At 70.9% G+C, this 57,671-nt stretch carries 48 protein-coding genes (1 of these 48 running past the window's edge); 13 read left to right on the top strand and 35 right to left on the bottom strand.

What is annotated here, in order from left to right:
* From BLU79_RS38425 to BLU79_RS38340, 19 genes are all read right to left on the bottom strand, one after another.
* On the bottom strand, positions 1-805 hold the 5' portion of the coding sequence (locus BLU79_RS38425) for a TRAFAC clade GTPase domain-containing protein (RefSeq protein ID WP_093910652.1). Its footprint begins 785 nt before the window's first position; only the first 805 of its 1,590 coding nucleotides appear in the window; the start codon lies at positions 803-805; its stop codon lies off the left edge, out of view.
* Positions 802-3,747: a GTPase-associated protein 1-related protein gene (locus BLU79_RS38420; protein WP_093910651.1), complete on the bottom strand. Its 2,946-nt coding sequence runs from the start codon at positions 3,745-3,747 to the stop codon at positions 802-804. Before BLU79_RS38420 ends, BLU79_RS38425 begins: the two co-directional genes overlap by 4 nt.
* A complete protein-coding gene (locus BLU79_RS38415) occupies positions 3,744-5,012 on the bottom strand; it encodes a TRAFAC clade GTPase domain-containing protein (RefSeq protein WP_093910650.1) in 1,269 nt (422 codons plus the stop codon). The genes BLU79_RS38420 and BLU79_RS38415 overlap by 4 nt, the downstream gene beginning before the upstream one ends.
* Positions 5,013-5,015: 3 nt before the next feature.
* A complete protein-coding gene (locus tag BLU79_RS38410) occupies positions 5,016-7,247 on the bottom strand; it encodes a hypothetical protein (protein WP_177001337.1) in 2,232 nt (743 codons plus the stop codon).
* A gap of 141 nt (positions 7,248-7,388) precedes the next feature.
* Positions 7,389-8,129 (bottom strand): sirohydrochlorin chelatase, encoded by a 741-nt coding sequence (locus tag BLU79_RS38405; protein ID WP_093910649.1) that lies wholly within the window; start codon positions 8,127-8,129, stop codon positions 7,389-7,391.
* Between the two features lie 6 nt (positions 8,130-8,135).
* Positions 8,136-9,029 carry an ABC transporter permease gene (locus BLU79_RS38400; RefSeq protein ID WP_093910648.1) on the bottom strand — a complete coding sequence of 298 codons (894 nt, stop codon included), beginning with the start codon at positions 9,027-9,029 and terminating at the stop codon, positions 8,136-8,138.
* On the bottom strand, positions 9,016-9,804 hold the full coding sequence (locus BLU79_RS38395) for an ABC transporter ATP-binding protein (protein WP_093910647.1): 789 nt from the start codon (positions 9,802-9,804) through the stop codon (positions 9,016-9,018). Before BLU79_RS38395 ends, BLU79_RS38400 begins: the two co-directional genes overlap by 14 nt.
* A 54-nt stretch (positions 9,805-9,858) precedes the next feature.
* Positions 9,859-10,944, bottom strand: a complete 1,086-nt coding sequence (locus tag BLU79_RS38390) for an aliphatic sulfonate ABC transporter substrate-binding protein (protein ID WP_093910646.1) — start codon at positions 10,942-10,944, stop codon at positions 9,859-9,861.
* Entirely contained in the window at positions 10,932-12,266 is a 1,335-nt protein-coding gene (locus tag BLU79_RS38385) for a sulfate adenylyltransferase subunit 1 (protein WP_093910645.1), read from the bottom strand. Before BLU79_RS38385 ends, BLU79_RS38390 begins: the two co-directional genes overlap by 13 nt.
* A 2-nt stretch (positions 12,267-12,268) precedes the next feature.
* Complete coding sequence (gene cysD / locus BLU79_RS38380) at positions 12,269-13,207, bottom strand: sulfate adenylyltransferase subunit CysD (RefSeq protein WP_093910644.1); 939 nt, start codon at positions 13,205-13,207, stop codon at positions 12,269-12,271.
* Positions 13,204-13,740, bottom strand: coding sequence for an adenylyl-sulfate kinase (gene cysC, locus BLU79_RS38375; protein ID WP_093910643.1), 537 nt, complete (start codon positions 13,738-13,740; stop codon positions 13,204-13,206). The genes cysD and cysC overlap by 4 nt, the downstream gene beginning before the upstream one ends.
* A gap of 35 nt (positions 13,741-13,775) precedes the next feature.
* Positions 13,776-14,486 carry a phosphoadenylyl-sulfate reductase gene (locus tag BLU79_RS38370; RefSeq protein WP_093910642.1) on the bottom strand — a complete coding sequence of 237 codons (711 nt, stop codon included), beginning with the start codon at positions 14,484-14,486 and terminating at the stop codon, positions 13,776-13,778.
* The gene (locus BLU79_RS49455; RefSeq protein WP_093910641.1) at positions 14,483-14,662 is read right to left on the bottom strand and encodes a hypothetical protein; all 180 of its coding nucleotides are present in this window, start codon (positions 14,660-14,662) and stop codon (positions 14,483-14,485) included. Before BLU79_RS49455 ends, BLU79_RS38370 begins: the two co-directional genes overlap by 4 nt.
* On the bottom strand, positions 14,659-16,356 hold the full coding sequence (locus tag BLU79_RS38360; protein WP_093910640.1) for a nitrite/sulfite reductase: 1,698 nt from the start codon (positions 16,354-16,356) through the stop codon (positions 14,659-14,661). Before BLU79_RS38360 ends, BLU79_RS49455 begins: the two co-directional genes overlap by 4 nt.
* A 128-nt stretch (positions 16,357-16,484) precedes the next feature.
* A complete protein-coding gene (locus BLU79_RS50145; protein ID WP_310591794.1) occupies positions 16,485-16,568 on the bottom strand; it encodes a putative leader peptide in 84 nt (27 codons plus the stop codon).
* 126 nt (positions 16,569-16,694) lie between these two features.
* Positions 16,695-17,267: a GNAT family N-acetyltransferase gene (locus tag BLU79_RS38355; RefSeq protein WP_093910639.1), complete on the bottom strand. Its 573-nt coding sequence runs from the start codon at positions 17,265-17,267 to the stop codon at positions 16,695-16,697.
* Between the two features lie 84 nt (positions 17,268-17,351).
* Entirely contained in the window at positions 17,352-18,641 is a 1,290-nt protein-coding gene (locus tag BLU79_RS38350; protein WP_093910638.1) for a hypothetical protein, read from the bottom strand.
* Positions 18,642-18,795: 154 nt separating this feature from the next.
* A complete protein-coding gene (locus BLU79_RS38345; RefSeq protein ID WP_093910637.1) occupies positions 18,796-20,085 on the bottom strand; it encodes a GAF domain-containing protein in 1,290 nt (429 codons plus the stop codon).
* 347 nt (positions 20,086-20,432) lie between these two features.
* On the bottom strand, positions 20,433-22,067 hold the full coding sequence (locus BLU79_RS38340) for an acyl-CoA dehydrogenase family protein (RefSeq protein ID WP_093910636.1): 1,635 nt from the start codon (positions 22,065-22,067) through the stop codon (positions 20,433-20,435).
* Positions 22,068-22,205: 138 nt separating this feature from the next.
* Between BLU79_RS38340 and BLU79_RS38335 the strand changes: the two genes are divergently transcribed.
* Entirely contained in the window at positions 22,206-23,354 is a 1,149-nt protein-coding gene (locus BLU79_RS38335) for a YihY/virulence factor BrkB family protein (protein ID WP_093910635.1), read from the top strand.
* A 70-nt stretch (positions 23,355-23,424) separates the two neighbouring features.
* Here the strand turns inward: BLU79_RS38335 and BLU79_RS38330 are convergent, their stop codons facing one another.
* Positions 23,425-24,276: an NmrA family NAD(P)-binding protein gene (locus BLU79_RS38330; protein ID WP_093910634.1), complete on the bottom strand. Its 852-nt coding sequence runs from the start codon at positions 24,274-24,276 to the stop codon at positions 23,425-23,427.
* A gap of 80 nt (positions 24,277-24,356) precedes the next feature.
* On the opposite strand from BLU79_RS38330, the gene BLU79_RS38325 reads away from it, so the two are divergent.
* Both BLU79_RS38325 and BLU79_RS38320 read left to right on the top strand, forming a co-directional pair.
* Positions 24,357-25,337, top strand: a complete 981-nt coding sequence (locus BLU79_RS38325) for an AraC family transcriptional regulator (RefSeq protein ID WP_093910633.1) — start codon at positions 24,357-24,359, stop codon at positions 25,335-25,337.
* A gap of 108 nt (positions 25,338-25,445) precedes the next feature.
* A complete protein-coding gene (locus BLU79_RS38320; protein ID WP_093910739.1) occupies positions 25,446-26,138 on the top strand; it encodes a helix-turn-helix transcriptional regulator in 693 nt (230 codons plus the stop codon).
* On the opposite strand, the gene BLU79_RS38315 is transcribed toward BLU79_RS38320, so the two are convergent.
* From BLU79_RS38315 to BLU79_RS38305, 3 genes are all read right to left on the bottom strand, one after another.
* On the bottom strand, positions 26,115-26,522 hold the full coding sequence (locus tag BLU79_RS38315) for a VOC family protein (protein ID WP_093910632.1): 408 nt from the start codon (positions 26,520-26,522) through the stop codon (positions 26,115-26,117). The genes BLU79_RS38320 and BLU79_RS38315 overlap by 24 nt on opposite strands.
* A gap of 86 nt (positions 26,523-26,608) precedes the next feature.
* Complete coding sequence (locus BLU79_RS38310) at positions 26,609-27,241, bottom strand: VOC family protein (protein WP_093910631.1); 633 nt, start codon at positions 27,239-27,241, stop codon at positions 26,609-26,611.
* Positions 27,242-27,356: 115 nt separating this feature from the next.
* A complete protein-coding gene (locus BLU79_RS38305; protein WP_093910630.1) occupies positions 27,357-28,382 on the bottom strand; it encodes a DUF5954 family protein in 1,026 nt (341 codons plus the stop codon).
* Positions 28,383-28,531: 149 nt separating this feature from the next.
* Here BLU79_RS38305 and BLU79_RS38300 point away from each other — a divergent pair, with 149 nt between their 5' ends.
* Positions 28,532-29,179 carry a ThuA domain-containing protein gene (locus BLU79_RS38300; RefSeq protein WP_093910629.1) on the top strand — a complete coding sequence of 216 codons (648 nt, stop codon included), beginning with the start codon at positions 28,532-28,534 and terminating at the stop codon, positions 29,177-29,179.
* Between the two features lie 49 nt (positions 29,180-29,228).
* On the opposite strand, the gene BLU79_RS38295 is transcribed toward BLU79_RS38300, so the two are convergent.
* Together BLU79_RS38295 and BLU79_RS38290 are read right to left on the bottom strand one after the other, a co-directional pair.
* A complete protein-coding gene (locus BLU79_RS38295; RefSeq protein WP_093910628.1) occupies positions 29,229-30,383 on the bottom strand; it encodes a ferritin-like domain-containing protein in 1,155 nt (384 codons plus the stop codon).
* Positions 30,384-30,569: 186 nt separating this feature from the next.
* Positions 30,570-31,433, bottom strand: a complete 864-nt coding sequence (locus tag BLU79_RS38290) for a LysR family transcriptional regulator (RefSeq protein WP_256333624.1) — start codon at positions 31,431-31,433, stop codon at positions 30,570-30,572.
* On the opposite strand from BLU79_RS38290, the gene BLU79_RS38285 reads away from it, so the two are divergent.
* Both BLU79_RS38285 and BLU79_RS38280 read left to right on the top strand, forming a co-directional pair.
* The gene (locus BLU79_RS38285; protein WP_093910738.1) at positions 31,405-31,917 is read left to right on the top strand and encodes an SRPBCC family protein; all 513 of its coding nucleotides are present in this window, start codon (positions 31,405-31,407) and stop codon (positions 31,915-31,917) included. The genes BLU79_RS38290 and BLU79_RS38285 overlap by 29 nt on opposite strands.
* 32 nt (positions 31,918-31,949) lie before the next feature.
* Complete coding sequence (locus BLU79_RS38280; protein WP_093910626.1) at positions 31,950-32,759, top strand: class I SAM-dependent methyltransferase; 810 nt, start codon at positions 31,950-31,952, stop codon at positions 32,757-32,759.
* Between the two features lie 17 nt (positions 32,760-32,776).
* Here the strand turns inward: BLU79_RS38280 and BLU79_RS38275 are convergent, their stop codons facing one another.
* From BLU79_RS38275 to BLU79_RS38245, 7 genes are all read right to left on the bottom strand, one after another.
* Positions 32,777-33,832: a LacI family DNA-binding transcriptional regulator gene (locus BLU79_RS38275; RefSeq protein ID WP_093910625.1), complete on the bottom strand. Its 1,056-nt coding sequence runs from the start codon at positions 33,830-33,832 to the stop codon at positions 32,777-32,779.
* 164 nt (positions 33,833-33,996) lie between these two features.
* Positions 33,997-35,610, bottom strand: coding sequence for a glycoside hydrolase family 43 protein (locus BLU79_RS38270; protein ID WP_093910624.1), 1,614 nt, complete (start codon positions 35,608-35,610; stop codon positions 33,997-33,999).
* Positions 35,607-36,545: a carbohydrate ABC transporter permease gene (locus tag BLU79_RS38265; RefSeq protein WP_093910623.1), complete on the bottom strand. Its 939-nt coding sequence runs from the start codon at positions 36,543-36,545 to the stop codon at positions 35,607-35,609. The genes BLU79_RS38270 and BLU79_RS38265 overlap by 4 nt, the downstream gene beginning before the upstream one ends.
* Positions 36,545-37,429, bottom strand: coding sequence for a carbohydrate ABC transporter permease (locus tag BLU79_RS38260; protein WP_093910622.1), 885 nt, complete (start codon positions 37,427-37,429; stop codon positions 36,545-36,547). Before BLU79_RS38260 ends, BLU79_RS38265 begins: the two co-directional genes overlap by 1 nt.
* Positions 37,430-37,442: 13 nt before the next feature.
* Entirely contained in the window at positions 37,443-38,780 is a 1,338-nt protein-coding gene (locus BLU79_RS38255) for an ABC transporter substrate-binding protein (RefSeq protein WP_093910621.1), read from the bottom strand.
* Positions 38,781-39,192: 412 nt separating this feature from the next.
* Complete coding sequence (locus BLU79_RS38250) at positions 39,193-40,281, bottom strand: LacI family DNA-binding transcriptional regulator (RefSeq protein WP_093910620.1); 1,089 nt, start codon at positions 40,279-40,281, stop codon at positions 39,193-39,195.
* Positions 40,282-40,469: 188 nt separating this feature from the next.
* The gene (locus BLU79_RS38245; RefSeq protein WP_177001336.1) at positions 40,470-41,483 is read right to left on the bottom strand and encodes a hydroxyacid dehydrogenase; all 1,014 of its coding nucleotides are present in this window, start codon (positions 41,481-41,483) and stop codon (positions 40,470-40,472) included.
* 545 nt (positions 41,484-42,028) lie between these two features.
* Between BLU79_RS38245 and BLU79_RS38240 the strand changes: the two genes are divergently transcribed.
* The 7 genes from BLU79_RS38240 to BLU79_RS38210 all read left to right on the top strand — a co-directional run bounded on the left by BLU79_RS38240 (position 42,029) and on the right by BLU79_RS38210 (position 53,143).
* Positions 42,029-43,384 (top strand): extracellular solute-binding protein, encoded by a 1,356-nt coding sequence (locus tag BLU79_RS38240; protein ID WP_093910618.1) that lies wholly within the window; start codon positions 42,029-42,031, stop codon positions 43,382-43,384.
* Positions 43,381-44,382, top strand: a complete 1,002-nt coding sequence (locus BLU79_RS38235) for a carbohydrate ABC transporter permease (RefSeq protein ID WP_093910617.1) — start codon at positions 43,381-43,383, stop codon at positions 44,380-44,382. Before BLU79_RS38240 ends, BLU79_RS38235 begins: the two co-directional genes overlap by 4 nt.
* Entirely contained in the window at positions 44,379-45,242 is an 864-nt protein-coding gene (locus tag BLU79_RS38230) for a carbohydrate ABC transporter permease (RefSeq protein WP_093910616.1), read from the top strand. The genes BLU79_RS38235 and BLU79_RS38230 overlap by 4 nt, the downstream gene beginning before the upstream one ends.
* A 35-nt stretch (positions 45,243-45,277) precedes the next feature.
* Entirely contained in the window at positions 45,278-46,804 is a 1,527-nt protein-coding gene (locus BLU79_RS38225) for a glycosyl hydrolase family 28 protein (RefSeq protein ID WP_093910615.1), read from the top strand.
* Positions 46,801-50,151, top strand: a complete 3,351-nt coding sequence (locus BLU79_RS38220) for an alginate lyase family protein (RefSeq protein ID WP_093910614.1) — start codon at positions 46,801-46,803, stop codon at positions 50,149-50,151. Before BLU79_RS38225 ends, BLU79_RS38220 begins: the two co-directional genes overlap by 4 nt.
* 27 nt (positions 50,152-50,178) lie before the next feature.
* The gene (locus tag BLU79_RS38215) at positions 50,179-51,426 is read left to right on the top strand and encodes an alginate lyase family protein (protein WP_093910613.1); all 1,248 of its coding nucleotides are present in this window, start codon (positions 50,179-50,181) and stop codon (positions 51,424-51,426) included.
* Between the two features lie 127 nt (positions 51,427-51,553).
* A complete protein-coding gene (locus BLU79_RS38210) occupies positions 51,554-53,143 on the top strand; it encodes a carboxylesterase/lipase family protein (RefSeq protein WP_093910612.1) in 1,590 nt (529 codons plus the stop codon).
* Here the strand turns inward: BLU79_RS38210 and BLU79_RS38205 are convergent.
* From BLU79_RS38205 to BLU79_RS38195, 3 genes are all read right to left on the bottom strand, one after another.
* Positions 53,025-54,878, bottom strand: a complete 1,854-nt coding sequence (locus BLU79_RS38205; protein WP_143052553.1) for a glycoside hydrolase family 127 protein — start codon at positions 54,876-54,878, stop codon at positions 53,025-53,027. The genes BLU79_RS38210 and BLU79_RS38205 overlap by 119 nt on opposite strands.
* 113 nt (positions 54,879-54,991) lie before the next feature.
* Positions 54,992-56,047, bottom strand: coding sequence for a LacI family DNA-binding transcriptional regulator (locus BLU79_RS38200; RefSeq protein WP_093910611.1), 1,056 nt, complete (start codon positions 56,045-56,047; stop codon positions 54,992-54,994).
* 178 nt (positions 56,048-56,225) lie between these two features.
* Positions 56,226-57,671, bottom strand: a 1,446-nt coding sequence (locus BLU79_RS38195; protein WP_256333623.1) for a penicillin-binding transpeptidase domain-containing protein, incomplete at its 5' end; no start/stop codon positions are given.

Below are 57,671 nucleotides of genomic sequence, written 5' to 3'. Positions count from 1 at the left end.
GCGGGGCGTGTACGACCCGGGTGGTGCCGACCGTCTCCGGCAGTGGCCGGTCGCAGTGCGGGCACAGGGCGGTCAGCTTCCCGCGTCCCCCGAGGCGCGTCGTCGGCAGTCGGTGCCCGCACGTGCACGCGTGCCACAGGACGCCGTACCGTCCCGGCCGCAGCCCACGATGCTCGGCCCGGCAGTTCGGGCACCGGTACACGGCCAGCGGCACGGGCCGATAGCAGCCGGGATACGGGCACTTGACGCGTACCCCCCGCATCAGCAGCCACCCGCGCTCCACGCCCCGCAGCACCGGTACGGCCGTCGCGCAGCCCAGCCAGACCAGGCCGAGCAGCAGGGCGAACACGCCATGGACGACGCCGAGGGCGACGGTGGCGAGCGCGGCACCGAGCAGCGCGCCCAGGGCTACGCCGGGCGCGACGAACACGGCCAGCAGCAGGCTTTGGCCGGCATTGCTGACGCGCATGCCCGAGGGGCTGCGCCCGTGGAAGAGGTTCCGTACGAACCGGCCCAGCCAAGGGTCGGAGAGCGCGGTCCAGACGACCCGCATCCCGTATCCGGCGGCCGAGACCGCGTCCACCCACATCTGCCGCCACCAGTAGCCGAGTTGAGCGGGTTCACCTTTCGCGACGACCGGCACGCGCTGGTCGGTCCGCCCCACCTGCCAGGGCCCGAGCCCCCGCCACACGCCACCCACACCGATGCCGAGGAACTCCCACAGCAGGCGGAAGAAGCAGAGGCCGACGGCTATGAGCAGGCCCGGGCAGACCAGGAGGGCGATGGTCAGAGTGGCCGTGCTCATCGGCGACGCCCCTCGGTCGGCGGTTCCACGTCCCCGGGCCACACCGGCGGCTGGTCCGTGCCGCGCCGGCCGCGGCCGGACAGACGGCCCGCGAGGCGGCCCAGGGCGCCGGGGCGGTTCCAGGTGCGGAACGCGTCGAGCCTGCCGCGGCCCGCGCGGCCGAGGGCCTCCTCGACCGCGGTGACGTCCTCGGCCGGCAGGGCCCGCACGATCGGCCGCAGCACCTTCGTCAGCAGGGCCGTTCGTGTCTCGTCCCACCCCGGGCGGGTTCCGGCGAAGGAGTTCCAGGCGGAGAAGCAGAGGGCGACGTACGACGGCACCGTCCGCAGGCGGTTGCCCACCCGGTCCGAGCGCGCCGCCCGCTCGTACGCAGCGAGCAGCCGCGGCTCGGCCGCCCGGGCCAGGGGGTACAGCTCGCTCTCGGGCGCCGGACCCAGGACGAGCCGCCGCGCGAGGGCGTCGAACACCCGCTCCACGACCGTCTCCGGAACGGGTTCGGCCGCACCGTCCCGCAGGGCCAGCGCCCGGCCCACCCAGTCCTCGCCCTCACCTTCGGTGCCGAGCAGACCGGCGAACTCCAGCAGGAGCAGGGCCGCGCGCTGCCCGGGCCGCAGCTCCGTGGGGAAGCAGCGGAGCAGGTCGGCGGCGAGATCCGGTACGTCGTGGTCGTCCGCAGGCGCGGCGAGCGCGGCGTCGATCAGTATGTCCCGGGTGCCGGCCGCGCGGTGGATGTCCGACCCCAGTTGGTTGAGCAGCAGGCTCGCCTCTTCGCCCGTCGGCAGATCGCCGGACCACACCAGCCCGAGCGCGGTGCGCAGGACCGCCGTGTCGGCGTGCGGTGAGACGCCGGCGGTGCGCAGGACGCCGTGGAACCGCCCGAGCCGGTCACCGCCGGGTCCGCCTGCGGACTCGCCCGCCATGACACACATCCGCAGATGCGGGAACCCGGTCTGCAACTCGACGGGCAGCCCCGACCCGGCCAGCCTCCGCGCCACCCCGGGCGGATCGGCCGCGGCCAGCGCGTTGAGGGCACCGAACAGTGCGATGCGCAGGGCCGGGTGCTCGTGCACGGCGTCGAGCAGGGCGGGGGAGGGGGAGTGGGACGGGGGCTGCGGCGCGGGCGGGCTGCCCGCGGCAGCGGTGGCGGGGTCGTCGAGCGGGGTTCGGCCCGGGGCGCCGGTGGGGGTACGGCCCTGGAAGTCGGCGGAGGTCCGGCCGGGGAGGTCCTCCCGAGCATGGCCCGCACCATCGGCAGGAGTCCTGCCGAGGCCGTCGGCCGGGGCTTGGTTCCACCAGGCGTCGCCCGGGTGGCGACCCGTGCCGTCGGCCGACGTACGATCCGCCGGGTCGGCGGAGCGGCGGCCTGAACTGTCGGCGGGCGTCCTGCCGGAACCGTCGGACGGGGCTTGGCTCCACCACGCGTCGGCCGGGCGGCGACCCACGCTCTCGGTGGGATACCGACCCGTGCCGTCGGCGGGGTACCGACCTGCGCCGTCGGCCGGGGAACGCCCCTCCGCATACCCCGCCGGACCCGTCGCCCCGTACCCCGCAGCGTCCTTGCCCACTCCGCTCTCCACGCCCGCCGAAGGCTCGGCGACCAGACCCCGGGCCAGTCGGCCCGCCAGGTCCGGGAGCAGATCCTGGCAGTCGATGTCCAGGAGGTCGGCGATCCGCAGCAGCGCCAGGGGGCGGTCGGCGGCCGGATCCTCCTCGTCGGCGATACCGGCACGCAGCGCGGGCGCCAGATCCCGGGCCAGTGCGGCCTGGGCCTGCGCCGTCAGCGACCCGGCACGCAGCGCGGGCATCGGCCCACGAGCCCGTACGGCCGCGGCCAGCACCCGCGCGGCGAGCGGCGCCGTCACGACGCTCGGCACCTGACCCTCCAGCCGGGCCAACAGGGCTGCCAGCGCGGTCTGTTCGGCGTCGGCCGGGGCGGACGATTCGCCGCCCTCGCACAACGCCCCCACCAGCGCCGTCAACGTGTCGTCGGCGAGCGTGCCCGAGTGATCCACCGCCCACCGCGCCGCCGCCGTACGCCCCGCCGTACCCAGCTCGATCCCCGCCACCAGCGCGGCCACCGCCAGCGGCCCGGTCTCCGCAGATGTGTCGCGGAACAGGTCGGGGCGTCCGGCGCGCCAGATGTGCGCGCAGATCAGGGCCCATACGTCGGTCACCGGAGCCGTCGCCGGTTCCGGTCCCGCCGTGCAGTCGTGGACCCGGTAGCGGTGGTCGTGGGTGACCGGCTCGGAGGACGGGAGAACGCCGACGATCTGCTGACGGGCCTGTTGCGGGCGGCGGGAGTAGGTGGTGAACGTCAGCCGGTGGGCCTGTTCACGCGGCAGCACCGCGCAGGCGAGCGCGATCCACTGGGCGACGTCCGCGCTGTCGTGCTCGACGATGACGATCTGGCCTGCGGTGTCGGGGCTCTCCGTCAACGCCCGCAGATCGGCGAAGAACGCCGCCAGCCGGTCGGAGCGGGACACGGCGAACGCGATCAGGGCGTCCTTGCGGAGCAGGCCCGACGGTTCGAATCGGTCGACCGGGTCCGGCCGTCCGCCCGGCGGTGTGGTGTCGGCCCAGCGCGGCGACTCCCACGCCGTGATCGGCAGCGCACCGTCCGGCAGCCGGGTTCCCGGCGGCAGATGCAGCGCATGCGCGTGGAAGTTGCCCCAACGGCCGCTGTAGTCCGCCCCGGTGTACACCGAGCGACTCAACAACCGTCCTCCGTCGGCGAGTTCGGAGAAGCTGAAGGCCTTCGGAAAGCTCTTGAGCTGCTCGGCGTCAGGGCGGGCCGGGAAGTCGCGCGGGGGTTCGTAGCCGATGAGCTGCTCGGCCTCCCGCAGCAGTCCCTGCGGTACCCCGGCGCTGACCGCCGTGAACCGGAACCCCGAACCGTCGGGCCCGGGCGGCGCCGAGGTGTAGTGCACCTGGGCGAGGGTCACTTGGCACGCCCCCTTCCTACGCGTCCCTTCGCGGTGGACCGCACGGGCAGCAGACCCCGGCGGGCCAGCAGCCACAGCAGCGGATCCTCCACCCGTACCGGCTGCGGCCCCGACTTCGGTACGTCGGCCGGCGCCTCGGCGGGCGGCGGCGCACCGAGCGCCGACAGCCCGAACAGCGACAACTCGGCGAAGTCCAGCTCCAGTTGCCGTACCAGCGCCCCCGAGTCCCAGTCGGCCATCAGCGACCGGATCTCCTCGTGCACGGCGAGCCGGTCGTCCTCGTCGAACCGGCCCTCGGTGTGGGGCGCGTTGCGCAGCAGCGGGGAGTGCGGATCGAGCAGCGACCTGAGCATGTCCGTCTTGGTGACGGCCACGGCGATCGGCGTGGACACCCGCCCGCGGGAGCCGCCCTTGCCATGGGCGCGCAGCTGAACCGCCAGGTCGGCGGCGATCTGCTGCGGCGGGGTCTCCACGACGGGCAGTGGAGGGCCGTCGTGCACGGGCAACCGGTCCCGCACGGAACCGAGTTGGAGCGGATCGACGAGCATGACTATGCCGTCGGCGGCGCTGAGATAGCGGGTGTAGCGGTCCATGGCCTCGGCGCCCGCGAGGTCCTCGCCCGCCGCGTCGAAGAAGACCAGCGTGGTGTGCCGGGTGCCGGAGCCCGGGCGGCCGCGTCTGGGCAGGCTGAGCCGGTACAGGAGCGGGTCGTTGAAGCCGAGGGCGGCCGGGCGGGTGGCGTCCGGCAGCCGCAGCAGCTCGTAGAGGTCCTCGGCCATGTCCCTGTCCCGCTGCTGGGTGGTCTGCCCCATCGCCGCGAGCGAGGCGTGATAGGCCTGCCCGACACGCTGGTTCAACTCGTTGAGCAGAACGGAGACGTAGGTGCTCTTGCCGGAGGCCTTCGCGCCGACCAGGGCGATGATGCGGCTGTCCTGGTCGCAGTAGTCGCTCGGCAGGTCGTTGTGGCAGGCCCGGCACACCCGCACCGGAGTGGGCACCCCGCAGTCGGGACAGGGCACGCTGCTGCCGCCGCGCGACCCGACGGACACGGGCAGCGCGGCGAGCCTGCGGGCCGGGGCGAACACGGGGCCGCGCATCCGCGTCGCCGGGGGAGCGCCGGGCCCCATGAACCCCGCCCATATGTCGTCGCGCTGCGGACCGCAGGGGGTGCCGCCGCGGACGCCGCTCGGGGTCATCAGACAGCGGTAGGGCAGTTTGGCCGCGGTCGCGCGGTCGAAGCAGTAGGGGCAGATCACGGTCGTCATGGCTCAGCGCACCACCAGGGTCGCGGGGGACGGTTCTTCGAGACGTACGGCGGACGCGTGCTCGCCCAGCAGGAAGCCGCGCAGGGTGTACGGGGTCGGGCAGGGCGAGGCCGGCAGCTCCTGCTCGACTGTGCCGTGGCGGCTCAGGTCGGTGCCGGGGATACGCAGCACGGTCGTGCCATCGATCGCGCTGCGGGGGCGGATGGTGCCGCTGCGGGCGACGCACACGAACTCGGGGACGCCCGTATGACCTCGGGGAGCGGACAGCGTGACGCGCAACAGGGTACGGCCGCGGCCGAGCAACCTGCGTGGTGCGCGTACGAGTTGATAGCCGATCGTGGTGTCCGGCGCCAGCACGACCTCGGCGTTCTCGGCCGGCAGGACGACGGCGCCGGGCGCCTGCGGCGCGGTCGAGGCCCGGATCAGCACGCCGCCGGGGCCGACGGGCAGCCGCAGTCCACTGCGGCGGTAGGCGTGGGCGGTGACGGTGCGTCGGCCGCCGGCGACGGAGCCGGTGCCGGCGTCTCCCGCCGCCCCGTCGTCCAGGTGCTCCCAGGTCACGAGAAGATGGCCGACACCGTCGGGCCAGTCGAGCGTGACCGCGGCGTGTCCCTCCGGGAGGCGCTGGGCGGCGAGCCCGGTCACCGGGCTCAACACCTCGACGTCGACCACGGGACCGGCCAGCGCGCGTTCACCGAGTACGGCGACGGCGGCGACCCGTGTGTACCCGACCGGCGGAGGATCCAGAACCCCGGCCCGCTCGGCTCGGTCGAGCCGCGCCGGGAGCTGGTCGGACCGCAGCTCGCTGCCGGGGGCGGGGGCCTCGCCGGGCCACCGGACCAACCGGACCTCGGTGTCCAGCGCGCCGGTCACGTCGAACCGCAGCGCCGTGCCGTCGGGGCGTGCGGTGAGGGTGCGGACGGGGGCGGGCCAGGGGTGGACGGTGCGGGTGGCGTGGACGCCGGGGGAGGGGACCAGGGCGCCGCCGGGCGCCCGGTAGTGGCTGACGACGCGGAAGGCGTGGGCACCGGTGGTGAGGTCGGACGCGGTGAACCCGTCGGCGTGGGACGGCAGTTGATCCACGGTCCCGTCCGGCCCGGTCCGCTCGACCGTCACCTCGGCGGCACCACTCGGTCGCCGCCAGGAGCCCTCGATCCGCTCGGGCCCGTCCGTGAGCGTCAGCTTCTCCACCTCGGGCGCGACGAGCACCCGGTGTGAGACGAGCGGCGGCCCGGCGACGCGCCCGTCGCGCAACGGGAGTGCGGCGTACCGGACGGCGGAGCCGAGCGCGACGGCGGTGTCCCGGGCCGCCCCGGCACCCTGCCCCGCCACCTCCCGGACCTTCGGAGCCCCCTTCTCGTCCCGGAACAGGCACAGCAGCAACCAGTCGCCGTTACCCTCGGCGTCCGTCTGCGGCCAGGTCAACTCGACGTGATCGGAGCCGAGTTCGGCGTGCAGGGGAGCCCGCGGCCCGGAACCCGGCCTGTGGTGACGGACCAGGGCGCGCAGGGACCGTCGGTCGTCGGCGGCCTCGTGCAGCGCGTGCAGCAACTCTTCGGTCGCCCGTTCGGTGTCCCCGCGCCCCTCGGCCGCCCGTGCCGCGCGCAGCGCCGCCTCCACCACGGCCAACCGGGCGGTCAGCGCGCCCCGCAGTGCCGCCAGAGCCGGGTCGGTGCGGTCCTGCGGCAGCCGCTCCAGCAGGGCCCGCACCCGGTGCAGCCGGTGCCGTTGCCAGGCGTCGGCGAGGGATTCGGCGGCGTTGCGCTGCTGCCGGGTGAGGGCGGGCCGCAGCCGGGCCGCCGCCACGAGCCCGGCGACCTCGTCCGGGTGCACCCCCAACTCCACGGCGACCCGCGGGCGTTCACTCTGGTCCCGGTCCTGAAGCAGGCCGATCAGTTGGTACAGCACGACCCTGCGCGGTGCCTGTGGATCACGGCGGTGCAGTGCGGCGAGGAGCCCTGCGAGGGGCGCCGTCGGGGTCGCGGCACAGGCGAAGGCGTCCAGCAGCGCGCCGTCCACCCGCTGTCGGCCACGGGGCCCGGACGGAACGTACAGCCCGTCGAGGACGCGTAATCCGCCGCCGCCCGGGGGCAGCAGCGCCGCGCCCAGGTGCCGTAACCCTGCCGCGTGCTGGGCGGTGGCGAGCTGGGCGTAACCGGGCACGAGCGGGCTCAACGGCAGCCCGGACAGCGCCCGTGGCAGCCCCAGGTAATGCCCGAACTCGCGTCCAGCCACGTGTGCCGCTCTCCCCCGATAGAACTTCGAGGGACCATCCCAGCAGATCCCCACGCCCGGGGAGACCGTTTTTTCGGAATCCCACCAGGTGGGACCGGCCGCGCCGCAATTCCCGCCCGATGAGCAAGGCCCTTCGGGTACTCAGGCCCCGACAGCCGCAAGCACCGGCACCCCGGCCGCGTCGTACCGCTCCAGCAGCACCCGCGCCACCTCGGGCGCCGCCCCGAGCACATCCGCCAGTACGTCCGCCTCGGCCGCGCCCCGGGCGATACGGTCCGGGAGGAAGCCGGGGGCCAGGACGTACGGCGCGACGGCCACCCGCTCGCAGCCGAGTTCGCGGAGTTCGCGGACCGCGTCCTGGGTGCGCGGAAGAGATGCGGAGGCGAACGCAGGTCGCACGGCGCACCAACCGGTGTGCCGCCACTCCCGCGCGATTTCTGCGATCACTGCGATCGCCTCCGGGTCGGTGGACCCCGCCGAGGCCAGCACGACCCCGGTCGAGGACTTGTCGGCGGGCGTCAGCCCCGCCTCGTACAGCCGCCGTTCCAGGGCGGCCAGGAGCAGCGGCGACGGGCCCAGCACCTCCGCCTGCCGGATCCGCAGCTGCGGCGGCGCGTCCCGCAGGACCGCCGGGATGTCGGCCTTCGCGTGGAAGGCCCGGGTCAGCAGCAGCGGCAGCGCCACGACGTCCCGGACGCCCTCCGCCGCCAGCGACTCCAGCACCCCCTGCACCGACGGGATGTTGAAGTCCAGGAAGCCGGTCTCCACGCGTACGTCAGGGCGCAGCGAACGCACCCGGCCTACCAGGGCGTGCACCGTCGCGGCATGCCGCGGGTCGCGGCTGCCGTGGGCGATGACGAGAAGAACCGGCTTCACGGACATGGGACCTCAGCTCCTGGCCAGCAGGCCGCGGCTGCGCAGGACGCGGCGTTCGAGGGGGCTGAAGATGAGGAGGTCGATGGCGATGCCGACGAACAGGATGAGGAGGATGGCGAAGAAGACCATGGCCATGGAGCTGTTGGTGCGGCCGTTTTCGAGGAGTTGGCCGAGGCCGACGCCGAGGTCGGGCGAGGAGGCGATGATCTCCGCCGCCATCAGGGAACGCCACGAGAAGGCCCAGCCCTGCTTCAGACCCGCCAGATAGCCGGGCAGCGCGGCCGGCATCACGACGTGCCAGGTGCCCTTCAGGCCGGTCGCGCCCATCGTGCGGCCCGCCCGCAGGAAGAGCGGCGGCACCTGGTCGACGCCGGACACCAGGCCGTTGGCGATGGAGGGGACCGCGCCGAGCAGGATGACGGCGTACATCATCTTGTCGTTGAGCCCCAGCCAGATCACGGCCGGCGGTACCCACGCTACCGACGGCAGGGACTGCAGGCCGGACAGGATCGGTCCGATCGCCGCGCGTACGAACTTCACGCGCGCCACCAGCAGCCCCAGCGGCGTACCGATCGCCAAGGCCAGCAGGAAGCCGAGCAGACCGCGCGAGACGGACGTCCAGATGTACTCGTGCAGCGTGCCCTCGAGCCAGGACTCGCGCAGCTCGGCCCACACGTCGGACGGCGCGGGCAGCCTGGTCGGGTCGTCGACGACGCCGGACGACACCAGGAACTGCCAGACGCCCAGCACCAGCACGATGGCGACGATCGGCGGCAGGACCTTCTGGATCAGGGTCGTGCGGAGAGGGGTGCGGGTGGTCTGGACGGTTTCCAGGGCGTCCAGGCCGGCTTCGAGTCCGGCGAGGTCGTTGCCGTCCTTGGCCGGGGTGGTGTCAGTGCTGGCCATGGCGGCGGATCTCCCCACGCAGTTCTTCGGTGATCTCCCGGGAGAACTCCGCGACGTCGGCGTCCTCGATGCGGCGCGGCTGCGGGATGCCGACCGTCCACTCACGCGCGATACGGCCCGGGCGCGAGGACAGCAGGACGACGCGCTGGGCGAGCCGGACGGCCTCGCGCACGTTGTGCGTCACGAACAGGACGGACAGTCCCGTCTCGCGCCAGATGCGGGTCAGTTCGTCGTGCAGGACGTCCCGGGTGATCGCGTCGAGCGCGGCGAACGGCTCGTCCATCAGCAGCAGTCGGCTGTCCTGGGCGAGTGCCCGGGCCAGGGCGACGCGCTGACGCATACCGCCCGACAGCTCGTGCACCCGCTTGCCGTGCGCGCCCTTGAGACGGACGAGTTCGAGGAGCTCCTCGGCCCGCTCGCGCCGCTCGGCCTTCGGTACGCCCCTCAGCTTCAGGGCGAGTTCGATGTTCTTGCCCGCGGTCAGCCACGGGAACAGCGCGTGCTCCTGGAACATCAGCGCCGGACGGCCGTCGGTCGTGATGCTGCCCGCGCTGGGCTTGTCCAGTCCGGCCACGAGGTTCAGCAGCGTCGACTTGCCGCAGCCGGACGCTCCGAGGAGGGTGACGAACTCACCGGGTGCGACATCGAGCGTGATGTCGTCGAGGACGAGCTGCTGCCCGGCGGGGCCGGCGAAGGACTTCGAGACATGCTCGATGCGCGCGGCGTGTTCCACGGACGCATCCGTGTCCGCGGCCTTGGCGAGGGCGGTTGCCATGGTCGTCACCTCCTGGGAACTCTCGTAGGAACTCTGGTCATTCGGAAATGCGGCTCACTCGACACCGAGTCCGGCGTCGTCGACCTCGGGTTCGCCCTCGGCCTTGAGGACCTTGTTCAGCGGCGCCAGGTCGTAGACGCCGGTCAGGTCCGGCTTCTGCAGCAGCCCCGCCTTGACCGCGTGCTCGGCCTCGGTGCCGAGCGTGGCCGCCAGCGGGTCGTCGGTGATCCGGATCGACTGCCACGCCGGGTCGAGGACGGCGGTGGGCAGCGCCTTGCCGGTGTCGGCCGCCAACTGGGCGTTCGCCGCGGCCTTCGCCCGGTCGGGGTTGTCGTTGATCCACTTGTTGGTCTTCACCGAGGCGCTCAGTACGGCCTCCACGGCCTGCGGATGCTCCTTCAGGAAGCTCTGCGACACGATGACGTTCGTGATCACGAACTTCTTGTCGGGCCACAGGTCGGCCTCGTCCAGCAGTACCTTGCCGCCCTCGGCGACCAGCTTGGACGCGGTCGGCTCCGGCACCCAGGCGCCGTCGATCGAGCCGGACTTGTAGGCGTCCGGCATGATCTTGTTGTCGGTGCGGACGACCGAGACGTCGCCCTTGCCGCTCTGCGCGTCGACCTTCCAGCCCTGCTCGGAGACCCAGTTGAGGAACGCCACGTCCTGGGTGTTGCCGAGCTGCGGCGTGGCGATCTTCTTGCCCTTGACGTCCTTCAGGGACTTGATCTTCTCCGGGTCGACGACGAGCTTCACACCGCCCGAGGCCGAACCGGAGATGATTCGCAGGTTCTCGCCGTTCGACTTGATGTAGCCGTTGATGGCGGGGGAGGGGCCGATCCAGCCGATGTCGATGGACTTGGAGTTCAGCGCCTCGATCTCCGAGGGGCCGGCGTTGAAGGTGGCGTAGTCGGCCTTCGTGCCGCCCAGTTCCTTCTGGAACAGCCCCTCGTGCCGGCCGACCAGCGCCGTGGCGTGGGTGAGGTTCCCGAAGTAGCCGATCCGTACCGAGTCCAGACCGTCCACCTTGGCCGCACCGGCGATGGCCTGCTCGGTGTTCTCCTTGGCCTGGGAGCCGTAGCCGCACGCCGCGAGGGCGAGCAGCGGCAGCGCGGCCAGGAGCCGGGCTCTCAGAAGTCCCACCCGTCGTCCTCGGCGTCGTCCTTGACCGGCTCCGGCGAGGCGAACGACTCGCCGACCATGCCCGCGGTGAGCGTGGTGCCGTCGTTCGGGTCGATCAGGATGAACGAGCCCGTGCGGCGCGAGTCGGCGTAGGAGTCGACCGGCAGCGGCTCGGCGGTGCGGATCTTCACCCGGCCGATGTCGTTGGCGACGAGCTGTCCCGGATGCGGGTGCAGGGACAGGTCGTCGAGCGTGAGCCGGGACGGGATGTCCTTGACGATCGCCTTGACCGTACGGGTGCCGTGCTTGAGCAGCACCCGGTGGTTGACGGCCAGCGGCTGGTCGGCGACGTGGCAGACCGTGGCCTCGATCTCCTGGGTGGTCGCGGGCGCGTCCTTGGTCGGCACGATCAGATCGCCGCGCGAGATGTCGATGTCGTCCTCCAGCAGGACGGTCACCGACTGGGTGGTCCACGCGATGTCGACCGGCTCGCCCAGCAGGTCGATGCCGGAGATCTTGGACGTACGGCCCGACGGCAGCACCGTCACCGACTCGCCGACGCGGAAGGAACCGGCGGCGATCTGACCGGCGTAGCCCCGGTAGTCCGGGTGCTCGGCGGTCTGCGGCCGGATCACGTACTGCACGGGAAGGCGGGCGTGGCAGTGGCTCAGGTCGTGGCTGACCGGGACCGTCTCCAGGTGCTCCAGGAAGGTCGGGCCGCCGTACCAGTCCATGTTCGCGGACGGGTCCACCACGTTGTCGCCGGCCAGCGCGGAGATCGGGATCGCGGTGATCTCCGGGACGCCCAGCTCCAGCGCGTACGCCGTGAACTCCTCGGCGATCGCGGCGAAGACGGACTCCTGGTAGTCGACCAGGTCCATCTTGTTCACGGCGAGCACGACGTGCGGCACCCGCAGCAGCGCGGCGATGGCGGCGTGCCGGCGGGTCTGCTCGACGACGCCGTTGCGGGCGTCGACCAGGATCACCGTCAGCTCGGCCGTGGAGGCACCCGTCACCATGTTGCGGGTGTACTGCACATGGCCGGGGGTGTCGGCGAGGATGAACCGGCGCCGGGGCGTGGCGAAGTAACGGTACGCCACGTCGATCGTGATGCCCTGCTCCCGCTCGGCCCGCAGGCCGTCCGTGAGCAGCGCGAGGTCCGGCGCGTCCTGACCGCGGCTCGCCGAGGCGCGCTCCACGGCCTCCAACTGGTCGGTGAGGATCGACTTGGAGTCGTGCAGCAGCCGGCCGACGAGCGTGGACTTGCCGTCGTCGACGGAGCCCGCGGTGGCGAACCGCAGCAGGGTGGTGGCCGAGAGCTCCTCGGTCGTCGTCGTGCTCATGCTTAGAAGTACCCCTCGCGCTTACGGTCTTCCATCGCGGCCTCGGAGAGCTTGTCGTCGGCGCGGGTGGCGCCGCGCTCGGTCAGCCGGGAGGCGGCGATCTCGGTGATGACCTGCTCCAGGCTCACCGCGTCCGAATCGACGGCACCGGTGCAGGACATGTCGCCCACGGTCCGGTAGCGGACGAGCCGCTTCTCGACCGTCTCGCCGTCCTTCGCCCCGCCCCACTCACCGGCGGTCAGCCACATTCCGCCGCGCTTGAAGACCTCACGCTCGTGTGCGAAGTAGATCTCCGGCAGTTCGATGCCCTCGCGGGCGATGTACTGCCAGACGTCGAGTTCGGTCCAGTTGGACAGCGGGAAGACGCGGACGTGTTCGCCGGGTGCGTGGCGGCCGTTGTACAGGTTCCACAGTTCGGGGCGCTGTCGGCGCGGGTCCCACTGGGAGAACTCGTCCCGGAGGCTGAACACCCGTTCCTTGGCCCGGGCCTTCTCCTCGTCGCGTCGTCCGCCGCCGAAGACGGCGTCGAACTTCTCGCTCTGGATCTTCTCGGTCAGCGGCACCGTCTGCAGCGGGTTGCGGGTGCCGTCGGGGCGTTCGTTGAGCACCCCCCGGTCGATGTAGTCCTGTACGGAGGCGACATGGAGGCGCAGGCCGTGTTTGTCGACCGTGCGGTCGCGGTAGTCGATGACCTCGGGGAAGTTGTGTCCGGTGTCGACGTGCAGCAGTGAGAAGGGGATCGCCGCGGGGGCGAACGCCTTGAGCGCCAGGTGCAGCATGACGATGGAGTCCTTGCCGCCGGAGAACAGGATCACCGGCCGCTCGAACTCGCCCGCGACCTCGCGGAAGATGTGCACCGCCTCGGACTCCAGCGCGTCCAGGTGCGAGAGGGCGTACGGGGACACCGTGCCGTCCTCCACCGTGGCGACGGTGGTCGTCATGCCAAACCCCTTTCGCTGAGCAGGGCGTACACCGACGCCGCGGACTCCTGAACGGTCTGGTTCTGGGACTCGATGCGCAGATCGGGCGACTCGGGCTCCTCGTACGGGTCGTCGACCCCGGTGAGCCCCGAGAGCTCGCCCGCGGCCTGCTTGGCGTACAGACCCTTCACATCGCGTACGGAGCACACCTCGACCGGCGTGGCCACGTGCACCTCGACGTACGCCGCACCGCTCTCCTGGTGCCGCCCCCGCACCGCGTCACGGCTGTCGGCGTACGGCGCGATCACCGGGACGAGCGCCTTGACGCCGTTACGGGCGAGCAGTTCGGCGAGGAAGCCGATGCGCTGCACATTGGTGTGCCGGTCCTCGCGGCTGAAGCCGAGGCCCGCCGAGATGAACTCGCGGATCTCGTCGCCGTCGAGCACCTCGACGCGGTGGCCTTCCTCGCGGAGCCGGCCTGCCAGCTCGTAGGCGATGGTGGTCTTGCCGGCGCTCGGCAGACCCGTGAGCCAGACGGTGGCTCCGCTCGTCACGTGGTTCTCCAAATTCGTAGCAAGCTCGGTCATGGTCAGCCGTGCAGCCCGCACTCGGTCTTGCCGCGGCCCGCCCAGCGGCCGGCGCGCGCGTCCTCGCCCTCCAGCACCCGGCGGGTGCAGGGGGCGCAGCCGACGGAGGCGTAGCCGTCCATCAGGAGCGGGTTGGTGAGGACGCCGTGCTCGGCGACGTAGGCGTCCACGTCGTCCTGGGTCCAGCGGGCGATCGGGGAGATCTTCACCTTCTGCCGCTTCTCGTCCCAGCCGACGACCGGGGTGTTCGCCCGGGTCGGTGACTCGTCGCGGCGCAGCCCGGTCGCCCAGGACACATAGCCCTTGAGGCCCCGCTCCAGCGGCTCGACCTTGCGCAGCTTGCAGCACAGGTCGGGGTCGCGGTCGTGCAGCTTGGGGCCGTACTGCGCGTCCTGCTCGGCGACCGTCTGCAGCGGGGTGAGGGTGATGACGTTGACGTCCATCACGGCCTCGACCGCGTCGCGGGTGCCGATGGTCTCCTCGAAGTGGTAGCCGGTGTCGAGGAACACGACGTCCACGCCGGGCATGGCGCGGGAGGCGAGGTGGGCGACCACGGCGTCCTCCATGGAGGAGGTCACGCAGAAGCGCTTGCCGAAGGTGTCGACCGCCCATTGGAGGATCTCCAGAGCGGAGGCGTCCTCCAGATCCTGGCCGGCCTGCTCGGCGAGCGCCTTGAGATCGGCCGTCGTGCGCTCTTCCTGTGCCGTCGTCATATCTCGTCTCCCCCTGCGTCGGTGCGCTGAAGACCCCGGGCGAGCAGCCCTAGGAACTTCAGTTGAAAGGCCCGATTGCATGCCGCGCATTCCCATGCGCCATGGCCCTGCTCGGCAGGACGCAGGTCCTCGTCACCGCAGTAGGGGCAGTAGAAGGGGGCGGCCCGCTCGCTCATGAGAGGGCCTCCTCGGAGGCGCGCGCCGCCCAGGTGGCGAACCGCTCGCCGTCCTCGCGCTCGTCCTGGAACCGCTTCAGGACGCGCTCGACGTAGTCGGGCAGCTCCTCGGAGGTGACCTTCAGACCACGCACCTTGCGCCCGAACCCGGCCTCCAGACCGAGTGCGCCGCCCAGGTGCACCTGGAAGCCCTCGACCTGCTCGCCCTTGTCGTCCAGGACCAGCTGGCCCTTGAGACCGATGTCCGCCACCTGGATACGGGCGCAGGCATTCGGGCAGCCGTTGATGTTGATGGTGATCGGCTCGTCGAAGTCCGGGATCCGGCGCTCCAGTTCGTCGATCAGCGAGGCGCCGCGCGCCTTGGTCTCGACGATGGCGAGCTTGCAGTACTCGATGCCGGTGCAGGCCATCGTGCCGCGCCGGAAGGGGGAGGGCTTGGCGGTCAGGTCCAGCGCTTCCAGGGCCTCGACCAGCGACTCGACCTGCGCCTCCTCGACGTCGAGGACGATCATCTTCTGCTCGACGGTGGTACGGACCCGGCCCGAGCCGTGTGCCTCGGCCAGCTCGGCGATCTTCGTGAGCGTGGCGCCGTCGACGCGGCCGACGCGCGGGGCGAACCCGACGTAGAAGCGGCCGTCCTTCTGGCGGTGGACGCCGACGTGGTCGCGCCAGCGCTCCACGGGCTGGGCGGGCGCGGGACCGTCGACGAGCTTGCGCCCCAGGTACTCGTCCTCCAGCACCTGGCGGAACTTCTCCGCGCCCCAGTCGGCGACCAGGAACTTCAGGCGGGCGCGGGTGCGCAGCCGCCGGTAGCCGTAGTCACGGAAGATCGAGATGACGCCCTCGTAGACGTCCGGCACCTCGTCCAGCGGCACCCAGGCGCCGAGCCGGACACCGATCTTGGGGTTGGTGGACAGACCGCCGCCGACCCACAGGTCGAAGCCGGGGCCGTGCTCGGGGTGGTCCACGCCGACGAAGGCGATGTCGTTGATCTCGTGCGCCACGTCGAGGAGCGGCGAGCCCGAGATCGCGGACTTGAACTTGCGGGGCAGGTTGGAGAACGCCTTGTTGCCGATGATCCGGCGCTGGATCTCGTCGATGGCCGGACTGCCGTCGATGATCTCGTCCTCGGCGATCCCGGCGACCGGCGAGCCGATGACGACACGGGGCGTGTCACCGCAGGCCTCGGTGGTGGACAGACCGACCGCCTCCAGGCGGTTCCAGATCTCGGGCACGTCCTCGATCCGGATCCAGTGGTACTGGACGTTCTGCCGGTCGGTGATGTCCGCGGTGCCGCGCGCGAACTCCTGCGAGATCTCGCCGATGACGCGCAGCTGCTGCGTGGTCAGCCGGCCGCCGTCGATCCGCACCCGCAGCATGAAGTAGGAGTCGTCCAGCTCCTCCGGCTCCAGGATGGCGGTCTTGCCGCCGTCGATCCCCTGGCGGCGCTGGGTGTAGAGCCCCCACCAGCGCATCCGGCCACGCAGATCGTTCGGGTCGATGGAGTCGAAGCCGCGCTTGGAGTAGATCGTCTCAATGCGTGTCCGCACATTGAGACCGTCGTCGTCCTTCTTGAACTGTTCGTTGCCGTTGAGCGGGGTGAAGTGTCCCGCGGCCCACTGACCCTCGCCGCGGTGACGGCTCACCTTGCGGCGGGGAGTCGCGGCGGCAGGCTTCTGCGGGTTGGCGGCCATGGTTGTTACGTCCTTCGGGACAGGCGGGAAAGCGGCTCTGACCTGCGCGTACGGGCGCATGGGCATACATGCGCTTCATTGCGCAGGAATGAGACAAAAGGGGGGTGTCGGGCGCGGATGGACGGTACTCAGCGCGCCGGACAGATGGCGCTGGACATGCGGCCGAGGTCGACGTGCCGCCGACTCACCAAGGCAATTCCAGTTCCAGACATGACGGAAGCGTGTCACGGCGATCTGGACACAGTCCAGCTTCGTCCGTCATGCGGACACCCTTGTCCCGTAGAGTGAGACAAGGGTGTCGTCGGTCACATGGCCCGATTCGGCCGTTTCTGCCCAGGTCAGCCAGGGTAAGCCCCCGGCCACGGACCGGGCGCGGCCACCTCGGCCTCCTCCTCGACCTTGGTGTCGAAGAGCTTGAAGCCGCGCCGCAGATAGTTGTCCATGGCGTGTTCCCCGTCCAGGCTGCAGGTGTGCAGCCACACCCGCTTCGTCTGCGCCAGTCCGGGCCAGCGGTCCGCGAGGTCCCAGGCGCGGGCGGCGCCGTACGCCAGCAGATGGCCGCCGATCCTCCGTCCCCGGAAAGCCGGAATCAGGCCGAAGTAGACGATCTCCACGACCCCGTCGTCCTGTGGCTCCAGCTCCACGTACCCCGCCGGAGTCCCGTGGTCGTAGGCGACCCACGTCTCCACACCGGGCCGCTCCAGATGCTCCCGCCACCGCGTGTACGTCCAGCCGAGCCGGTCGATCCACCGGATGTCCCCGCCGACGGAGGCGTACAGGAACCGGCTGAACTCGGGTGAGGGCACCTCGGACCGGACGATCCGCACATCGCCCTCCGGGCCGGCGGCCGGGAGGACGTCGTCGGGGGAGGTCTGCTCCAGGGACCAGGTGGTCACGGGGGTCTTGGTCATGACGGCCAGGGAATCATTCGAACGGCCGATCTGTCGATCGGCGTCCACGCGGACCGCCCGCCACCGCCCCCGCTACCCCGGCGGCTACCCCAGCGCCCGGTCGATCGACGTCAGCGGCGCCGCGAACAGCACCCGGCCCGACTGGGACCACACCTCGCCGGTCGCCTCCCAGTACGACAGGGGGCCCGCCTGGACGCCCCAGCAGCGCGGGGCGTTCTCCGAGCCGCAGCGGGTCGCCTCGGCACCCTCGGTGTCCTGGCGCCACAGGCTGCCCTGCCGGTCCATGGCGCCCGGGTCGCGGCCCACGTACCAGTCGGAGCGGTCCGTCCCGGCGGCCCGGTGCGACAGCAGGCCCCTGATGCCGGACGCCTCCGTCTCGTACGCCTCGACCGCGGACGCCGATCCGGTGGCGTCGGTGGCCAGCAGACCGGGACGGGCCGGGTCCTTGCTGAAGTCGTAGCGCCACAGACGGGCGTTCTCGTCGCTGCCCGCAGGCGTCCACTCGCTCGCGACCAGGCTGTCGGGCGCCGTGCTGCGGTCGAGGGAGACGGCGCCGAGGCGGGGCGCGCTGCCCGAGCCGCTCAGACGGTACGAGCCGACGGCGGGCAGGACGAAGCGGTGGCCGTCGGCCGACCAGCCCTTCTCGACGCGGCCCACGGCCGCGCTGTCGACCGTCGTGCGCTGGACGCGGTTCATGTCGTACACGTACAGCCCGTCGGCGGCGGTGACCAGCAGCTTGTCCTGGTACCAGACCATGCCGGTCAGGCGCGAGGTCAGGGCGCGGTAGTCGCGTCCGCCGTCCACCGGGACGACGAGGAGGGCCGAGGCGTAGCTGAGGTGGTCCAGGTCGTTCGCGTCGACGAAGGCGACCCGGGCGAGGCCCCGGTCGGTGGTGCCCCGGCTCCAGCCGGAGAGGAGCACCCGGTTGTCGTTCCACCAGCCGTCGTCGTCGGCGTCCCCCGAGGTGGTGACCGCGCCCGCCCGCCAGTTCCGGGTGTCGGCGGCGTCCCAGCAGTACGCGCGCGTGGCGGCCGGCGCGACCGGCAGCGCGGTGCGCTCGGCGGCCGTACAGCCGGACGCGCCCCGCAGTGCGCGGTCGGTGCTCTCCAGGACGGCGCGCACACCCACCGGCCTGCCCATCCCGGCGGCGAGTTCGTCGAGGGTGGCCTGCGGCACCAGCTGTTCCTGGAGCCGGAGTGCGCGGGTGTCCGCGTCCCTGGTGAGAGGCTCAAGCGCCCCGGGGTTGTCACCGACGGTGGCCTGTGAGGCGCTGATCATCGTGGCGGCGGCGGTGAGCGCCAGGGCGGTTCCGGCCAGGAACGCGCGAACCGCACGGCCCTGCTTGCGTCGACGGTGTCTGCCGCGGTGCTTCATCAAACCTCCCGAGGCGAGCCAACTGCCTCTATTGGTCTGTCTGTTGACCAAAGGAGCAGGTGGGGTGGCTCGTAGAGGGATGCTACGGCAGGTGAGCACGCTCGCGGATGAAGACCCCGCAAATATGCGGAAGATGCCACCCCTCAGGCCGCATTCAGGACATCTTGGCCGACATCCGTCCGCGTACCACCGCGGGCGCCGTCGAATGCGGCAGCAACTCGCGCGGGTCGTCCGGCAGCAGCACCCCGACCTCCGCGTCCTCGCGGAAGCGGTACGGCCGATGCTCCAGAAACGCTCCGAGATAGCGCCGTACGCGGGACATCTCGGCCCGCACCGTCACCGTTCGGCCGGCGTCGCCGAACATGTCCTCGGCCAGCCCCGCCGCGCTGCGCCCGGACCGATGCAGGGCCAGGAGATAGAGCAACTCGGCGTGCCGGGGGCTCAGTTCATGGCTCCAGGAACCCGCGCCGCCGGACACCGTCACCGACCAGCGGCGCGGCTGCGTCAGGTCCAGCGCGATCCGTGTCGCCCCGGTCGGCACGGGCTCGTCGGCGGGCCGCAGCAGCCAGCCGCCCGCCAGCGGTTCCACCGAGCACGGGCCGAGCGGCGGCAGCCACCGGCGGCCTGGCGACAGGGACTTGGGCAGCGCGATCCGGTTCGCGTACGGCATCCCGGTCACCGCGGCGGTCCAGCCGTCCCGGTCCACCACCAGGGCTCGCCCGGCGATCCGGGCCAGCACCGGCGCCGCGACCGCGCGCAGCCGCTCCAGCGAGGTCAGATGCAGCTCGCGCAGCCGGGCCTCGGCGAGCTTGGCCACCGAGTCGACCCAGGCGAGCGTGGCCGGATGCATGGTCTCCAGCGGTCCGCTGACGTCCACCACGCCGATCAGCCGGCCGTCGCGCGGGTCCGTGATGGGGGCGCCGGTGCAGGTCCAGGCGGTCTGCGAGCGCTGGAAGTGCTCGGAGGCGAAGACCTGCACGGGCCGGCGGACCACCGCCGGGGTGCCCACGCCGTTGGTGCCGACGACGCTCTCCCGCCAGTCGGCGCCGAGTGCGAACCCGAGCCCGTCGGCCTTGCGCAGTACGGACGAACTGCCCTCCCGCCACAGCACCCGGCCCTCGTCGTCGGCGACGACCATGATGTGGTGCGCGACATCCGCGACCGACAGCAGCCCCTCGCGCAGCACCGGCAGCACATGCCTGAGCACGGTGCTCTCCCGGCGCCGCTGCACCTCCTCCCGGGACAGCAGCCCGGAGCGGAAGTCGTGGTCCGGATCGACCCCGCTGCGCAGCATGCGCTCCCAGGACTGCTCGATCACCGGACGTGGCGCGACGGGAGCGCGCTGCCCGGCGAGCGTGGCGGCGCGGACGTCGCTGAGCACCCGCGCGGCCCGCGCCGAGTCCACGGCGGCCAGTTGCGTCACGTCCGTCGGCGAGAGCGCCAAGGGTCCTCCCGGTTCGGCTCGTCCTGCTGCGTCTTGACCGTGTGTCTCATAGTGCCGTTCGTCGTGTGCGGAGGCACACACTCCGCACACAGACGCCAACAAGTTGCAACCCCTTGCAACCCTGGTGGTCCGCCCTGGCCTGATTGAAACTTGAGCAACGCCGTCCCGAGCGGCGTTCGTGGGCTCGAACGGGCCTGGGTGGGGGTGGTGCCGTGTCGGCGCAGCACCACCCCCTACCACCCACCTCCGGCGGTTGGGCCGAGTGCGCGGGAGGGGTGCCGCCTGAGGTGCGTTGGCGTCTGCGGGTTGCGTTGTGGCTTGTCGCGCAGTTCCCCGCGCCCCTGGGGTCAGGCCTGCGGCCTTGACCGTTCCACCGTCGACGTCAGGTTCAGGGTTGAGGGGAGTGTGCCGAAGGCCATGCCCCCGTCGCCTCCCAGCCGCGACGCGCAGAACGCGTCCGCGACCTCTGGTGGCGCGAAACGGACCAGCAGGGAGCCCTGTAGGACCAGTGCGAGTCGTTCCGTCAGGCGGCGGGCCCTTGCCTCGATGCCCTCCAGGTCGGCCAGTTCCGTCAGCAGGCCCTTGATCGCGCCGTCCAGGCGGTGGTCGGCGCCGCGTGCCTTGCCGACCTCTCGGAGGTAGGCGTCGAGGGCCGCGGGCTCCCGCTGCAACGCCCGCAGGACGTCCAGGGCCTGGACGTTGCCCGCGCCCTCCCAGATCGAGTTCAGCGGCGACTCGCGCACCAGGCGGGGCATGCCGGACTCCTCGACGTATCCGTTGCCGCCCAGGCACTCGGACGCCTCGACCGTCACCGGCGCACACCGCTTGGTCACCCAGTACTTGGCGGCCGGCACCGCGATCCGCAGCAGTGCCCGCTCCTGCTCGCCGCCGTCGTCGTAGGCCGCCGCGAGCCGTAGTGCGAGGGTGGTCGCCGCCTCGGACTCGACGGCCAGGTCGGCCAGGACGTTGCGCATGAGCGGCTTGTCGACGAGCTTCCCGTCGAACGCCTCGCGGTGGGAGCAGTGGTGGATCGCCTGAGTGACGGCCTGCCGCATCAGCCCGGCCGACCCCAGCACGCAGTCGAGCCGGGTCGCGGCCACCATGTCGATGATGGTGCGCACCCCGCGCCCCTCCTCGCCGACCCGGCGCGCCCACGTCCCGTCGAACTCGACCTCGGCGGAGGCGTTCGAGCGGTTGCCCAGCTTGTCCTTGAGTCGCTGGATGAGGAACACGTTGCGGCTGCCGTCCGCCAGCACCCGCGGCACGAGGAAACAGGTGAGTCCGCCCGGTGCCTGCGCCAGCACGAGGAACCCGTCCGACATGGGGGCCGAGCAGAACCACTTGTGCCCGGTCAGCTCGTACGACTCGCCGTCGGGCAGGGGATGCGCGGCCGTCGTGTTGGCGCGTACGTCGCTGCCGCCCTGCTTCTCCGTCATGCCCATGCCGAACAGCGCCCCGGCCTTCTGCCCGGCCGGCCGCAGCTCACGGTCGTAGATCATCGACGTCAGCAGCGGCTCCCACTCGGCGGCGAGGTCGGGTTCCGTCCGCAGCGCGGGCACCGCCGCGTGGGTCATGGACAGCGGGCAGCCGTTCCCGGCCTCGACCTGCGTCCACAGCAGGAAGGCGGCCGCACGGCGCACATGCCCGCCCGGCCGGACCCAGCCCGCGGTCAGCCCCGCCGCGACGCCCTTGCCGAGCAGCCGGTGCCAGGACGGATGGAACTCGACCTCGTCGATCCGGCGGCCGTAGCGGTCGTGCGTGCGCAGCCGCGGTGGGTGCTCGTTGGCCAGCCGCCCCCAGTCCTGCACCTGCGCCGAACCGCAGGTCCGGCCGAACGCGGTCAGCTCGCCCTGCGCCTCGTCCAGCAGCTCCGGGGCGAGATGACGTGCGACGGCCTCGGTCAGGGCCCGGTCGGAGGTGTAGACGTCGTGGCCGATCAGGGGTGGGGGCTGATTGGTCACGGTGTGCGTGCTGCCTGCCATGGCTGTGAACCTATCCCTCCACGGGGCGGTGGTTTCCACCCTGACACGGCGGCGGCGCACGGGACCGGGCAGGTGGCGACGGTGTGCGCACCCGGCGCCGCTATGAGTGCGCCCCCTCGCGGCGGATACCTTTAGGTCGTGCAGCCAGCAAGTGAATCCCCCCAGCGGACCTCCGGCCGTCTCCATCGGGCGCGTGTCCTCTACCGGAACGTCTCGAAACGCAGGACCGTCTGGCTGCTGCTGAAGGACACCGTCAACTCCTGCATCGAGTACCGCATCCTGGGTCTCGCGGCGGAGGCCGCGTTCTTCACGCTGCTGTCCGTCCCACCACTGCTGCTCAGCCTCATCGGCCTCCTCGGTTACGTCGACAACTGGACCGGCACCGACACCATCACCAGCCTGGAGACCAACCTCCTGGAGGCCTCGCGCACCGTCCTGTCCGACAAGGGCGTGAACCAGATCGCCCAGCCGATCCTGGACGACGTGATGAAGGGTGGCCGCCCCGACGTGATCTCCGTCGGCTTCCTGTTCGCCCTGTGGTCGGGGTCGCGCGCGGTGAACGTCTTCATAGACACCATCACCGTGATGTACGGCCTCGACGGCGTCCGGGGCATCGTCAAGACCCGCCTGGTGGCGTTTCTCCTGTTCATCGCGGCTCTGCTGATCGGCTCGGTGGCACTGCCGCTGATGGTGGCGGGGCCGGACGCGGTGGTCCGGATCGTGCCGTGGTCGGAGACGCTGGTGCAGGTCCTGTACTGGCCCGTCGTGATCGTCCTGTCGATCGCGTTCCTGACAACGCTGTACCACGTGTCCGTGCCGGTCCGCTCGCCCTGGATCGAGGATGTGCCCGGCGCGCTGGTCGCCCTCGGCATGTGGGTGCTGGGCAGCTTCCTGCTGCGCATCTACCTGACGAACACGATCGAGGGTGCGTCGATCTACGGCTCCCTCGCCGCCGCCGTCGCCGTGATGCTGTGGATCGGTGTGTCCGCGTTCGCCGTGCTCGTCGGGGCCGCGGTCAACGCCGCGATCGACCGGGTCTGGCCGGCCGCCGCGACGGCCGCGGCCCGCGCCGCCAACGAGCGGCTGCGCGAGGCCCAGGTCGCCGAGTACGTCGCCCGCCACGCCGCCGGCCGCGAGCCCGGGCTCGAGGACCCCGACGACCCGGACATGCCGTCGGAGTTCCCCGAGCGGTGGTCCCGCTTCCTGCCGCCGGAGGACGTGTCGTCACGGCTGCGGACCCATGTGAAGAGCACGCACCACACCCCGCACAAGCCGGAGGACTCGTAGCGGACCTGAGCGGACCTGAGGGGACCTGAGCGGGTGGGTTCCGGTCGTGCTCAGGTCCGACGACCGTCGCTCACGCCTTCCACGCGCCCGCTGCCGCTGCCTCCCGCGCGAAGTCACCGAAGTCGCGCGGCGCACGGCCGAGCACCGCGCGGACATCGTCCGTGACGTGGGCGTTGCGGCCGTCCATGAGGGTCTCGAAGACCTCGACCAGGAGCTCCACCTCCTCCGGCGGCACCCCGAAGCCGGCCAGGGCCTCGCCGTACGCCCGGGTCGGGACCGGCGTGTACGTGATCGTGCCGCCCGTCGCCGCGGAGATCTCTGCGACCGCCTCCCGCCAGGACAGCAGCCGCGGCCCGGTCAGCTCCAGTGTCCGGCCCACATGGCGGTCCCCGGACGTCAGCACGGCCGCCACCACGTCCGCGATGTCCCGCACGTCGACGAACGGCTCCTTCACCTCGCCCGCCGGGAAGATCAGCTCCCCCTGGACCATGCCCTCCACCAGCGGCCCCTCACTGAAGTTCTGCGCGAACCACGTGGCCCGTACGACCGTCCAGTCCGCGCCGGACGACTTCAGCGCCTCCTCGGTCGGCAGCGCCTGGTCCTCGCCGCGCGCCGACAGCAGCACCAGCCGCCGTACGCCGAGCCCGACCGCCTCCCGGGCAAGCGCCCCGATGCCCTCGGCCGCCGCCGGCGAGCCGACGTCGGACGGGTACATCAGGTACGCCGCGTCCGCGTCCCGCAGCGTCTCCGCCCAGGTCGTCGGGTCCTCCCAGTCGAAGCCCTGCGTCCGGGACGCGGCCCGCACCGTGAACCCCGCCGCGCGTGCCGCTTCCGCCACCCGGCTTCCCGTACGCCCCGAGGCACCGGTCACCACTACCGTCATCCGCTGCTTGTTCGCCTTGTCGGCTGCGTTCTCCGTCATGCCTCCAGTCAACGGTCGCGCGCCCCAACAGCCCATCGTTGAACGGCTCATTCCCATGTGCGGACGTCTACGCTGGCGACATGGATGCCCTTGCAGGTCTGCTGGAGGGTCCACGCGCGCGTGGCGCCTTCATGATCCGCGCGTGTTTCGAGCCGCCGTGGTCCGTCCGCATCGAGGACCGGGCTCCGCTCACCGTCATGGTCATGGTCCGCGGCGACGCCTGGGTGATCCCCGACCAGGGCGAGCGAAGCGAGATGGGGGTCCCCCCGGCCGAAGGCCGGGGGAGGATCCTGCTGCGCCCCGGCGATCTCGCCATCGCCCGCGGCCCGGACCCCTACACCTGCGCCGACGATCCCGGTACCGCCCCCCAGGCCCTGATCCTGCCGGGCGCCGAATGCCGTTACCCCGACGGACGCTCCCTCAACGGCTCCATGGACCTGGGCGTGCGCACCTGGGGGGACCGGCTGGACGGCTCGGCGGTGATGCTGATCGGCACGTATCTGTGGGAGGGGGAGATCAGCGGGCGGCTGCTGAACGCGTTGCCGCCGCTGCTGGCGCTCACGGCCGACGTGTGGAACTGCCCGCTCACGCCCTACCTCATGGAGGAGATCGTCCGCGACGAGCCCGGCCAGGAGGTCGTTCTGGACCGGCTGCTCGATCTGCTGGTCATCGCCGCGCTCAGGGCCTGGTTCTCCCGTCCGGAGGCGGAGGCGCCGGCCTGGTACCGGGCACTGGCGGACCCGGTCGTCGGGCGGGTCCTGCGGCTGGTCCAGGACGATCCCGGGCATCCCTGGACGGTCGCCTCGCTGGCCGCGAAGGCGGGGGTGTCGCGGGCCGCGCTGGGGCGGCGGTTCACTGAGCTGGTGGGGGAGCCGCCGATGACGTATCTGACGGGGTGGCGGTTGGCGTTGGCGGCGGACGCGCTCCGCGATACCGAGGACACGTTGGAGTCCATTGCGCGGAGGGTTGGTTACGGGAGCGCGTTTGCGTTGTCCAGTGCGTTCAAGCGGGTGTACGGGGTGAGTCCGCAGGAGCATCGGGCGCGGGTGGTTGTGGCGTAGGGCGGGGTTCGCCGTGGGGGTGCGTGTTGGCTGCGGGCTGCGGGATGTCTGTGGTTGCTCGCGCAGTTCCCCGCGCCCCTGAGGGTGTTGCAGCGTAGCCTCGCCTGTATGTACGCGGAGCGGGTGTCGCGGCTGCCTGGTGCCGTGGTGTGGACGAACACCCCTGGTGCGCCTGGCGTCGGAAGGGTCCTTCCCGACGGGTGCATGGATCTGCTCTGGAACGAGGGGCGGCTGCTCGTCGCCGGGCCTGACACGCGCGCGTACGTCACCGGCGGTGAGCCGACTGCTTGGGCAGGTGTCCGTTTCTATCCGGGGACCGGGTCCGGGTTTCTGGGCGTGCCGGCGTCCGAGGTACTTGACCGGCGGGTCGATCTCGCCGATCTGTGGCCTGCCTCGGAGGTACGGCGGCTGCGTGGTCGGATCGAGGGCGCCGCCGACCCCGTGAGCGCGCTCGAAGACGTGGCGCTGGAGTGTGCCGCTGACGGGGAGCCTCCCGATCCGCTGCTACGACGGGTCGTCGACGCGCTCGACTCGGGGCGCGGCGTCGCCGCCACAGCCGATGAACTCGGCCTCGGGGCACGCCAGTTGCATCGCCGCTGCCTGACCGCCTTCGGCTACGGTCCCAAGGCGTTGGCCCGGATCCTGCGGCTGCAGCGAGCCCTCGCCCTGGCGCGGGACGGGGTGCCTTTCGTGGACACGGCCGTGCGGGCCGGGTTCGCCGATCAGGCTCATCTGGCGCGGGACGTCAAGGAGTTGGCGGGCATGCCGCTGGGCGAGCTACTCGGTCGGCGGGGCGGCTAGCGGGGCGAACAGGTCGACGCCGTTGCCGTCCGGGTCGTGGACGGTGGCGTAGCGCTGGCCCCAGAAGGCGTCCCACGGCTTGAGTTCGCCGTGGTGGCCGGCGGCGACCAGTTCCTCGTACACCGCGTCGACCTCCGCCGGGTCCGCGCAGCGCAGGGCCAGTGAGTGCCGGCCGCCACCCGTGGGCGGCCGCCACTCCGGGAGGAAGGACCGTACGGTCTCCTCCGTGTCGAGCATCAGCCGCAGCCCGCCGGGCAGTTCGGCCTCGGTGTGCGGCTCGTTCTCGGCGCCTTCGGGGAAGGCGAAGCCGAGGCGGCGGTAGAAGGTGACAGAGGCGGCCATGTCGGAGACGACGAGGCCGATGGCGTCGAAACGTGGAGTCATGCGGCCACCGTAGGCAGCCGGCGAGCGGCAGGTCTTGAAGGAATCGGACGTCCCAGGGCTGCCGCCTCAGCCGAGTGTCCGCCCGCTCAGTGGAACGTCACCGGGCCCCGCGGCGTGTCCACGGTGAACGTCATCCCCACCGGGCCCGTCGTGAGATCGAGGGTCGTACCGAGGGCCGCCAGCAGGGGCCGGATCTCGTCCGGGTCGGGGGCGCTCGCGGAGAGGGAGAGCAGGGGTGTGGTGGGCAGGTCCGAGGCGGTGGGGTGGAGTGAGGTGCCCCAGTCGATGAGGAACGGGACGAGGCCGGAGGGGTGCGCGTCGTCGCCGTCGGTGAGCCGCCACTCCAGCAGGGTGCCGTCGGGTCTGCGGCGGCTCATCGCCTGCGCGGAGCCGGGGTCGTAGCCCTGGGCCCGGGCGTTCTCGATCGCCGCGTCCAGGTCCGGCGGGCTGATCGCCCAGGTGACCGTGCGCGGGGCGGTGACCCCGTCGACGTCGAAGGGGCGGGGCTGCCCGGGCGCGGACTGGTCGGGATCAGGGCCGATGATCTCCAGGTAGCTGATGCCGCCCAGGGATACCAGGTGGTTGCGGGTGCCGAGCCCGACGTGGGTTCCGCCCGGGGCCGGGGTCACGCCCGTGCGCCGGGCGAAGTCGGCGACCGTGGCGGCCAGGTCGGGGGTCGCGAGGACGAGATGGTCCAGGAGCGCGGGAATGGCGTTCATCGGAGCCGAGGCTAGCCAGATCGGCCCGCGAAATGGAACACCTGTGCGCCAGGAGGAGGGAGAGGAGGAGGGGGCGGGAGCACTCGTCGCATCGGGGTCACGTGGCGCATCGGGGTCACTCGTCGTGGATGACGGTGCCGTCGTCCAGCAGCGTCGGGTGGATCCTCATCGGGCCGTACTCGTCGACGTCCGAGGGGCGCGGGGTCTCCGGACCGTCGGGGCCCATACGGAGCACACGCTCGACACGGCAGACCCGGAACGTCCGCCCCGCGACGTGGGCCTCGTCGGCGCGTTCGAGCGCCCGGAACTCCTCGGCCGCCTTCTCGTACACGGCCTTCTTCTCGTCGTCGAACTGGTACAGCAGGGGCCACATCTCGCCCATCGCGTCATAGAGCACACGCCGGGCGTCGTGCGGAGTGGCCTGGAGGGCCAACGCCGGTTCCCAGCCGGTGCGTTCGCGCTCGACCACGCTGAAACAGACGGGCAGGAGCACGATCTGCGGATGCGAGTACACCGCCCCCTCCGAGTCCCGGCGCACATCGGCGGGGAAGCGCACACCCCGGTAGGCGAAGCCGCGCAGCCCCGCCCGCAAGGCGCCCGCCATCGGGCCGTCGTCCTTGGGGGCCGGGTCGAGGACGAGGCCCAGGTCGGGGGAGGGGGTGTGGGCGGCGCGCCGCTCCCAGGTGCGTTCGGCGGGCTCCGGGTCGGTGGGGCGGGGCGGCTCCAGCCGGTCGTTGCCGTCGCAGCGCGAGATCTCGTCCCCGCGCACGATCCGGTAGCGCACCCCGCACGCCTCGACCTCGTTGACCGACTCCCGTTCCAACACGCGCACGGCGGCGAGCAGTTCACGCCGTACGGCCGGATCGTCGGTGTCGTCCTTCGCACGGAACCACAGATAGGTGTTGAGCGAGTCCCGGCACATCTGCGGCATCCCGTTCACGACCGGCTTGAGCACCCGCCACTCCGGCCCCACCGCCGGTTCCTGCACGGCGACCCCGAACACCGGCCCACGCAGGGCGAACCCGGGATAGAGCAGCGAGGCGTCCACCGCGTCGGCCTCCCGCACCCAGGCGGCGGGGTCGTCGCGGCGGATCAGCTCCTCGTGGAGTGCGTGGATCTGTTGCTGCCAGTCATGTGTCATGCACGCATTGTCGCGGGGGCGGGGATGCGCGTGAGGGTGAACCGACCCAGCAACGCGGGCTGTTGGGCGGCTCCTCTCCCGGTGATCCGAAACTTTCGGATCACCGGGAGGAGTGGGTCCCCGACCCCGGCTCACCTAGGCTCGACGGCATGTCCGCACGACTCCTCGTCTACACCCGCACCACCGCCTACCGGCACGAATCCATCCCGGCCGGCGTCGAAGCCGTACGCACCATCGGCGACTTCGAGGTGGACCACACCGAGGATCCGCATGCCCTCGAAAAGCCCCTGGAGGGTTACGCGGCGGTCGTGTTCCTCTCCACCAGCGGCCAGGTGCTCACCCCCGCCGGGCGCGAGCGGCTCTCCGCGTACGTCGAGTCGGGCGGCGGTTTCGTCGGCGTGCACGCGGCGGCCTGTACCGAGTACGACTGGCCGTACTACGGCGAACTGCTGGGCGCGTGGTTCGACCGGCACCCCGAGTACCAGCCCGGCAAGGCGGTCGTCGAGGACCGTGACCATCCGGCGACCCGGCATCTGCCCGCCGTATGGGACTTCGTCGACGAGTGGTACGACTTCCGCAGCAACCCCCGAGGAGCGGTACGGGTGTTGGCGCGCGCCGACGAGTCGTCGTACGACGGTGGCGGCATGGGCGAGGACCACCCGCTGGTGTGGTGCCGCGCGCAGGGATCCGGCCGTGTCTTCTACACGGCCCTCGGCCACGCCGCCGAGGCATACGACGACCCGGACTTCCGCGCGCATCTGCTGGGCGGGATCAACTGGTCGGCGGGACTGGGCTAGACACGACAGCAGGGCCGCTCGACGGAGCGGCCCTGTCGTCGATGCGGTGTCAGGAGGTGCGTGGCGGCCTGGGGAGGGCGCGGAACTGGGGGCCGTAGGTGTGGCCCGGGGCGTGGGGGAGCGGGGTCTCCATCAGTTCCACGGCGGGCCGCTCCAGACCGCGCATGGCGTGCTCGGCCGCGTTCAGCGCGCGGTGGCCGCCGCCGGACCAGGCCGAGTCGAGGGTGTCCAGCACGGTGCTGTAGGTCGCGTCGAAGCGGTGCAGCAGCCCGCGGACATGGTCGGCCTGGGGGGTGGGCCAGCCGCCGGCCGGGACCGGGGCCATGGGGTGCACGGCGGGGAACGGCACGGGCCCGCCGACGTACCGCCAGCCGTCTTCGGTCTCGCGCAGCTCCCGGCCGTGGTAGATCTCGCCGAAGGCGTAGTAGTGCGCCCGCTCGTCGTCCTCGTTGGGGTCGGCCGGGGAGCTGGAGGTGCCCTCGCCCTGCTCCCTGATGATCTCGATGGCGCGCTCGACGTGGTCGAGGTTCTCGATCGGCCGCAGGTTGTCGCCGCCGACGTACTCCGACACCTGCCCCCGCACCGACAGCTCCGGCCGCACGTCCTTGAACGCCTTCAGCATCGCGGCGTAGAACTCGCCGACGGTGGGTGAGGTCGCGCTGCGGGTGAGGGGGTCCTCGGGAGCCTCGATCGCCATCATCACATCGCGGACGTAGGCCTTGCTGAGGCCCGACAGGTAGACGTTCACTCCGGCCCGCAAGCCGCCGGGCAGCGGGCCGGGGAAGATTGGCGCGGCAGCTTTGATCTGCGGTCTTCCGCCCACACCCACGAGCAGGTTGCAGACGATGCTCAGGTGGTACATCTCGTCGCCGACGATGCGCCGGATCATCCGCGCGACCTCGCTGCGGCGATTCTTGACGGACCACCAGCCGCACAAGTACGGCGGGATCGTGGCGAGTTCGAGTCCCACGGCGACCTGAAGGGACGACCTGATCCACTCGACGCCGCGACCGCTCTCGGCGACGGCCATCAGCCGCGCCACGGACCCGACCTCCGACGCGGCCGGCGCCACGCTCTCCGGCAGCGCGGTGGCCTGCGCGGGACCGGCGGCCACAGCGGGCGCCCCGGTCGCCAGAGCGGCCGACGCCAGGAAACTCCTGCGCCTGAACGGAGACACCGCCGGCCTGTCCGGCACTTCGCTCATACCCGTCACCCTCGCCTCAGCTCTTGACAATGGTCCCGCCGCGGCTCGCAGCCCCCGGGACCCCTCCGACAGCTCGCGAAGCTAGCAGTCAAAACGATCACTATCAGGGCATACAGGGCGATTGGTGCGGCGACCACTCTGTCGGGCCAACGTTTGGATGCCGGTGCGGCGTTCGGAATCGGGCTCCTACCAGGCGAGCGCGACCCGGCGGAGGGTGTCGCGGACGCGGTCCACGTCGGGGTTGGCGTCGGCGCCGGGGCGTTGGACGAGGAACAGGGTGTTGAGCGGGGCCTCCTCCGGTTCGTGGAGGAGGGTCAGGGTGCCCGCGGCGAGGTGGTCCTCGCACAGGGAGCGGGGCAGGACGCTGTACCCGGCGCCCGCGGCGACCGCGGAGACGACGGCGTACAGGTTGGGCACGGTGACGGCGGCCTGCGCGGTGAGCTGCTTGCCGAAGACGAGCCGCCAGTAGCGGCGCACGATGGGCAGGTCCTCGGCATAGGTGACGAGCGGGACGTCCTTCAGGTGGGCGCACAGGTCGTCGGGTCCCGCCGCGCTGCCGGTGTGCGGCGTCCACCGCTCCGCCGCGACCAGCATGTACTCCTCGTCCGCGAGTGGTACGGAGGGCAGGGCGCGGCCCCTGGGGCGGCGGGTGGCGATCAGCAGGTCGTGCCGACCCGCGCGCAGGTCCTCAAGGAGCGGTTCGGTCAGGCCGGTCGCGACACGCAGTCGCGTACCCGCAGTGACGAGCGGGGCGAGCGCGGGCAGTACCCGGGTGCAGAGCAGCTCGGAGGGGCCGGCGAGATGGACGGGGGCGGCCTGGCCGGGCAGCGTGCCACCGCCCTCGACGGCGGCCAGCGTGTCGAGCGGGGCCGACACCTGGGCGGCCAGTTCGTGGGCGAACGGGGTGGGCTCCACGCCACGCGGGAGCCGCGTGGACAGCTCCCGCCCGGTCTGCTGCTCCAGCGTGCGGATCTGCGCGGTGACGGTCGGCTGGGACAGTCCGAGTAGCGGGGCCGCCGCGGTGAACGAACCCGAGCGGTTGCCCGGCACCGGCGACAACTTCGTCTCCAACGAGGTGATCGTCCAGGGCCCGACCGCCGCCCAGGTGTGGCACCACCTCGTCGACACCTCGACCTGGGAGACGTCCTACGACAACGTCGCCGACATCTCCTTCCCCCAGGGCGGCGGCCCCGAGCTCAGGACGGACGTCGACTTCAGCTTCGGCACCTTCGGCTTCCCGCCCCTGGACGCGCACGTCGTCGAGTTCCAGGAGCCGGCCGACGGCGTCCCCGGCCGCCTGTCCTGGACCGCGAAGCAGGACGGCACCCCCGAGGAACGGCTCGACGTTCTGCACGCATGGCTGGTGGAGGACCTGCCCGGTGGCCGCGTCCGCGTCCTGACCCAGGAGACCCAGATCGGCCGACCCGCCGCCGCCCTCGCGAAGGAGCGCCCGAACCCGATGCTCAACGGCCACCAGGCATGGCTGGACGGCCTCGTCCGGGCCGCGTCCGGGAAGATGGACCCCACACGTTGATCTTGACCGAGGTCGGGGGAGCACCGTTGACGATGACGAGCTTCGACGAGAGTGAACGGCTGGTGTGGGCGGGCCGGGGGACCGCCTATGCCGGAAGCTACGCCAGGCTGTGTGCCCATCCCGTGGCGCGGTTGCTCGACGCCGCCGAAGTCGGCCCGGGCGTACGGCTGTTGGACGTGGGTACCGGGCCCGGGACCGTCGCCGCCGAGGCCTGTGACCGGGGTGCGCGGGTGACGGCCGTGGACGCGGAGCCGACCATGGTGGAGCTGGCCCTGCGAGCCGCGCCGGAAGCCGAGGTGCGGATCGCCTCCCTTCCCGAACTCCCCTTCCCTGACGGGGAGTTCGACGCCGTCGTGGCCAACTTCGTGCTGAACCACGTCGGTCGGCCCAAGCTCGCCCTCGCCGAACTACGCCGTGTCGTCAGGCCGGACGGCTGGATCGCCCTGACGATCTGGGCGGCGCCGCCGGCCCCGGGACAGACACTGCTCGGCCGCGCGATCCAGGCCGCCGGTGCCGTACGTCCCCCGCACCTCGCCGCCGGACTGGCCCCCGAGGACGACTTCCCCCGTGACGAGAGCGGCCTCACCGCCCTGATGGAGTCGGCAGGCCTGCGCGAGGCGGCCTGCGAGACCCTGCGCTGGGACCACCGGGCCGGCGCCGAGGAGTGGTGGAGCGGCCCTGCGGCCGGGGTGGCGTTCGGCGGTCATACGGTGCAGAGCCAGACCCCGCGGATCCGCGCCGAGATCAAGCGCCACTTCGACCTCTTCAGCGAGGAGTTCGCCGACGAGGACGGCGTCCTCACCTTGCCGCACGCCGCGCTGCTCGCCCGTGCGCGTGGCTGAACGAAGGGGGCGGCAACTCAACCGGACGACCCCTCGCGCGGCACCGCCGTACTGCTGCGCTTCACCAACCGCGTCGACAACTCCGTGCGCGTACTCTCCGGCCGGTCCCCTTCCATCATCCGCACCAGCAGCCGCAGCGCCGTCGCCGCCATCTCCGACAGCGGCTGACGGACCGTGGTGAGGGACGGGCTGATCCAGCGGGCCTCCGGCAGGTCGTCGAAGCCCACCACGCTCATGTCGGCCGGCACGCTCAACCCCCTCTCCGCCAGCGCCTGGTAGACCCCGAGGGCCATCCGGTCCGAGCAGACGAAGACGGCCGTCGGCGGCTCCGGCAGGTCGAGGAGGTCCAGCATGCGGCGGTGGGCGACGCTCTCGTCGAAGCCCGCGTGCCGTATGTACTCGGGACGGTGGCGTATCCCGGCCGAAGCGAGCGCGGAGCGGTAGCCGGCCACCCGGGCGTTGCTGCACATCTTGCGGTGGTGCCCGGCGATGACGGCGATGCGTTCGTGGCCGAGCGCCAGGAGGTGCTCGGTCGCCGTCACCCCGCCGTGCCAGTTCGCCGCGCCCACCGACACCACACCGGGCGGCGGCTCCAGCACCGGGTCGATCATCACGAAGGGGATGCGGTGCTGCTCCAGCCACGCGTACTGCGACGCCGTCAGCTCGGCCAGATTGAACAGCACCCCGGACGAGCCGCGCGCGATGAGCTTGTCCAGCCAGCCGCGCTCCGGACGGGCGCCCCGATTGCGGGTCAGCCCGGCGGACACCACGACCTCCAGCCCCGCGTCGTGGGCCGCCGCCTCCACCCCGTGCAGCACCGCACCCGACCAGGAGGTGTCCAGCGAGTGCACGACGAGGTCGACCAGGCCCGGCGTCTTCGCCGCGTCGAAGCGGGGTCTGCGGACATAGCCGAGCCGGTCCAGCGCCTCGGTGACCCGACGGCGGGTCTCGGGGGCCACGTCCTCCCGGCCGTTGACCACCTTGGACGCGGTCGGCACGGACACTCCGGCCTCGCGGGCCACGACCGCCAGGGTCGGTCCGGCCGCCACGCTCGCACTGCCCGTACGGACCATCGGGAACCACCTCTCCGGCCCGCCCGAGGGCCATGAAAGTTTTCGACCAGCGCGGAAACAGTAAGCGCTTCCTACCCTAGGTTCACCGCGATGAGTCGGGAAGAGGCTGGAGTTCGCAAGGCCCGTGCGGAGTCCGGCTTTCGAAACCTCGAACAGGGTCGGGGCTACCAGCAGGTGAGGCGGAACCCCGTGAAGTCGGCCGTGAACGCGGCGTCGACGAGATCCACGGCGTGGATGCCCGCCATCGCCCCGGTGAAGCGCAGCTTGGAGCCGTAGTCGTCGGACAGCTTGGTGAAGTCCAACGGCGGCCCGACCGGCGTGCGCACACCCTGGCGGACGTACCAGAACCGGGCCCGTCCGTCGTCGACCGTCACGCCCAGGGTCAGCGGCCCGCTCGCGTCCACCTCCACGACCGCCGCTTGCCGGGTACCGAACTCCTCCCGCTCCACGAGACTGAGCACCGTACGACCGCCCCCGCGCCACTGCTGCCCTTGCTGCCCCTCGCCCTCGGGCTCCGCCCAGGTGAGGTCCAGGCTCAGATACGCCTCCGTGTTGTACCGCAGGACCAGCCCGGCGGCCTGCGTGAACGTGTGCGGCCCCGCCTCCACCGTGACCTCGGCCTCCGCGCGGTGCTCGGTGATCCGTTGGGCGAGCAGACTGTGCGCCCACCGCGACTCGGGACCGTGCCGGCCGGTCAGCCGGATCCAGTCGGGGCGGGCGGTGGTGTCGGCCCAGCTGGGATCGGCGTATCCGCGCGGGGTGCTCCAGGGCCAGCCCAACGGCTCGTCGGGATCGCCCAGTTGGGGCTGGGGCTGGGGCTGGTGCTGGTGCTCAGGCTCCGCGGACGGTGTCGGTACGTCGACCTCGACCGCCGGATGCCAGTCCCCGTGCCGCAGCCGCGGCCATCCCGCCTTGTCCCAGGTCACCGCCTGGATCGCCGTCTCCCGTCCGAGTGTGCAGCGCGGACCGTCCGGTGTCTGGAGCGGGCGGGCCGTCAGGTGGCTCAACACCCAGTCGCCGTCGGGCATCTGGACCAGCTCGCCATGACCGGCCTTCTGCAACGGCAGCGACGGATCGTCCCGGGACGTCAGCAGCGGGCGCTCGTCGAGTTCGTACGGGCCGGTGACGGCGCGGCTGCGTGCCGTCCGTACGCCGTGCTCGAAACCGGTGCCCCCTTCCGCCAGGACCAGGTGGTACCAGCCGTCCCGGCGCACCAGCTTCGGGCCCTCGATGAGCCGTTCGTGCTGGAGCAGCAAGTGCGTGTCCCCGACCGGACCGAGGCTCTCCCGGTCCAGTTCGGTCAGCATGATCCCGGCGAACCGGCGGCCGCCGGGGCGATGGTCGTTCTGCAGGTTGAGCAGCCACAGCCGCTCCTCGTCATGGAAGAGCGCGGGGTCGAACCCATGGCTCGGAAGGCGACGCGGCGCCGTCCACTTGCCGCCCACCTCCACGGCCGTACTGACGTAGGTGTCCACGTCGAAGTACGGCGTGCCCACCGAGCGCACCACCGAGTAGACCACCCAGAACCGCTCGCCGTCCCAGCTCAGCGACGGAGCCCAGACGCCACCGGAGTCGGGCACCCCGGCCAGTGAGTCGCCGGGGACCGCGCCCCGGACGTGCCCCGCGTACTCCCATCGGGCCAGGTCACGGGAGCGATGGATCGGGATGGTGGGAAACCATTCGAACGAACTCGTGGCCACGTAGTACCAGTCGCCGACCCGGACCAGCGAGGGGTCGGGCGCGAAACCGCGGAGGACGGGATTGCGCAGCAGGGTCACTTCAGGGCCCCCAACGTCACGCCGGACCGCCAGTAGCGCCGCATCGCGACCATCATGATCGCCATCGGGACGATGGACAGCAGCGCACCCGTCAGGACGAGGCTGGTCACGTCGATGCCCGACTCCAGGCGCTTGCCCGACCAGTTGTACAGACCCAGGTTGAGCGTCCAGTTCTCCTCGCCCCGCAGCACGGTCAGTGGCAGGAAGAACGCGTTCCAGGTGTTGACGAAGGCGAGCAGGAAGACCGTCGCACCGCCCGTCGTCATCATCCGCAGCACGATGCTGAAGAAGATCCGCAGCTCACCGGCGCCGTCGATGCGGGCCGCCTCCAGCAGCTCGAACGGGATCGTGGCCTCGGTGTACACCTTGGCCAGATAGACACTGAACGGGTTGATCAGACACGGGATCAGCATCGCCCACGGGGTGTCGACCATGCCGATCGCCGAGAAGAGCAGGTACAGCGGCAGGGTGAGCAGCGCGATCGGGATCAGGAAGGACCCCACCACGGTCGCGAACACCACACCCCGGCCGGGGAAGTCGAAGCGCGCGAGGCCATAGCCCGTGGCGAGGGCGATGAGCGTGCCGCCGAGCGAGCCGACACCGGCGTAGAGGAACGAGTTGGCGGTCCAGCGCAGAAAGATGCCGTCCTCGTAGGTGAACACCTGCTGCAGGTTGTCCCAGAGATGCCAGCCCGAGAACCACAGCCCGTTGCTCTGGTACAGCCCCACCCGGTCCTTGGTCGCCGCGATGATCAGCCAGTACACCGGAAACAGGCTGTAGACACTGGCCAGGACGAGACCGAGCAGCAGGAAGCGCTGCCCACCACGGGAGCGCGCGGCCGGATCGGGCCGGGTGCGCCGACGGACGCCACCCCCGCCGGCCGGCGCAGCAACGGTGTCCGTGCCGTTTTCCTTGCGGTTGGCGGTCAGCGCCATCAGTCCGCCTCCCTCGAGGTCAGCCGGTAGAAGAGGAAGGACGCGACGCCGAGGATCAGGGCGAGCAGCACCGAAAGGGCCGCGGCGTAGTGGTAGTTGCCGGCGTTGAACGCCTGGTTGTAGATGATCATGATCGGGGTGAAGCTGTCGCTGACGGTCTGCGGGGTGATGTTCCGGAACAGCGCGGGCTCGTTGAAGATCTGCAGCATCTGGATGATCGACAGCAGCGCCGTCAGGACGAGCGCCCCGCGCACGAACGGGATCTTGATGCTCAGCGCGATCCGCAGCTCGGAGGCGCCGTCCAGCCGAGCGGCCTCGAACAACTCGCGCGGCACGCCCTGCAGAGCCGCGTAGATGATCACCATGTTGTAGCCGATGCCGTGCCAGGTCAGCAGATTGCCGATGGCCGGCCACACCATCGAGGGCGAGAAGAAGTTCCAGTCGAACCCGAAGAGTTCGCCGAGCGGGGTCAGCGGCCCCACCTCGGGGCTGTACAGGTTGATCCACACCAGGGCGGCGACGACGCCGGGGATCATGTACGGCACCAGCAGCAGAATCCGGAACCGCCCGGCCACCTTGGCGCTGACCGCGTCCAGGAACAACGCCAGAACCAGGCTGACGAGGAGCATGAACGGGATCTGCACACAGGCGAACAGCACCACCCTCAGGATGGACGTCATGAACGCCGAGTCGGTGAGCCCGTTCTGGTAGTTCTCCAGCCCGACGAACTCCGTGGTCGCACCGCCGAGCCCGAGCCCGGACTGCTTCTGCAGAAACAGCGACTGGTAGACCGCGTAACCGATCGGGAGCAGATACAGGAAGACGAAGCCGAGCTGGAAGGGCACCGTGAAGGCGGCACCCTTCCAGCGCTGCGAGCGAATCATCGAGTCCGCCGCCTCAGCCCTTGACGCTGATGCCGCGCTGCTTCAGGTCATTGACCGTCCACTCCTGCATGTGCGCCAGGAGATCGGTGACCTTCTGCTTCTTGCTGACGACCGCGGCCCACTCGTCCTGCATCTCGGTGAACATCGCGGTCCAGTTGGGCCCGAAGGTCCAGTCCGTGGTGACGGTGCCCAGGCTGTCGGTCACGACCTTCTTCGCCGGCTCGTAGTTCTTCCCGAGCAGCTTGTCGGAGATCGCCTCGGAGACATACGCGTCACTGTCGGACAGCGCCGGCATCACACCGCTGCCGGTCTCCGGACTCGCCATGGTCTTCACGGCACCCGTGTCCGTCGACATCCACAGCGCGGCCTCGGCGGCCTGCTCCTTGTTCGCGCAGTCCTCGGTCACCAGCGTCAGATTGCCGCTCTGGTTGGTCCCGGCCGGAGTCTTCGCGGCCTCACCCTTGAAGGTCGGCCAGGGGGACAGCGCCCAGTCACCGAACGACTTCGTGAAGTTCTGCACCATGCCGGACATCTGCCAGGTGGAGATCTGCCGGGTAGCGGTGCCGCCGTTGTCGTAGTTGCGCTGCACGGCGGCGTAATCGGCGAAGGACAGCTTGGAGTTCAGATCATTGTCGATGATCTCCTGGATCACCTTCGCGGCCTTGAGGGTGCCCGCGTCCTGGAAGTTCACCACCCACGAATCGCCGTCGATGCTGTACCAGTGCGCCCCGGCCTGCATGGCCAGCACCTCCAGGGTGCTCGGGTCCTCACCGGCATAGTTGGTGATCTTGATGTCGTGCTTCTTCAGCTCCTTGCCCGCGGCGATGAAGTCGTCCCACGTCGCCGGGGCCTTGAGCCCGTACTTCTCGAAGAGGTCGGTGCGGTAGATGGTGAAGGCGGGCGCCGAGGCGGTCGGGACCCCGTACACCTTCCCCTGCACCTGCCCGGTCGCCCACGAGCCCGCGTTGAACTTGTCCTTGTCCGCCTCGACGTACTGGGTGATGTCGGCGAGCGCACCCTGCGAGACCCAACTGGTCACGTACTCACCGGTGTTCTGCAGCAGACACGGCGGGTTGCCCGCCTTGACCGCGTTGGTCAGCTGCTTCTGCATGGTCAGCTGGTCGGTGACCTTCGTGTACTTGAGCTGGACGTCCTTGTGCGAGGCGTTGAACGCCTTGACGACGGCCTCCTGCCCGTTGGCCCAGCCCCAGAAGTCGAGGGTGACCGGGCCGGAGGCCTTGGAGTCGGAGTCCGAGGAGTCGTTCCCGCCACATGCGGCGAGCAGACCTGTCAGGGCGATTCCCGCGACGGCGGCGGAGGCGAACCTTCTCCGGGGGCTGGTGAAGTTCATCTGACCGTGATCCTTCGGAATTGGGCGTTCTCAGAACGAGAGGACGGCGGCTCGGTGGTGCCGGCCGGGAACGGCGGCCGGAAACCGTCGGCTCGCGGTTGCGGGGGGTCGGCCAAGCAGAAGCTGTAGTAAGCGGTTGCAGGGACGGTAGGCCGACGGTTCTGGTCATAGCAAGAGGTGCGCGGCAATTTGTTACGGCGGGGAGACGCTGAAGTTATCGCCGAGAGCGCGGCGGCTGACGGCGGCGAGCCAGGCATACCCGCAGGTCACAAGGGGACCGGCTCGGAACGGGGCGGACCGGCGACGAGGCGCCGACCGGCCCGGGGCGGAGGCGAAAAACTTGAGGAAACCGATTACGTAACGCACGCCAAGACGTATCTCGGCGGCGCCCACGCGGGCACCGCCCCGCGGCTCAGTCCCGCGGGCGAGGCGGCCGTACGGAGTTGCGTACGACGACATGGGTGCCCAGCACCAGATGGTCGCCGTCGCTGCCCCTGCGGCGCCCCGCCGCGCCCTCGCGCCGGTCGGCCACGGCACGCAGCGCGACCCGGCCCATCTCCTCGTACGGCACGTGCACGGTGGTGAGTTGGGGGGTGAGCTGGGAGGCGAGCGGAATGTCGTCGTAGCCGACGATCGACACGTCCTCGGGCACCCGCAGCCCCGCCGCGCGCAGGGCCTGCATGGCTCCCGCGGCGACGACGTCCGTCCCCGCGAGCACCGCGGTGAAGTCGGGCTTCTCCTCCAGGGCTGCCTCGACGGCCTCGTACCCGTGCTCGTAGTCGTACGGTCCGTGCCGCACCAGTCCCGCCTCGAAAGGCACCCCGTACGCCTCGAAGGCGCGCTGCGCACCTCTCAAGCGCCCCTGTGCGGTGGTGAGTTCGGCGTGCCCCGGCAGCACGAGAACCCGCCGGTGGCCGGCCGACAGCAGATGGCTCGCCATGGCGTAGGCGCCGCCCTCGTTGTCGTAGTCGACCGTCGTCGCCGGCACGTCGCCCTCCAGCGGAGGTCTGCCCACCAGCACCAGATGGGATCCGGCCGCGTCGAGGGAACGGGCGAACCGGGCCATGCGCAGCTGGTACTCGTCGTAGTCGTAGGCACCGCCCAGCAGCACCACGGCGGCGACACCCTGCTGGCGCATGAGATTGACCAGGGCGAGTTCCCGCTCGGGATCGTCACCGGTCGTCCCCACCAGCGAGAGCCATCCCCGCAGGGTGGCGGCGCCTTCCACACCCTTCGCCACATGGGCGAACGCGGCGCCGGTGATGTTGTTGATGAGGATGGCCACGGTGGGCGTACCGCCGCCGGCCAGGGAGCGGGCGTGGGCGTTGGTGACGTAGTCCAGGTCTCCGACGACCTTCATCACCCGGCGCCGCAGCTCCTCCGAGACCGGGTAGTTGCCGGACAGTACGCGCGAGACGCTGGCGACGGAGACACCCGCGCGCTCCGCCACGTCCCGGATGGTGGCCCGACCGGCGTCACCGGACGCCTTGCGCTGACTCACCCTTGCGGCTCCTTCACCGTCGCGCCTGCCTCGTGGAAACCGTATCCCATGGGTTCTCCGGGCCACGGTGCGTGCCCGGCGTTGAGGGGCGAGCGCTGGGACCGCAGGAGTGTGCATGGGGGTGGTGCGTGATCCGGTGGGGGTGTCGCAGGGCCGGAGCGAGGTCGGCCGGTGTGTGCACCGCTCCCTCACGCCACCCGGGCCAGATCGGCCAACCGCACCTCATGCACCAGCCCCCCGCCCCCGGCCACCCGCTCCAACTCCTCCACCACAATCCGCCCCAGCCGCTCCAGCTCGTTCCCCAACGACCCCGCGATATGAGGCGTAAGAAACACGTTGGGCAGGTGATACAGCGGCGACCCCGCAGGCAACGGCTCCGGCTCGGTCACGTCGAGCACCGCGTACAGCCGTCCGGAGACAAGCTCGTCCGACAGTGCCTCGGGATCGATCAACGCCCCCCGCGACGTGTTGATCAGCACGCCTCCGTCCCGGATCAGCCCGAGCCGGTCCCCGTCGAGCATCCGGTACGTCTCGGGGATGTCCGGCGCGTGCAGGCTGACGATGTCGCTGTGCCGCAGCAGGTCCTCCAGCGACAGCAGTTCGGCCCCGAGTCGGGCGGCCTCGGTGGCGCTGACGTACGGGTCGTGCAGCAGCACCGTGAAGTCGAACGGCCGCAGCAGCTCCAGCAGTCGTCGGCCGACCCGCGAGGCGCCGATGACGCCGATCCGGCGACCGACGTTGCCGGTGGCGGCGGTCTCCGAGTGGGTCGGGTAGGTGTGCGTGGTGCGGAACCGCTCCCGGTGGGTGAAGGTGTCCTTCCCGGCGAGCAGGATCATGGCCAGCGTGTACTCGGCGACCGGCAGCGCGTTGCCGGTCACGGCGCTGGAGACGGCGACCCCGGCCTTCCACAGCGCGTCGCCGATCAGTGAGCGGACCGACCCGGCGGCGTGCAGCACCGCACGGAGCTTGGGTGCGACGGTGAGGACGTCCGCGTCGAGGCGGGGGCAGCCCCAGCCGGTGATCAGCACCTCGGTCCGGGCGAGGACCTCGGCCGCCGCCGGGTCGGTGAAGTCCCGTACGACGAGCGCCGGGTCGAGCTCGGACGTCTGCCTCAGCCGGGTCATCAGCGGCGCCGGGAAGAGCAGGGGGAGGTGTACCGGATCCATCGCGAACACGGCCCTCGGTGGGAGCGGGCTGGGCATGGCTCTCCTGAGACACTCAGCGGAAACATTTTCTGAAAGCGCCTTCTACCGTAGATCTGCCGGGATGGCCGGTCAATCACCAGGTCGTCGAGCAGACTTTCGAGGTCCATGGGCGATGACCTGTGCGGTGTGCGGTGCCCTGGGGCTTAGTGACCGAAATCGGTTTCCCGGCTTTCCCGGCTTTCCCGGGGTGTGGCAGGGGCCGGGTGCGCGCGGAGTCCGATGAAAGCGGTCGACGAGCGGTTGGCAAGCGGTCGGCTAGCGTCGGCAACCGGTTCCCGTCGTCAGGCCCGATCCCGCCACCCCAACCCCCACCGGCTCCGCAGATCAGGCCCTGTTTCCGGGCCCCCGCGGGCCGCCCTTCACGGTGAAGCCGAGGTTACACAGTCTTTTCGAAAATTCGTCGAGGCTCTTGACGCCGTTTCCGGACCGCAAGAAGCTCTGCCCCAACACCACGGCAACCGGTTGCCATGTGGCCGGATTCCGGCCAGTGGAGGGATCCGTGGTCGAAATCCCGAACGGACAGAGCAGGAGGTGGTGCGCTCATGCGACGCCCACATGCCGGTGCCCCGCTGAGTCGCCGCCGATTTCTCAGCCTCTCCGCGGGCGGGGCAGCGGGTGGCGCTGCGGCGCTGAGCGGCTGTGCGCTCCAGGTGTCCACCGGGGTCGACGGCGGCTCGGGGGAGACCGTCACGATGATGGTCAAGGGCGACGACATCACGCCCGAACTGGTCCAGCAGGCCCTGAAGGACACCGGCATCACCATCAAGCGGGTGGACTTCGACATCACCAAGCTGATCGCGATGCTCACCAGCGGCAACCCGCCGGACCTGGTGCGCGGTGTGGGCGCCCAGGACACGGCGTACTTCGCGGCCCGGGACGTGATGCAGGACCTGGACTCGTACTTCGCCCGGAGCAAGGTGCTGCGGCTCGACGACCTGGACCCGGTCAACGACCTGTGGCGCTACGACGGAAAGACGCAGGGCAAGGGTCCCCGCTACGGCATGGCGAAGGACTTCTCCCAGGACTCCATGTTCTGGTACAACACCTCGGCCTTCGACAAGCAGGGCCTCGGCTATCCGCCGGAGACCGAGCCGGTCACCTATGAGGAGTGGCTGGAGAACGCCCGGCGACTGGTCCAGCGCTCCAAGGGGCAGACGACCGTCTTCGGCGGCAGCTACAACGGGCTGACCAAGGCCACGCTCCTGGCGACCATGACCGCCTCGGCCGGCGGCAGCCTCTTCAGCGACGACTTCTCCCGTGTCGACTTCACCACGCCCGAGGCCCGTAAGGCGCTGGCCTGGTACATCGAGTACTGCAAGACCAAGGTCGGGCCGAGCGCCATCCAGCCCGACCCCAACGGCTGGGACGGGCCGACCTTCCAGGCCGGGCGGCTGGCCATGTCGAACTCCGGCTACTGGATGGGCGGCCTGATCGGCACCGACAAGAAGCTGGCGGAGGTCTCCCGGCTGGCGCCCGCCCCGATGTTCGCGGGCGGTCAGCGCATCAGCGCCTGCCAGGGCGGCACCGGTCTGTGGATGCCGAGGAAGGCGAAGAACAAGGACGCCGCGTGGCGGATCTTCGAGTGGTTCTTCGGCGAGGCCCCGGCCAAGGCCCGCGCCTCCGGCGGCTGGGGCATCCCCACCCTGAAGTCCCTGCGCTCACTGATGCCCGCTCAGGAGGCCTATCAGAAACGGGTGTTGAAGGTGCAGGAGAGCGAGCTGGGGCACTTCTCGGTGGTCGCCTTCTCCCCGTACACCACGGGGGATTCCTTCGAAGCCCTCTTCAACCAGGCCGCCCCGGCGGCGATGAAGGGCGAGATCTCCGTCGACACCCTCGCGGGAAATCTGAACTCCGTCATCAACGAGCAGCTCAAGCGCGGCAAGGAGCAGGTGGGATGACGACCGAACAGATCCCCTCCGTCGCGGACCGGACCGCCCGCCCGACCGTGAGCACCGGTCGTACCGGGTCCGCCGAACGGCGCCGGTCCTCGATGACCGCACGCAGGCACCGCGCGTTCTACATGTTCGTCTCGCCCTGGATCATCGGGTTCCTGCTGCTGACCATCGTGCCGATGGCGTACGCGCTGTGGCTGAGCTTCACCACGTTCGACGGTATCTCGCCCCACTGGAAGTACGTCGGCCTCGGCAACTACCGCGAGCTGCTGAACGACTCGGTGACCTGGGACGCCCTGGGCCGCGCGGGTCTCTTCGCGGTCACCTCGGTGCCGCTGTCGATCATCGCGGGGCTGGGGCTCGCCGTCCTGGTCAACCGGCCGATCAGAGCCCGCGGTCTGTTCCGCACCCTGCTGTATCTGCCGGCCGTGGTGCCGCCGGTGGGCGCCGGTATCGCCTTCAAGAACCTCTTCGACCAGAACGCCGGTGCCACCAACGGTGTTCTGACGCTGTTCGGCTTCGACGCCCTCGGCTGGCTCGCCGACCCGTACGCCCGTTACGTGCTCATCATGACGGTGCTCTGGGGCGCCGGAAACATCATGATCATCTCGCTGGCCGGGCTCCAGGACGTCCCCCGCGAACTCCACGAGGCGGCCCGTATCGACGGTGCGAGCGCCTGGCGGACCTTCCGCAGCATCACCGTGCCGCTGCTGTCGCCGGTGCTGCTGTTCCAGACCGTGACCGGGGTGATCGCCTCGGTACAGACGATCATGCCGTTGCTGCTGGCCCCGATCAGTACCACGGGCGGCGTCACCACGGTCCCGCAGTCCAACTACCTGTACATGATCCATGTGTTCGCGCAGTACTTCGCGCTCGGCCGCTACGGCTACGCCTCCGCACTGCTGTGGGTGCTCTTCGTCCTGATCCTCATCGCGACCGGCCTCATCTTCAAGTTCACGTCCGGTGTGGTGTTCTACAACGTCGACCCGGAGGCGAAGAAGTGACCGCCACCAGCCTGACCCCCAAGTCGCCGGTCCGCGTGCGGATACGTACCAACCGCCTGGTCCTCTACACGGTCCTCGTCGTCGTCACCGGTCTGTTCCTCGGCCCCTTCGGCTGGCTGCTCCTCACCGGCCTGAAGGCCCCGGAGGAACTGGCCGCGGCGCCCGTGCACTGGCTGCCCGAGCACGTCCAGTGGCACAACTTCGCCGACGCCTTCACCCAGATCGACTTCCTCGGCTACGCCCGTAACTCCCTGATCATCGCTGTCATCTACGGCGTTCTCGTCACCCTCAGCTCGGCCTGGGTCGGCTTCGGGTTCGCGCGTCTCGACGCGCCGGGCAAGAAGTGGCTGTTCGGCATCCTGCTCGGCTCGATGATGCTGCCGCAGATGATCACCCTGCTGCCGACCTATCTGATCTTCGCCAAGCTCGGCATGGTCGACACGTACTGGCCGTGGGTGCTGTGGGGCCTGTCGTCCGCCCCGTATCTGGTGTTCCTCTTCCGGCAGTTCTTCGCCGGACTGCCCCGTGAGCTGGAGGAGGCCGCGATCGTCGACGGCTGCGGCTACACGTCGATCTTCTGGCGGATCTTCCTGCCGCAGTCCTGGCCGGTGCTCAGCGCCAGTTTCGTGATCGCCTTCACCTGGACCTGGGGCGACTACATCGCCCCGCAGCTGCTGCTCTCCACCGACAAGTCGACGCTGGCCGTCGCCGTGATGTCCACCTACGTCACCACGGGCGGCCAGCCCCTGACCCACCTCCAGGCCGCCGCCTCCGTGATGTACGTCGTCCCCATCCTGCTGATCTTCCTCATCGCCCAGCGCGGCTTCGTCGCCGGGATGTCCACGTCCGGGCTCAAGTAGCCCCTCTTGCCCACCTGTTGTTAAGGAGCCCCCGCATGAACAAGCCCCTGTCCCGCCGCACCACACTCCAAGCAGCAGGCGCCACCGTCCTCGCCGCCGGTCTCACCAACCTGTCGGCCACGGCCGCCCGGGCGGACGAGGCCGCGGCGGAGCCGCAGCTGGTGACCTACCCGGTGCCCTCCGGCGCCCCGGTCAACACCGGCAGCTTCACGGTCAAGGTCCGTGTCCCCGGCGGCAGTTGGCAGACGCTCGGCGTCCACCGGCCCACCCTTGCCGAGATCAACCCCACCACGGGCGGCAAGAAGCAGTTCAACTCCTCCCTCGCCTACTTCGACTTCTGCGGTGAGGTCGAGGTCGAGGTGACATACATCAAGGGCGGCGTGCAGAAGGTGCGGGTGCGGCCGGACTCGTACGGCATCAAACCCGAAGTCCTCGCCGACACGCTCCGGTTCACCCTGGACAGACCTCGCAACATCGTCGTCCAGATCAATGACGACCTCTTCGACTGTCTGCAGCTGTTCGCTCGCGAGATCGAGAAGAAGCGGCCGAAGGAGGACGACCCCGACGTCATCTACTTCGGCCCGGGCGTCCACACCACGTCCGACGGCTATCTGAACGTCCCGTCCGGCAAGACCGTGTACGTCCACGGCGGTGCCCTGCTCAAGGCGACGGTCGTCTTCCAGGACGTGGAGAACGCCCGGCTCATCGGCCGCGGCGTGCTCGCCGGAGCGAAGGCGGGCGGCGCCCTGATCGTCAGTTCGAAGAACATCTCCATAGGCGCCGTCACCATGCTCAACCCCAACGGCTACGCCGTGCAGATGGGCATGTGCACCAACGTCTCCATCAAGGGCATGTGCGCGTTCAGCTCCAAGGGCTGGGGCGACGGCATCGACGTCTTCTCCAGCACCAACGTCACGATCGACGGCGTCTTCATGCGCAATTCCGACGACTGCATCGCGATCTACACCCACCGCTGGGACTACTACGGCGACACCAAGAACGTCACCGTCAAGAACTCCACCCTCTGGGCGGACGTCGCCCACCCCATCAACGTGGGCACGCACGGCAACACCGACAGCCCCGAGGTCCTGGAGAACCTCGTCTTCCGGAACATCGACATCTGCGACCACCGCGAACCCCAGATGAACTACCAGGGCTGCATCGCCCTCAACCCCGGCGACGCCAACCTGATCAAGAACGTCCGTATCGAGGACATACGGATCGAGGACTTCCGCTGGGGCCAGGTCATCTACATGAAGGTGATGTACAACACGAAGTACAACACCTCGGTCGGCCGCGGCATCGAGGACGTGTACGTCAAGAACCTCACCTACACGGGCACGAACGCCAAGCCGTCTCTGTTCCTCGGCTACGACGCCGAGCACGCCATCAAGAACGTCACCTTCGAAAACCTGGTGATCAACGGCACCGTCATCGCCGACTCGATGAAGAAGCCCTCCTGGTACTACACCACCGACGCCATGCAGTGGTTCTCCAACGAGCACGTGACGAACCTCAAGTTCCTCACCACCGCCGAGGCCGAGGCGGCCGCCGCGTCATGAGCACCGCGAGAAGCATCCCCGCACCGAGCCGCCGGGGCTTCCTCGGCGGTACGGCCGCCCTGCTGCTGGTGGCGGGCACGAGCGGACTGCTCGCGCCCGGCACCGCCAGGGCGGCGGCGGAGAACCGCACCGGCACCAGAGCGTTCACCCACCCGGGCCTGCTGCACACCGCCGACGACCTGGCCCGCATGAAGGCGGCGGTCACCGCGCAGGAGTCCCCGATCCACGACGGCTACCTCGCCTTCGCAGCCCACGCCCGCTCCAAGTCGACGTACGCCATCCAGAACACCGGCCAGATCACGTCCTGGGGCCGCGGCCCCACCAACTTCCAGAACCAGGCCGTCGCCGACTCGGCCGCCGCCTACCAGAACGCCCTCATGTGGTGCGTCACCGGCGAGCGCGCCCATGCCGACAAGGCACGGGACATCCTCAACGCCTGGTCGGCGTCCCTGACCATGGTCACCGGCGCCGACGGTCCGCTCGGCGCCGGCCTCCAGGTCTTCAAGTTCGTCAACGCGGCCGAGCTGCTGCGGCACAGCGGCTACGACGGTTGGGCGGACGCGGACATCGCCCGCTGCGAGCGGTCCTTCCTCGACGTCTGGTATCCGGCGATCTCCGGTTACATGCTCTACGCCAACGGCAACTGGGATCTGACGGCGATTCAGTCCGTCCTGGCCATCGGCGTGTTCTGCGAGGAGCGCACCCTCTTCGAGGACGTGCTGCGGTTCGCCGCGGCCGGCGCCGGCAACGGCAGCGTCGGCAACCGCGTGGTCGCCGACTCGGGCCAGGGCCAGGAGAGCGGCCGTGACCAGGGCCACGAGCAGCTCGCCATCGGGTTGATGGGCGACGCCGCGCAGGTCGCCTGGAACCAGGGCGTCGACCTGTGGGCCTTCGACGACCACCGCATCCTCGCAGGCGCCGAATACGCCGCGCGCTACAACCTCGGCGGCCCCGTCCCCTTCACCCCCGACCTCGACCGCACCGGCAAGTACATCAAGACGACCGTCTCCGACAAGGTCCGCGGCACGCTGCCGCCGGTCTACGAGATGTACTACGCCCACTACGCCGGAGTCCGCGGCCTCGACACCCCCTCTACCGAGGCGGCCGTCTTCCGCGGCACCGGCGGCGCCCGCTTCGTCGAGGGCGGCAACGACGACCTGCCCGGCTTCGGCACCTTCACCTACGCCGGGACGAAGGCACCGTCCCCGACCGCCCCGACGACCCCGGCGGGCATCACCGCCCTCGGCGACTCCGACGCCGTCACGCTGGCCTGGCTGCCGTCCGCGTGGGCGACGACGTACACCGTCCGCCGGGCGAGCCGTCCCGAGGGGCCGTACGAGGAGCTCGTCACCGGGACCGACAAGCCGGAGTTCAGGGACACCGGCGTACGCGCGGGACGGACGTACTACTACACGGTCGCCGCCGCCAACTCGCAAGGCGGCAGCGCCGATTCGAGCCCCGTCCCCGCCACCGCCGGACTCCCCGCCCCCTGGTCCACCCAGGACATCGGCGCGATGAAGATCCCCGGTTTCGCCGCGTTCGACGGCGAGCGGTTCGTGCTGGAGGCGTCCGGCACCGCCGACACCTACCGCAGCGTCCATCTCCCCCTGCGTGGCGACGGCACGGTCACCGCACGGATCGTGTTCCCGCTCAGCTCGCAGTACGCCAAGATCGGCGTCACCCTGCGCGACTCCCTCGACGCGGACGCCCCGCACGCCTCGATGCTGATCCAGGGGCTGCCGCTGCACACATGGAGCGGCGTGTGGACCGTACGGCCGAAGACGGGGGCCGCTGTCTCCGCCACCGGATCCACCCTCGTCCCGTCCTCCCAGCAGCAGGCGATCACGGTGAACGCCTCCTTCCCGATCTCCGACCTCGGCGAGCTGCCCGAGTCGGCGACCCCTCTGGAGGCCCCCTACGTCGAGGGCGCCGGCGACGGCTACCGGCTGCGGGCGCCCTACTGGGTGCGGGTGACCCGCAGGGGCCGCCGCTGCACGGGCGCGATCTCCCCGGACGGAATCCGCTGGACCGAAGTCGGCTCCAGTGAGGTCGAGTTGGGGCGGACGGTGTACGCCGGCCTGGTCCTCACCTCCTGCCTGGGCGTCGACGCGGAGTACGCCGAGACCGGCACCGGCGCCTTCGACAATGTCACCGTCACCTCGGCCGCACACGGCGAGGTATGGACCGTGCCCCGCCCCGCCGGCCCCGCCACCGGCCTCAAGGCGACCACCGGCGCCGACGCCGTGGAGCTGGCCTGGACCGACCCCGATCTCTCCGCCCGCTACAAGGTGCTGCGGTCGAGGGCCGCCCACGGACCCTACGAGACGATCGCGACCGGCATCGCCCCCGTCGGCTTCAGCACCCGCCTGCGGTACGCGGACGCCACCGGCGTCCCCGGGACGACGTACCACTACGCCGTGACGAAGACCAACTCCGGCGGCCGAGGCCCGCTCTCCGACCCGGCCTCCGCGCGGATGCCGACCCCGAGCGTGCCCCGACTCACCTCCGCTGCCGCCGCGTTCGGCAACAAGGGCGTCCCCTTCCGTCACCTCTTGCGCGGTTCGCACGATCCGGTGCGCTTCAGCGCGGCCGGGCTGCCCGACGGGCTCCGCCTCGACAAGCGCACCGGCCTCGTCCACGGAACGCCCACCGAAAGCGGGCAGTTCACGGTCACCACCGCCGCGGGCAACGCCTCCGGCGACGGCACCGGCACGCTCGCCCTCACCGTCGGCACACCCCCGCCGGCCCCCTGGACGTACGGCGACCTCGGCGATCCGGTCCTCGACGAGCGCGCCTTCGGGACGCTGGGCGTGGTCGCGATCCGCACGCCGGGCAGCACGTCGTACGACGGCGGGACCTTCACCGTGCGTGGTGCGGGCGTCGATCTGACCGCCAACAACCAAGCAATGACCGGTCAGTTCGTACGACGGACCGTCACCGGCGACTGCGAGATCACCGCCCGGCTCGTCTCCCGCACGGGCGCGAGCGCCGACCGGGTGGGCTTGCTGATGGCCAAGTCGTTGTCGCCGTTCGACCAGGCCGCCGGCGCGATCGTCACCGGCGGCACCACCGCGCAGCTCATGCTGCGCACCACCGTCGCCGGAAAGTCGGCCTTCACCGGCACCGGCACGGCCGCCCTCCCCATCCTGCTGCGGCTGAAGCGCGTCGGGACCGCCTTCACCGCAGCCCTGTCCACCGATGACGGCGCCACCTGGACCACCCTCGACACCGGCGAGGTCCCCGGGTTCGGTGACGCCCCCTACTACGTGGGTCTCGTGGTCTGCTCACGCGACCAACTGGCCCGCTGCACCACCGAGTTCGACGAGGTGAGTATCACCACCGACTGATCCCCCCACGGATTGGAGTCGCACGAAATGAGCCGCATTTCCCCCCACCAGCACTCCGAGCAGGGCGAGTTGAGCCGCCGGGGCCTGTTCAAGGCCGCCGGCGGTCTCACCGCCGCCCTCGCCGTCGGCGCCTCGGCCGCCGCCCTCACGGGCGCCCCGGCCGAGGCGGCCCCGGCCACCTTCACCCACCCCGGCATGCTGCACGCCTACGGAGAGCTCAACCGGGCCAAGGTCCGGGTCGCCGCGGGCAACGAACCGTGGCTGTCCGGCTGGAACCGCCTGACCGCCAACTCCCACTCCGCGAGCACCTGGCAGCCGAACCCGCAGGCCACGATCATCCGCGGCGGCACGGGACAGAACTACGGCATCCTGTACAACGACATCCACGCCGCCTACCAGAACGCCCTGCGCTGGAAGGTCGCGGGCACCACCGCCAACGGAGACGCGGCGGTTCGCATCCTCAACGCCTGGTCGGGCACCCTCACCACGGTCACCGGAAACGCCGACCGCTACCTCGCCGCCGGCATCTACGGCTACCAGTTCGCGAACGCCGCCGAACTCATGCGCGGCTACAGCGGGTTCGACCTGGAGCGGTTCAAGACGATGATGCTCAACGTCTTCTACCCGCTCAACAACCGGTTCCTCAACGAGCACAACGACGCCTGCATCACCAACTACTGGGCCAACTGGGACCTGTGCAACATGAGCTCCATCCTCGCCATCGGGATCCTGTGCGACGACGGGGCCAAGTACGACCAGGCGGTGAACTACTTCAAGAACGGGGCGGGCAACGGCGCGATCCGCAAAGCCGTCCCGTTCGTGTACGACAGCGAGGGCCTCGCGCAGTGGCAGGAGTCGGGCCGCGACCAGGGCCACAGCGTCATGGGCATCGGCCTGATGGGCGCCTTCTGCGAAATGGCCTGGTCACAGGGCGAGGACCTGTACGGCTACGACAGCAACCGCTTCATGAAGGCCGCCCAGTACGTCGCCAAGTACAACCTGGGCCAGGACGTGCCCTTCACCACGTACACCTGGGGCACCGGCCAGAACTGCGCCCAGCAGAGCCACACGGCGGTCTCGGCCGCCAGCCGTGGGCAGCTCCGTCCGGTGTGGGACATCCTCCACTACCACTACGCCCGGCGACGGGGGCTGTCCGTTCCCTACATCACCGCCATGGCCGAGCAGGTCCGTCCGGAGGGAGGGGGTGGTGACTACGGCTCCGCCAGCGGCGGCTACGACCAGCTCGGCTTCGGCACCCTGATGTACGCCAAGTAGACCCGTACGCCAAGTGGCCGTGTCCCCCGAACAGCCCTCACATCCGCTCGTGCGCCGGAATATCGAGCCACAATGAGTTGCTCTGATCTTCACGGTGCACGAGCGCGGTGAGGAGGCTGGTGGACGTATGACGGCAGTCCAGACAGACCCCGTGGTGAGCACGCCATACGGTGCGGTACGGGGCCGGTACGAACACGGCGTCGCGGTGTTCCGGGGCATCCCGTACGCGGCGCCCCCGTTCGGCCCGAACAGGTTCCGGCCGCCCCTGCCGCCGGAACCCTGGGACGGCGTGCGGGACGCCGGGGCCTTCGGGCCGACCGCGCCGAAACCCCCGTACTCCGAGTCCTTCGCGCAGTACCTGTCCGACCCCGACGTGCCCGGCGACGGCTGTCTCAACCTCAACGTCTGGACCCCCGAGCCGGGCCCCGGCGCCCGCCTCCCGGTCCTGGTGTGGCTGCACGGCGGCGCCCTGACCAGGGGCTCCTCGGGCGTGCCCGTGTACGACGGGCGGCCCTTCGCCCGCGACGGGGTCGTCCTCGTCTCCGTCAACTACCGGCTCGGGGTCGAGGGCTACGGCCTCTTCCCGGACGCCCCCGCCAACGCAGGCCTGCGCGACCAGCTCGCCGCCCTGCAGTGGGTGCACGCCTCGATCGAGGCCTTCGGCGGCGACCCCGACCGCGTCACCCTGTTCGGCCAGTCCGCCGGCGCCATCAGCATCGGCGCGCTGCTCGCCGCCCCGCAGGCCCAGGGACTGGTGCGGCGTGCCATCCTGCAGAGCGGGCCGCCCGAGGCCGCCGAGCGGGACAAGGTGCGGCGGATGGTGCGCCGGATGGCCAACCGGCTGAAGATCCCCGCCACCGCCGCGGCCTTCGCCGACGTCGACCGTGAGCTGCTCCTGAGCACCCAGGCCGAGGTGGGCCGGCTCAGCAGCCCCGTGGTGGGCGGGCCCGCGTTCGGGATAGTCGTCGACGGCGACATCGTGCCCCGCGATCCCCTGGAGGCGCTCACACAGGGCGACGCCGCCTCCGGCGTCGACCTGATGACGGGCTGGACCCGTGACGAGTACCGGCTGTGGCTGGTGCCCGGCGGGCTCCTGGAGCGCATCGACCGGCTCGGCGCCGTCGCCCTCGCCGCCGCCATGGCCCGCTGCCGCGTCGGCGCCGAGGTGCCGCGCGGCTACCGCGGCCTGCACCCGGAGGCCGGCACCGGCGAGATCGTCGGCCAGATGGTCACCGACCACCTGCTGCGCCGCCCCCTGCACCGCCTGGCCGACGCCCACCCCGGATCGTCGTACGTGTACGAGTTCGCCTGGCCCTCCACCCTCCCCGACCTCGGCTCCTGCCACGCCCTGGAGCTCGGCTTCGTCTTCGACACCGGCGAGACCCCCGAATCCCGCAAGCTGGCCGGCGAGGGCGCACCGCGGGAGCTGGCGGACGAGATGCACCGGGCGTGGGTGCGGTTCGCGGAGGACGGCGACCCGGGGTGGCAGGCGTGGGACGACTCGCATCCGGTGCGGGTCTTCGGCGACGGCCCGACCCGTACGGCGTACGGCCCGCGCGACGCCGAGCTAGCCCTGTGGGACGCCGCCGTCCCGCCCGTCAGGCACGAGGGATCCACACCCGCATCGGCCCTGCCTGACGGTTCGCCCACGCGTAGTACGGAACTGCGGTCAGTCGTACGGCGTCTGCGGCTCCCCGGCGCCGTCCGTCGGCACTGACGACGCTCACCCCGCCCAGCAGGTCCGGTTCGTGCCGGACGGTCAGCTCGGCACCGTCCGGGAGGGTCAGCTCGTCGAAGGGAACACCGGGCCGCTGGTCCACGCCCTCCAGGCAGTGCACCAGCGGCCCGCGCTCGATCGCCACACAGCCCCGTACGGCGTCCACGCGCGGATCGGGGCCGGTCAGCCGGGCGGTCAGGTCGAGATCGAGGGTGAGACTGTCGCCGGGGGACCAGCGGCGGCGCAGACGGAGCCAACCGGGGCTCTGCACGGCGGGGGACGCGCCGCCGGGGGCCGTGGCCGTGAAGTCGGTGCACCAGGACGGGATGCGCAGGCCGAGGGTCCAGTCGGTGTCGGGGGCCGCCTCGACGGTGACCGTGACGCGCCCGTCCCACGGGTAGCCCGTCTCCACCCGGACCCGTCCGCCGCCGGCCTCGTACACGCCGGTCGCGTACTGGTGCAGTTGCAGGCCCTCGGTGTCCCCGCTCGCCATGTAGTGGGGGAGCGAGGCCAGCAGCCGCATCACGTTCGGCGGGCAGCAGGCGCAGCGGAACCACGGGGTGCGGCGGGCCGCCTTGTCGGCCTCGTTCGCGCCCTCGTACTCCTCGCGCACCTGGAGCGGATTGACGTACAGCCAGCTGTCGCCGTCCAGGCCGACGCCGGAGAGGAAGCCGTTGTAGAGGGTGCGCTCGATCAGGTCGGAGTACTTCGCCTCGCCGGTCAGCAGGGCCATGCGCCAGGACCACTGGATCGACGCGATCGCCGCGCACGTCTCGGCGTAGGCGCGGTCCGGCGGCAGTTCGTACGGCTCCCCGAAGGCCTCGCCCTCGTGCCGGGCGCCGACCCCGCCGGTCGGATACGTCTTCCCGGCCACCATCGCCTCCCACAACCGCTCGGCCGTGGCCCGCAGCTCCGGATCACCGGTCTCGGCCGCCAGATCCGCGACGCCCGCCAGCAGATAGAGCTGCCGTACGGCGTGCCCCGCGACGGAGTCGGCCTCGCGCACCGGCGTGTGGTCCTGCCAGTAGGCCCGGCCGAGGTGGGGATTGACGTCCGGGTCGAGGAGGCCGTGGCCGCGCCGGTCGACGAAGTACGCGGCGAGGTCCAGCCGGCGCCGATCGCCGGTCTCCCGGTACAGCTCGATCAGCGCGGTCTCGATCTCGGGGTGCCCGCAGACGCCGTCGATCCGCTTGCCCGGACCGAAGACGGAGTCGATGTGGTCGGCGAACCGCTCGGCCACGTCGAGCAGTTCACGGCGTCCCGTGGCCCGATGGTGGGCGACGGCGGCCTGGATCAGATGGCCCGCGCAGTACAACTCGTGGCCCCAGCCGAGTTCCTGCCAGCGACGGTCGGGGCGGGCGACCTGGTAGTACGTCTGGAGGTAGCCGTCGGTGTCCTGGGCGGCCGCCAGCAGCGCCGTCAACTCCTGGACCCGCGCGGCCAGTTCGGTGTCGTCGGACCGGTCGGCGAGCTGCCAGGACGCCGCCTCCAGCCACTTGTGGACGTCCGAGTCCTGGAAGGGGAAGTCCCCGGCGAACACCCCGGTGGCCTCGGCGGCGGCCCGGAGGTTGGCGAGGTTCCCGGCCTCCTCCAGCTTGGCCGGGCCCTGCGGGATGCTGACCTCGGCGTTGGTTCTGCGGCGCCCGGCCCAGAATCCGTCGGTGATGCGGGCGCCGACCGCCGGGCGGAGGGCTGTGTGCGCGTCGGCGGTGGGACGGATGGGTCCGGCGCTCATGCTGGGCGGCTCCCCGAAGATCGAAACCGGTGGTGATCGCCGCGAGCCTAAGGAGAGAGCGCTTTCACTACAAGGGTGCCGGTGGGTTCGCCATGAGTCGGGTGGGGCGCTCGCTACGTGTCGAGCGGCGCGACCGAGTCCCGTACCACCACATGGGTGCCCAGCAGCAGATGCTCGTCCGGGTTCTCCGGGGTGCGGCCCAGCGCGGTGCGTACGGCGAGGCGGCCCAGTTCCTCGTAGGGGACGTGGACCGTCGTCAGCGCCGGGTGCAGGTCGCGGGCGAACGGGATGTCGTCGTAGCCGGCCAGCGAGACGTCGCCGGGCACGTCCAGGCCGGCCTCGTGCAGGGCGGTGAGCGCGCCGGCGGCGACCATGTCGGTGGCGGCGACCACGGCCGTGAACTCCAGCCCCCGCTCGATCGCCTCCCGCATCAGACGGTGCCCGGCGTCGCGGGTGAAGTCGCCGTGCAGGAGCAGCGCCGGGTCGGGCTCCAGGCCGCGGGCGCGGTGGGCGGCGAGATAGCCGCGCTCACGGCCCTGGGCGGTGGTGTGGTCGGGCTTGCCGCCGAGGAACAGCACCCGTCGGTGGCCCTGGGTGAGGACGTGGGCGACCAGGGCGTAGGCGCCGCCCTCGTTGTCGTACTCGATGACCGTGACGGGAGCGCCGGGGCCGAGCGGCGGCCGTCCGCACAGCACCAACCGGGAGCCCGCCGACGCCAGCGAGTCGGCCATACGGCGGGTGCGCTCGCGGTACTCGGGGGTGTCGGCGGAGCCGCCGACCAGGATCACCGCGGCGGCGCGCTGGGCGCGCATCATCTCGACGAACTCCACCTCGTGCTGGACGTCGCCCTCCGTCGTGCACACCAGGCACAGATGCCCGAGCCGCCGGGCCTCCCGCTCCACCCCGTACGCCATGTGCGCGAACGACGGCCCGGTGATGTCCTCCAGCACGAACGCCAGCGTGGGCGTGCCGACCCCGGCGACCGCCTTGGCGCGCGCGTCGGCGACGTAGTCCAGCTCCCGCACCGCCCGCATCACGCGCGTCCGGGTCGCCGAGCTCACCGGATACTCCCCGCCGAGCACGCGCGAGACGGTCGACGCGGACACTCCCGCCCGGGCCGCCACGTCCCGGATGGTGCTGCGCCCCGCGTCCGCGCTCTTCCTGGTCATCCCTGCCTCGTCCCTCTCCCGGGCACCCTCGCCCACCCCCTGGGGGAACACACGGCAACACGATGGCAACCGGTTCCCGATGCGGAGGCTAGCAGCGGGTGAAGGGCGGGGACGAGTCCTGTGCGCGGGGGTGCTGCGGGTATTCCGGGCGCCGAGCTCCGGGCACCCCTCCGGCGGGCTACCTCCTCCGCGCGGGATCCTGCCGCTCGGTCTTCGGCGCGGCGATGGTGCCGTCCGTCCGGACCTTCGGCAGGCTCTGCTGCGGCTTCGGCAGCAGCGCCCTGCTCTCGTCGACCGAGCCGTCCTTCTGGACGCCGTACAGCGCGTTGTAGATGTTGCGGACGGCCGGGGCGGAGGCGCCGGAGCCGGTGCCGCCCTGGGAGATGGTCATGACGACCGTGTAGTCCTTGGTGTACGTGGCGAACCACGAGGTCGTCTGCTTGCCGTAGACCTCGGCCGTGCTCGTCTTGGCGTGCAGCGGGATCCTGTCCTGCGGCCAGCCGACGAAGCGCCAGTCGGCCGACCCCCGGGTCACGACGCCCGAGAGGGCCTCGTCGATCGCGTCGCGGGTCTGCTTCGTCATCGGCAGCTTGCCGTGGGACTTGGGCTTGATCTCCTGGACGGTCTTGCCGTCGGCGCTGATGATCGCCTTGCCGACGGTCGGGTCGTACAGCGTGCCGCCGTTGGAGATGGCCGCGTAGATCGTGGCCATCTGGATCGGGGTGACCAGCGTGTCACCCTGACCGATGGAGTAGTTGACCGAGTCACCGGCGCGCAGCCGGTTGCCTTCGAGGCAGTTCTCGTAGGCGATCTTCTCGGCGTACGAGCCGTCCTTCTTGCCGTACTTGCACCAGGCGTCCTTGTTCGCCTTCCAGTAGTCCTGCTTCCACTGGCGGTCCGGAATGCGCCCGGTCACCTCGTTGGGCAGGTCGATACCGGTCTCCGCACCGAGGCCGAACTGGTGCGCCGTCTTGTAGAACCAGTCCTTCGCGTTCTTCTTCGGCTTCGTCCCGCCGTCGCGCTTCCATTCCTGGTGGGCGAGGCGGTAGAAGACGGTGTCGCAGGAGACCTCCAGCGCCCGGCCGAGGCTGATCGGGCCGTGTTCCTTGGACTCGAAGTTCTTGAAGACCTGGTTGCCTATGGAGTACGAGCTGGAGCATTGGTAGGGGCCGTTGAAGGAGTAGCCGGCGTTGACCGCGGCCGCCGTCGGGACGACCTTGAAGATGGAGCCGGGGGCGGACTGGCCCTGGATAGCGCGGTTGAGGAGCGGGTAGTTGGAGCTCTTGCCGGTGAGCCTGGTGTAGTCCTTGGCGGAGATACCGCCCACCCAGGCGTTGGGATCGTAGGTCGGGTTGGACGCCATCGCGACGATGCGGCCGGTCTTGGCCTCCATCACCACGACCGCACCCGAGTCGGCCTTGTACGGCTCATTGGTGTTGCGGTCCCACTCCTTGCGGGCCTGCTTCATCGCGTCGTTCAGCTCGTACTCCGCCACCCGCTGCACGCGGGCGTCGATGCTGGTGACGAGGTTGGAGCCCGCCTGAGCGGCGTCCGCCTTGGCCTGCCCGATGACCCGGCCGAGATTGTCGACCTCGTAGCGGGTGACACCCGCCTTGCCGCGCAG

Source organism: Streptomyces sp. cf386, from assembly GCF_900103585.1.
Lineage (GTDB): Bacteria > Actinomycetota > Actinomycetes > Streptomycetales > Streptomycetaceae > Streptomyces.
The sequence above is the reverse complement of the archived record's forward strand: the minus strand, read 5'-3'. Positions and strand labels throughout refer to the sequence as shown.

Excerpts from the sequence above, each read along its gene's own strand:
- BLU79_RS38200 (WP_093910611.1), bottom strand. The coding sequence starts at position 56,047 with ATGACCAGGAAGAGCGCGGACGCGGGGCGCAGCACCATCCGGGACGTG.
- BLU79_RS38225 (WP_093910615.1), top strand. The coding sequence starts at position 45,278 with ATGAACAAGCCCCTGTCCCGCCGCACCACACTCCAAGCAGCAGGCGCC.
- BLU79_RS38220 (WP_093910614.1), top strand. The coding sequence starts at position 46,801 with ATGAGCACCGCGAGAAGCATCCCCGCACCGAGCCGCCGGGGCTTCCTC.
- BLU79_RS38370 (WP_093910642.1), bottom strand. The coding sequence starts at position 14,486 with ATGACGACGGCACAGGAAGAGCGCACGACGGCCGATCTCAAGGCGCTC.
- BLU79_RS38295 (WP_093910628.1), bottom strand. The coding sequence starts at position 30,383 with ATGAGCGAAGTGCCGGACAGGCCGGCGGTGTCTCCGTTCAGGCGCAGG.
- BLU79_RS38210 (WP_093910612.1), top strand. The coding sequence starts at position 51,554 with ATGACGGCAGTCCAGACAGACCCCGTGGTGAGCACGCCATACGGTGCG.
- BLU79_RS38350 (WP_093910638.1), bottom strand. The coding sequence starts at position 18,641 with ATGAAGCACCGCGGCAGACACCGTCGACGCAAGCAGGGCCGTGCGGTT.
- BLU79_RS38325 (WP_093910633.1), top strand. The coding sequence starts at position 24,357 with ATGGATGCCCTTGCAGGTCTGCTGGAGGGTCCACGCGCGCGTGGCGCC.
- BLU79_RS38385 (WP_093910645.1), bottom strand. The coding sequence starts at position 12,266 with ATGAGCACGACGACGACCGAGGAGCTCTCGGCCACCACCCTGCTGCGG.
- BLU79_RS38280 (WP_093910626.1), top strand. The coding sequence starts at position 31,950 with ATGACGAGCTTCGACGAGAGTGAACGGCTGGTGTGGGCGGGCCGGGGG.
- BLU79_RS38245 (WP_177001336.1), bottom strand. The coding sequence starts at position 41,483 with ATGCCCAGCCCGCTCCCACCGAGGGCCGTGTTCGCGATGGATCCGGTA.
- BLU79_RS38260 (WP_093910622.1), bottom strand. The coding sequence starts at position 37,429 with ATGATTCGCTCGCAGCGCTGGAAGGGTGCCGCCTTCACGGTGCCCTTC.
- BLU79_RS49455 (WP_093910641.1), bottom strand. The coding sequence starts at position 14,662 with ATGAGCGAGCGGGCCGCCCCCTTCTACTGCCCCTACTGCGGTGACGAG.
- BLU79_RS38340 (WP_093910636.1), bottom strand. The coding sequence starts at position 22,067 with ATGGCAGGCAGCACGCACACCGTGACCAATCAGCCCCCACCCCTGATC.
- BLU79_RS38265 (WP_093910623.1), bottom strand. The coding sequence starts at position 36,545 with ATGGCGCTGACCGCCAACCGCAAGGAAAACGGCACGGACACCGTTGCT.
- BLU79_RS38305 (WP_093910630.1), bottom strand. The coding sequence starts at position 28,382 with ATGACACATGACTGGCAGCAACAGATCCACGCACTCCACGAGGAGCTG.
- BLU79_RS38315 (WP_093910632.1), bottom strand. The coding sequence starts at position 26,522 with ATGACTCCACGTTTCGACGCCATCGGCCTCGTCGTCTCCGACATGGCC.
- BLU79_RS38320 (WP_093910739.1), top strand. The coding sequence starts at position 25,446 with ATGTACGCGGAGCGGGTGTCGCGGCTGCCTGGTGCCGTGGTGTGGACG.
- BLU79_RS38405 (WP_093910649.1), bottom strand. The coding sequence starts at position 8,129 with ATGTCCGTGAAGCCGGTTCTTCTCGTCATCGCCCACGGCAGCCGCGAC.
- BLU79_RS38395 (WP_093910647.1), bottom strand. The coding sequence starts at position 9,804 with ATGGCAACCGCCCTCGCCAAGGCCGCGGACACGGATGCGTCCGTGGAA.
- BLU79_RS38300 (WP_093910629.1), top strand. The coding sequence starts at position 28,532 with ATGTCCGCACGACTCCTCGTCTACACCCGCACCACCGCCTACCGGCAC.
- BLU79_RS50145 (WP_310591794.1), bottom strand. The coding sequence starts at position 16,568 with ATGTCTGGAACTGGAATTGCCTTGGTGAGTCGGCGGCACGTCGACCTC.
- BLU79_RS38400 (WP_093910648.1), bottom strand. The coding sequence starts at position 9,029 with ATGGCCAGCACTGACACCACCCCGGCCAAGGACGGCAACGACCTCGCC.
- cysD (WP_093910644.1), bottom strand. The coding sequence starts at position 13,207 with ATGACGACCACCGTCGCCACGGTGGAGGACGGCACGGTGTCCCCGTAC.
- BLU79_RS38255 (WP_093910621.1), bottom strand. The coding sequence starts at position 38,780 with ATGAACTTCACCAGCCCCCGGAGAAGGTTCGCCTCCGCCGCCGTCGCG.
- BLU79_RS38415 (WP_093910650.1), bottom strand. The coding sequence starts at position 5,012 with ATGACGACCGTGATCTGCCCCTACTGCTTCGACCGCGCGACCGCGGCC.
- BLU79_RS38215 (WP_093910613.1), top strand. The coding sequence starts at position 50,179 with ATGAGCCGCATTTCCCCCCACCAGCACTCCGAGCAGGGCGAGTTGAGC.
- BLU79_RS38240 (WP_093910618.1), top strand. The coding sequence starts at position 42,029 with ATGCGACGCCCACATGCCGGTGCCCCGCTGAGTCGCCGCCGATTTCTC.
- BLU79_RS38235 (WP_093910617.1), top strand. The coding sequence starts at position 43,381 with ATGACGACCGAACAGATCCCCTCCGTCGCGGACCGGACCGCCCGCCCG.
- BLU79_RS38330 (WP_093910634.1), bottom strand. The coding sequence starts at position 24,276 with ATGACGGAGAACGCAGCCGACAAGGCGAACAAGCAGCGGATGACGGTA.
- BLU79_RS38355 (WP_093910639.1), bottom strand. The coding sequence starts at position 17,267 with ATGACCAAGACCCCCGTGACCACCTGGTCCCTGGAGCAGACCTCCCCC.
- BLU79_RS38310 (WP_093910631.1), bottom strand. The coding sequence starts at position 27,241 with ATGAACGCCATTCCCGCGCTCCTGGACCATCTCGTCCTCGCGACCCCC.
- BLU79_RS38275 (WP_093910625.1), bottom strand. The coding sequence starts at position 33,832 with ATGGTCCGTACGGGCAGTGCGAGCGTGGCGGCCGGACCGACCCTGGCG.
- BLU79_RS38205 (WP_143052553.1), bottom strand. The coding sequence starts at position 54,878 with ATGAGCGCCGGACCCATCCGTCCCACCGCCGACGCGCACACAGCCCTC.
- BLU79_RS38360 (WP_093910640.1), bottom strand. The coding sequence starts at position 16,356 with ATGGCCGCCAACCCGCAGAAGCCTGCCGCCGCGACTCCCCGCCGCAAG.